This window comes from Taylorella asinigenitalis ATCC 700933, from assembly GCF_000687755.1.
GTDB classification, from domain to species: domain Bacteria; phylum Pseudomonadota; class Gammaproteobacteria; order Burkholderiales; family Burkholderiaceae_B; genus Taylorella; species Taylorella asinigenitalis.
This window is the reverse complement of record NZ_JHXN01000004.1, coordinates 1-57,671: the sequence shown is the minus strand read 5'-3', so window position 1 is coordinate 57,671 and position 57,671 is coordinate 1. Positions and strand designations below refer to the sequence as shown.

Annotated in this window: 49 protein-coding genes and 1 rRNA gene (1 of these 50 running past the window's edge); 33 read left to right on the top strand and 17 right to left on the bottom strand. The window is 38.9% G+C overall.

Annotated features, from left to right (window positions below; translation table 11 throughout):
• The 4 genes in view from T432_RS0103690 to T432_RS0103675 are tightly spaced (at most 45 nt apart) and all read left to right on the top strand, a layout consistent with a single transcriptional unit that may run on beyond the window.
• A protein-coding gene (locus tag T432_RS0103690; RefSeq protein ID WP_015551368.1) for a polysaccharide deacetylase family protein crosses the window boundary here: on the top strand, positions 1-808 show its 3' portion. It extends 74 nt beyond the left edge of the window; the window shows 808 of its 882 coding nt (coding positions 75-882); the start codon falls outside the window, past its left edge; the stop codon is at positions 806-808.
• Between the two features lie 45 nt (positions 809-853).
• On the top strand, positions 854-1,147 hold the full coding sequence (locus tag T432_RS0103685) for a hypothetical protein (protein ID WP_028884234.1): 294 nt from the start codon (positions 854-856) through the stop codon (positions 1,145-1,147).
• Positions 1,137-2,126, top strand: a complete 990-nt coding sequence (locus T432_RS0103680) for a CobW family GTP-binding protein (protein ID WP_028884233.1) — start codon at positions 1,137-1,139, stop codon at positions 2,124-2,126. The genes T432_RS0103685 and T432_RS0103680 overlap by 11 nt, the downstream gene beginning before the upstream one ends.
• Positions 2,123-2,437, top strand: a complete 315-nt coding sequence (locus T432_RS0103675) for an antibiotic biosynthesis monooxygenase family protein (protein ID WP_028884232.1) — start codon at positions 2,123-2,125, stop codon at positions 2,435-2,437. The genes T432_RS0103680 and T432_RS0103675 overlap by 4 nt, the downstream gene beginning before the upstream one ends.
• A gap of 135 nt (positions 2,438-2,572) precedes the next feature.
• Here the strand turns inward: T432_RS0103675 and T432_RS08480 are convergent, their stop codons facing one another.
• From T432_RS08480 to T432_RS0103660, 4 genes are all read right to left on the bottom strand, one after another.
• Positions 2,573-2,713, bottom strand: a complete 141-nt coding sequence (locus T432_RS08480; RefSeq protein ID WP_156026333.1) for a hypothetical protein — start codon at positions 2,711-2,713, stop codon at positions 2,573-2,575.
• Positions 2,714-2,751: 38 nt separating this feature from the next.
• Entirely contained in the window at positions 2,752-3,528 is a 777-nt protein-coding gene (locus T432_RS0103670; RefSeq protein WP_028884231.1) for a PDDEXK family nuclease, read from the bottom strand.
• Between the two features lie 219 nt (positions 3,529-3,747).
• Positions 3,748-4,218, bottom strand: coding sequence for a tetratricopeptide repeat protein (locus T432_RS0103665; protein WP_028884230.1), 471 nt, complete (start codon positions 4,216-4,218; stop codon positions 3,748-3,750).
• Positions 4,219-4,270: 52 nt separating this feature from the next.
• Positions 4,271-5,299: a tetratricopeptide repeat protein gene (locus T432_RS0103660; protein WP_028884229.1), complete on the bottom strand. Its 1,029-nt coding sequence runs from the start codon at positions 5,297-5,299 to the stop codon at positions 4,271-4,273.
• 682 nt (positions 5,300-5,981) lie between these two features.
• On the opposite strand from T432_RS0103660, the gene T432_RS0103655 reads away from it, so the two are divergent.
• From T432_RS0103655 to T432_RS0103630, 6 genes are all read left to right on the top strand, one after another.
• Positions 5,982-6,275, top strand: coding sequence for a nucleotide pyrophosphohydrolase (locus T432_RS0103655; RefSeq protein WP_028884228.1), 294 nt, complete (start codon positions 5,982-5,984; stop codon positions 6,273-6,275).
• A 143-nt stretch (positions 6,276-6,418) separates the two neighbouring features.
• Complete coding sequence (locus T432_RS0103650) at positions 6,419-8,227, top strand: DUF2075 domain-containing protein (protein WP_248646268.1); 1,809 nt, start codon at positions 6,419-6,421, stop codon at positions 8,225-8,227.
• Between the two features lie 146 nt (positions 8,228-8,373).
• Entirely contained in the window at positions 8,374-8,895 is a 522-nt protein-coding gene (locus T432_RS0103645) for a cysteine hydrolase family protein (RefSeq protein ID WP_028884226.1), read from the top strand.
• 57 nt (positions 8,896-8,952) lie between these two features.
• The gene (locus tag T432_RS0103640) at positions 8,953-10,263 is read left to right on the top strand and encodes an MFS transporter (RefSeq protein ID WP_028884225.1); all 1,311 of its coding nucleotides are present in this window, start codon (positions 8,953-8,955) and stop codon (positions 10,261-10,263) included.
• A 26-nt stretch (positions 10,264-10,289) separates the two neighbouring features.
• Positions 10,290-10,529: a M20/M25/M40 family metallo-hydrolase gene (locus T432_RS0103635; RefSeq protein ID WP_028884224.1), complete on the top strand. Its 240-nt coding sequence runs from the start codon at positions 10,290-10,292 to the stop codon at positions 10,527-10,529.
• A gap of 1 nt (position 10,530) precedes the next feature.
• Positions 10,531-11,343 carry a 2-keto-4-pentenoate hydratase gene (locus T432_RS0103630; protein WP_028884223.1) on the top strand — a complete coding sequence of 271 codons (813 nt, stop codon included), beginning with the start codon at positions 10,531-10,533 and terminating at the stop codon, positions 11,341-11,343.
• Positions 11,344-11,353: 10 nt separating this feature from the next.
• On the opposite strand, the gene T432_RS0103625 is transcribed toward T432_RS0103630, so the two are convergent.
• Both T432_RS0103625 and T432_RS07910 read right to left on the bottom strand, forming a co-directional pair.
• A complete protein-coding gene (locus T432_RS0103625) occupies positions 11,354-11,869 on the bottom strand; it encodes a hypothetical protein (protein ID WP_014111644.1) in 516 nt (171 codons plus the stop codon).
• A 2-nt stretch (positions 11,870-11,871) separates the two neighbouring features.
• Positions 11,872-12,102 (bottom strand): hypothetical protein, encoded by a 231-nt coding sequence (locus T432_RS07910; RefSeq protein WP_014111643.1) that lies wholly within the window; start codon positions 12,100-12,102, stop codon positions 11,872-11,874.
• Between the two features lie 156 nt (positions 12,103-12,258).
• Between T432_RS07910 and T432_RS0103615 the strand changes: the two genes are divergently transcribed.
• Positions 12,259-13,464 (top strand): sodium/glutamate symporter, encoded by a 1,206-nt coding sequence (locus T432_RS0103615; protein WP_028884222.1) that lies wholly within the window; start codon positions 12,259-12,261, stop codon positions 13,462-13,464.
• 82 nt (positions 13,465-13,546) lie between these two features.
• Here T432_RS0103615 and T432_RS0103610 read toward each other — a convergent pair whose 3' ends face one another.
• A complete protein-coding gene (locus T432_RS0103610; protein WP_028884221.1) occupies positions 13,547-15,823 on the bottom strand; it encodes an NADP-dependent malic enzyme in 2,277 nt (758 codons plus the stop codon).
• A gap of 174 nt (positions 15,824-15,997) precedes the next feature.
• Between T432_RS0103610 and T432_RS0103605 the strand changes: the two genes are divergently transcribed.
• From T432_RS0103605 to T432_RS0103575, 7 genes are all read left to right on the top strand, one after another.
• Positions 15,998-18,841: a 2-oxoglutarate dehydrogenase E1 component gene (locus tag T432_RS0103605; protein ID WP_028884220.1), complete on the top strand. Its 2,844-nt coding sequence runs from the start codon at positions 15,998-16,000 to the stop codon at positions 18,839-18,841.
• A gap of 26 nt (positions 18,842-18,867) precedes the next feature.
• Positions 18,868-20,115, top strand: coding sequence for a 2-oxoglutarate dehydrogenase complex dihydrolipoyllysine-residue succinyltransferase (gene odhB / locus T432_RS0103600; protein WP_028884219.1), 1,248 nt, complete (start codon positions 18,868-18,870; stop codon positions 20,113-20,115).
• Between the two features lie 18 nt (positions 20,116-20,133).
• On the top strand, positions 20,134-21,561 hold the full coding sequence (lpdA, locus tag T432_RS0103595) for a dihydrolipoyl dehydrogenase (RefSeq protein WP_028884218.1): 1,428 nt from the start codon (positions 20,134-20,136) through the stop codon (positions 21,559-21,561).
• Between the two features lie 47 nt (positions 21,562-21,608).
• On the top strand, positions 21,609-22,721 hold the full coding sequence (zapE, locus tag T432_RS0103590; RefSeq protein ID WP_028884217.1) for a cell division protein ZapE: 1,113 nt from the start codon (positions 21,609-21,611) through the stop codon (positions 22,719-22,721).
• A gap of 75 nt (positions 22,722-22,796) precedes the next feature.
• Positions 22,797-24,275 (top strand): ATP-binding protein, encoded by a 1,479-nt coding sequence (locus T432_RS0103585; RefSeq protein WP_028884216.1) that lies wholly within the window; start codon positions 22,797-22,799, stop codon positions 24,273-24,275.
• Between the two features lie 117 nt (positions 24,276-24,392).
• A complete protein-coding gene (locus T432_RS0103580; RefSeq protein ID WP_028884215.1) occupies positions 24,393-25,184 on the top strand; it encodes a MetQ/NlpA family ABC transporter substrate-binding protein in 792 nt (263 codons plus the stop codon).
• 83 nt (positions 25,185-25,267) lie between these two features.
• Positions 25,268-26,743: a hypothetical protein gene (locus T432_RS0103575; protein ID WP_028884214.1), complete on the top strand. Its 1,476-nt coding sequence runs from the start codon at positions 25,268-25,270 to the stop codon at positions 26,741-26,743.
• Here the strand turns inward: T432_RS0103575 and T432_RS0103570 are convergent.
• The 6 genes from T432_RS0103570 to T432_RS0103545 are packed head-to-tail and all read right to left on the bottom strand — an operon-like array spanning position 26,733 to position 32,510.
• A complete protein-coding gene (locus T432_RS0103570; protein WP_028884213.1) occupies positions 26,733-28,997 on the bottom strand; it encodes a RelA/SpoT family protein in 2,265 nt (754 codons plus the stop codon). The two genes, T432_RS0103575 and T432_RS0103570, sit on opposite strands and share 11 nt — an antisense overlap.
• A 15-nt stretch (positions 28,998-29,012) precedes the next feature.
• A complete protein-coding gene (gene rpoZ / locus T432_RS0103565; RefSeq protein WP_014111632.1) occupies positions 29,013-29,219 on the bottom strand; it encodes a DNA-directed RNA polymerase subunit omega in 207 nt (68 codons plus the stop codon).
• A 50-nt stretch (positions 29,220-29,269) separates the two neighbouring features.
• Positions 29,270-29,902: a guanylate kinase gene (gmk, locus tag T432_RS0103560; protein ID WP_028884212.1), complete on the bottom strand. Its 633-nt coding sequence runs from the start codon at positions 29,900-29,902 to the stop codon at positions 29,270-29,272.
• A gap of 8 nt (positions 29,903-29,910) precedes the next feature.
• Positions 29,911-31,551 (bottom strand): PhoH family protein, encoded by a 1,641-nt coding sequence (locus T432_RS0103555; RefSeq protein ID WP_028884211.1) that lies wholly within the window; start codon positions 31,549-31,551, stop codon positions 29,911-29,913.
• Between the two features lie 22 nt (positions 31,552-31,573).
• Positions 31,574-32,068: a peroxiredoxin gene (locus tag T432_RS0103550; RefSeq protein WP_028884210.1), complete on the bottom strand. Its 495-nt coding sequence runs from the start codon at positions 32,066-32,068 to the stop codon at positions 31,574-31,576.
• Between the two features lies 1 nt (position 32,069).
• Positions 32,070-32,510, bottom strand: coding sequence for an Mth938-like domain-containing protein (locus T432_RS0103545; RefSeq protein WP_028884209.1), 441 nt, complete (start codon positions 32,508-32,510; stop codon positions 32,070-32,072).
• Positions 32,511-32,624: 114 nt separating this feature from the next.
• On the opposite strand from T432_RS0103545, the gene T432_RS0103540 reads away from it, so the two are divergent.
• Positions 32,625-33,938 (top strand): homoserine dehydrogenase, encoded by a 1,314-nt coding sequence (locus tag T432_RS0103540; RefSeq protein ID WP_028884208.1) that lies wholly within the window; start codon positions 32,625-32,627, stop codon positions 33,936-33,938.
• 9 nt (positions 33,939-33,947) lie between these two features.
• A complete protein-coding gene (gene thrC, locus T432_RS0103535; protein ID WP_028884207.1) occupies positions 33,948-35,375 on the top strand; it encodes a threonine synthase in 1,428 nt (475 codons plus the stop codon).
• On the opposite strand, the gene T432_RS0103530 is transcribed toward thrC, so the two are convergent.
• A complete protein-coding gene (locus T432_RS0103530) occupies positions 35,364-36,230 on the bottom strand; it encodes a phytoene/squalene synthase family protein (RefSeq protein WP_028884206.1) in 867 nt (288 codons plus the stop codon). The two genes, thrC and T432_RS0103530, sit on opposite strands and share 12 nt — an antisense overlap.
• A 62-nt stretch (positions 36,231-36,292) precedes the next feature.
• Here T432_RS0103530 and alr point away from each other — a divergent pair, with 62 nt between their 5' ends.
• The 8 genes from alr (at position 36,293) to phoU (ending at position 44,374) form a co-directional block, all read left to right on the top strand.
• Positions 36,293-37,462, top strand: coding sequence for an alanine racemase (gene alr, locus T432_RS0103525; RefSeq protein ID WP_028884205.1), 1,170 nt, complete (start codon positions 36,293-36,295; stop codon positions 37,460-37,462).
• On the top strand, positions 37,449-38,816 hold the full coding sequence (gene radA / locus T432_RS0103520) for a DNA repair protein RadA (protein ID WP_028884204.1): 1,368 nt from the start codon (positions 37,449-37,451) through the stop codon (positions 38,814-38,816). Before alr ends, radA begins: the two co-directional genes overlap by 14 nt.
• Positions 38,817-38,996: 180 nt before the next feature.
• Positions 38,997-40,100 (top strand): polyamine ABC transporter substrate-binding protein, encoded by a 1,104-nt coding sequence (locus T432_RS0103515; protein ID WP_028884203.1) that lies wholly within the window; start codon positions 38,997-38,999, stop codon positions 40,098-40,100.
• Positions 40,101-40,123: 23 nt separating this feature from the next.
• The gene (locus T432_RS0103510; RefSeq protein WP_028884202.1) at positions 40,124-41,242 is read left to right on the top strand and encodes an ABC transporter ATP-binding protein; all 1,119 of its coding nucleotides are present in this window, start codon (positions 40,124-40,126) and stop codon (positions 41,240-41,242) included.
• The gene (locus T432_RS0103505) at positions 41,239-42,150 is read left to right on the top strand and encodes an ABC transporter permease subunit (protein WP_028884201.1); all 912 of its coding nucleotides are present in this window, start codon (positions 41,239-41,241) and stop codon (positions 42,148-42,150) included. The genes T432_RS0103510 and T432_RS0103505 overlap by 4 nt, the downstream gene beginning before the upstream one ends.
• Positions 42,150-42,956, top strand: coding sequence for an ABC transporter permease subunit (locus T432_RS0103500; RefSeq protein ID WP_015551819.1), 807 nt, complete (start codon positions 42,150-42,152; stop codon positions 42,954-42,956). Before T432_RS0103505 ends, T432_RS0103500 begins: the two co-directional genes overlap by 1 nt.
• Before the next feature lie 6 nt (positions 42,957-42,962).
• Positions 42,963-43,646 (top strand): ribose-5-phosphate isomerase RpiA, encoded by a 684-nt coding sequence (rpiA, locus tag T432_RS0103495; protein ID WP_028884200.1) that lies wholly within the window; start codon positions 42,963-42,965, stop codon positions 43,644-43,646.
• 14 nt (positions 43,647-43,660) lie between these two features.
• On the top strand, positions 43,661-44,374 hold the full coding sequence (gene phoU, locus T432_RS0103490) for a phosphate signaling complex protein PhoU (protein ID WP_028884199.1): 714 nt from the start codon (positions 43,661-43,663) through the stop codon (positions 44,372-44,374).
• A 77-nt stretch (positions 44,375-44,451) separates the two neighbouring features.
• On the opposite strand, the gene T432_RS0103485 is transcribed toward phoU, so the two are convergent.
• On the bottom strand, positions 44,452-44,724 hold the full coding sequence (locus T432_RS0103485) for an oxidative damage protection protein (protein WP_014111616.1): 273 nt from the start codon (positions 44,722-44,724) through the stop codon (positions 44,452-44,454).
• Positions 44,725-44,780: 56 nt separating this feature from the next.
• Here T432_RS0103485 and hrpA point away from each other — a divergent pair, with 56 nt between their 5' ends.
• Positions 44,781-48,626 carry an ATP-dependent RNA helicase HrpA gene (hrpA, locus tag T432_RS0103480; protein WP_028884198.1) on the top strand — a complete coding sequence of 1,282 codons (3,846 nt, stop codon included), beginning with the start codon at positions 44,781-44,783 and terminating at the stop codon, positions 48,624-48,626.
• Positions 48,627-48,628: 2 nt separating this feature from the next.
• A complete protein-coding gene (gene dnaE, locus T432_RS0103475) occupies positions 48,629-52,165 on the top strand; it encodes a DNA polymerase III subunit alpha (protein ID WP_028884197.1) in 3,537 nt (1,178 codons plus the stop codon).
• A gap of 17 nt (positions 52,166-52,182) precedes the next feature.
• Here the strand turns inward: dnaE and T432_RS0103470 are convergent, their stop codons facing one another.
• Positions 52,183-53,139 carry a glycosyltransferase family 9 protein gene (locus T432_RS0103470; RefSeq protein ID WP_028884196.1) on the bottom strand — a complete coding sequence of 319 codons (957 nt, stop codon included), beginning with the start codon at positions 53,137-53,139 and terminating at the stop codon, positions 52,183-52,185.
• Positions 53,140-53,193: 54 nt separating this feature from the next.
• Here T432_RS0103470 and msbA point away from each other — a divergent pair, with 54 nt between their 5' ends.
• Positions 53,194-54,981, top strand: coding sequence for a lipid A export permease/ATP-binding protein MsbA (msbA, locus tag T432_RS0103465; RefSeq protein ID WP_028884195.1), 1,788 nt, complete (start codon positions 53,194-53,196; stop codon positions 54,979-54,981).
• Here msbA and T432_RS0103460 read toward each other — a convergent pair.
• On the bottom strand, positions 54,968-56,431 hold the full coding sequence (locus tag T432_RS0103460) for an Rne/Rng family ribonuclease (RefSeq protein WP_028884194.1): 1,464 nt from the start codon (positions 56,429-56,431) through the stop codon (positions 54,968-54,970). The genes msbA and T432_RS0103460 overlap by 14 nt on opposite strands.
• A 56-nt stretch (positions 56,432-56,487) precedes the next feature.
• On the opposite strand from T432_RS0103460, the gene folE reads away from it, so the two are divergent.
• On the top strand, positions 56,488-57,168 hold the full coding sequence (gene folE, locus T432_RS0103455) for a GTP cyclohydrolase I (protein WP_014111610.1): 681 nt from the start codon (positions 56,488-56,490) through the stop codon (positions 57,166-57,168).
• A gap of 415 nt (positions 57,169-57,583) precedes the next feature.
• A 16S ribosomal RNA gene (locus T432_RS0103450) occupies positions 57,584-57,671 on the top strand; the annotation flags it as partial.

Below are 57,671 nucleotides of genomic sequence, written 5' to 3'. Positions count from 1 at the left end.
AGAGGACTCTCCTGATGATATCTCACGCGGTCTTTTTGCTGGTGAGGTTGGTTCATTAAGATTGCTTGACCTTTTCGCAAAACACGGTCTTACAACTACGTGGTTTATTCCAGGTCACTCTGTCGAGACTTTTCCTAATCAGATGGCTGAGGTTGTGAAAGCTGGGCATGAGGTTGGTATGCATGGATATAGTCATGAGAATCCTATTGCCATGACACGTGAGCAAGAGCAGGCAGTTTTAGATAAATGCTTTGATTTAATCAAAGAACTATCGGGTAAAGCACCTACTGGCTATGTCGCTCCATGGTGGGAGTTTAGTAATGTCACAAACGAGCTTTTACTTGAAAAAGGCATTAAATACGACCATAGTTTGATGCATAACGACTTTACTCCATACTATGTTCGCGTAGGGGATAAATGGACGAAAATCGACTATAGCCAAGATGCAGAATCATGGATGAAACCTCTAGTACGTGGCACTGAATCGGATTTAATTGAAATTCCTGCTAGCTGGTATCTTGATGATCTTCCACCTATGATGTTCATTAAAAAATCTCCAAATAGCCATGGTTTTGTAAATCCACGTGATATCGAGGACATGTGGCGTGACCAGTTCGACTGGGTATACGAGAATATGGATTATGCAGTATTTCCAATCACAATCCACCCAGACGTATCAGGTCGTCCACAAGTGCTTTTAATGTTAGATCGCCTTATCAAGCATATGAAATCACACGATGGCGTTAAGTTCGTTACGATGAATGAAATCGCAGACGATTTCGCTAAAAGATGTCCTCGTAAGAAATAATTAGACTCATGTGCGGGGATATTTATCCTCGCACAATCAAATTTTATGTGCGGACTTTGTGGCCTTATAGCTGAGATTACAGATTGGACAGACTCTTTGCCTAATGAGCTTCCACGTAGGCAGGAGAGGTACAAACGCATTGCCATCATAAATAAGATATTAAAACCATGCCATGTGCAAGTTTCAGATTCGCAGGGCGTAAATTATCTTGTAGAGAGCCTCACGGGCAAACGCGATATCGCAAATGGATTGCAGGAGCTGTGGGACAAGGTCGCATCCATAAACCCAAATTTTGATATTCTCGACGAGTCGTATCTTAGAAAACTCGATGCACACTAATTCTTCAGAACGAATACCGATTCATGTCATTACGGGCTTTCTGGGAAGCGGAAAGACGACATTTATTCGAAAAATTCTCGAGCACGATAAAAACAGCGAAACGCTTGTGTTGGTCAATGAGTTGGGCGAGATCGGGCTCGATAATTTGCTCGTCGAACAGGTATGCGATAACACTTATTTGCTAGCATCTGGCTGCGTGTGCTGTACAGTACTGACGGATGTAAAGGACACCTTGCTTAAGGTCTTGGCCGATAAAAAAGCGGGTAAGATTGCTCCTTTTAAAAATATCATTATCGAAACAACGGGTCTCGCAAACCCCGCATCAATGCTTAATACATTAAGTTTTGATACGCATCTTAAGAGTCGATTTGCAGTCCATGGTATGACATGTCTTATTGATGGCACTTTGGCAATGTCCCAGCATTCCATCCACCCTGAATGGCTTCCACAGGTCATTGCCAGCAATAAGTGGGTGTTGTCTAAGTGTGATTTGATTGGATCTGAAGAAGAATTGAATGTTAGAAATTTTGTTGAATTAGTTGGCTCGACAGGTGTATGGATAGAACCTGAGACACTTGTTGATACTTCAAATTTGTTTGCTCTTGAATATATGAGAACAGAGTTTCTTAATTTGCCCTTTAGCACTGAAGGATTTAAAACTCACAAGGATACACAAACGGGAGTGATTGTTTTTAATGACTACGTAGATTGGACTTTGTTTGGTTTGTGGCTCAATATTTTGTTAAAGCAATATGGTGAATCTATACTTAGAATTAAGGGTATGTTGTATCTAACAGGGCAGGAAAAACCTGTGTTTTTACATGGTGTTCAACATTGCCTCTATCCGCCTGAGCATTTAGAGCATCCTCTTTGGGATGACGGAAAATCAAGACTATTATTTATTTGCAGAGGAATTGAGATAGAGAAAATTAAAAAGTCTGCTCAAATATTTATGAATTTAATTAAGGAGAAATCATGAAATACATGACTATGAATCGTTTTAAAATCCATTCTAAATATGAAAATGAATATCCAGGAATTTGGGACGAATCTTATAAAAATATTGATTCGGTGCGAGGCTTGGTGGATTTTAAATTATTAAAATTAGATAAAGAATTGGACGGAGATATAGTGGTCTTCGCCTCGTGCAGTGTCTGGGAGAGTAAAGAGGCGTTTGAAGCTTGGAAGATTTCAGAGAATTATAAAGAGATGCATAAATCCATACCTTTAAATAAACATATGTATGCGGAACATCCTATTATGGAGGCATTTGAGGTTGTGTTGGGGTAGCAGGGGAGACTGAAGGGGCTCAGGCAAATTTTATTAGTGTAAAAATTCATCCTTGCATTTATTGCCGCACCCAAGTAAGCACGCAAAAAAAGCCCCTCAGGAACTCGTCTCTGAGGGGAAGGGTACAAATTTGATTTATAGGTAAATTCTGTATTTATTTGATCGTGTAAAGTTAATGTTTAAGGCCTTCGCATCCGCTTCATTCAACGCATCCGCTTCATTCAACGCATCCGCATCGCACCTATCACCCACACAAACCATCGCCGAAATCCGCAAAGTCCATCGCCTCTTTGCGAATCTCGTGTGGTAAATTCTTATGCTTTGTTAAAAGCCTTAAGAATAGAGTTCATTTTTTTAGAAGCTTCAGTCTCTTTTGGTTGTAAGTTGCTAGCAACTTTCTTAGGCTCTTTCACTTCAACATTTTCGCTTGAATTTGATTCTGCTTTCGTCGCATCTGATCTAGCACTCAAGCCGTTTTGAGTAGCGAATAAGGCACTACTTTGAGCGGCATCCACATCAGAAATATTCGGTTTTTGTGTAACGCTATAAGTCACAGCAAGTCCAGAAACCGCACCAGTTGCATTAACTGAAGGAGTAATTTTTACGCGAATATCAAAATAGTCTTGAATTTGACCTACAGGGAAAATAAAGAATTTTTGAGCTGATTCTGTATCAGAATTTTGAGTAGATACAACATAGCGAATGTTTTTGCGTGCCATCGCTTTTTTAAACCACTGAAATAATTGGAATTTATTGATGGCAATGCTCCCGCCTACATTCCCTGACGCTAAATTGCGAAATACTTCTGGTTTAGAAAGATAATTGATAAGACCCTCAAACCATTTTGCTTGAGCTGGCTCTAGCGATTTAGAAAGTTCAAAATTAGTGTTAGTTGAGTTAGGTACAAGTTCAAATTTATCCGATTGAGTATGCGGTAGTTTGCACTCTATATATGAACTTTTTCCGTTAACAAATTTGATATCGCTTACAGAAGAACATCCTCCGCCTAAAAGGTCAAAGAATTTGCCGTAAGTTTTGTTTAAATGCTCTGCACATTTACGTTTAAATTGAATGCTGTTTTCGATAGCCATAAATCCCTCCACAAGATAATACAAATTGTATTGTTATAACGTTACACTCTTATTAAAGATAATTTAATTATCTGTATATTCAGTATGTTACCTTTAATATAAATGCAAAATCATTGCCATAATGGCAGCTAACTACCGCTCAATTTCTTTTAACAAAAGAAAAGGCCATATACGTACTTCGTACATGGCCTTACATCAAATCTTAATTTAAATAATAAATTATTGAAGCTTATCTAACTTAACGCAACTTTCTTTATCTCCTAAATCGCAAGCTTTTTTATACCAAATTTTAGCGGTATCTACATCTTTCTTAACACCACGGCCATCTTCATAAAGAAGAGCGATATTGTACATAGCTGCAAGTTCGCCTTGATTTGCCGCTGCCTTATACCAAGTCATAGCAGCCGCATAGTCTTGCTTAGTTCCAGTCCCTGTGTCATATAGAAATCCTAAATTTGTTTGAGCGGATCTATCGCCTTGATGAGCAGCTTTTGTATACAATTCAAAAGCCTTTTCTGGATTTTTTTCTACTCCCTTACCGAACTCATATGCTTCGCCCAACTTAAATTGAGAGCGTGCATCCCCCTCAACTGCCTTCTGCTCTAATGTGGCAATGTCCACGTCTTCAGCCCAGCTTACATTTGATACAGCCAAAGCCATAGCTACACTAAATACTATCTTTTTAATCATCACTTTCTCTCCTGTTAGTGGATTCTTAATATTAAATCTTGAAAGTTACAATTTATGATGCTGTAGCTTTGTTTGCCTCTTTAGCTTTTTTCTCTTCTTCTGCTTTTTTCTTAGCCTCAGATTCCTTTTGAATCTTCTCCTTAACCCTATCTAGTCCTTTGCAAGCAGATTCAAATTTACTGTCACAAGCGAGTTGATACCAAGTAGTTGCGTTTTTGAAATTCTTAGTAGTGCCTTTACCATTCTCATATAAAGCACCTACATTATATTGAGCAATAGGGTCATTTTTCTGAGCTGCTTTTTTGTACCACTCCATGGCCTCATCATAGTCGTGATCAATTCCATCACCTTTCTCGTACAAATACCCTAAATTCCTCTGAGCCAGAACATGTCCAGCATTTGCAGCTTTCTCATACCATTCTTTGGCTTTTTTCGCATCCTTATCCGTACCTCGACCATACTGATAACATAAGCCTAAATTGAACATAGCGGAAACATTGCCAGCGGTAGCAGCGGTTTCAAATAAGTCGCGTGCTTTAGTGGCATTAGGCTCTACGCCCCAGCCTTTCTGATACATGTACCCCAAATTATAAATAGCCTCAGGAAAGCCTTTTGTAGAGGCCTTCTCAAAATTCTCGAAAGCCTTTTTATAATCCTTATCTACGCCTAGGCCCATCAAATACATATACCCCAAATTATTCAAAGCATGAACAAAACCCTGAGCGGCCGATTTCTCGTACCATTGCACGGATTGGGTATAATTTTTAGTCACACCTTCACCCTTAAAATACATATAACCCAGCTCAAACTGATAATGAGCATCTCCCTTATTCGCTCTCTCTTCAATTGTCCCTAGTGGCAATGCACTCGCTTTCTCTCCCCCTTGGCTTTCTGTCGAATTCTGATTTGTACTCGCATTCGTATTTGTATTTGCTGCAGGGGTGTTGCTTTGATTTGAAAAGCCGTTTTGTAGGCTACTTGCGTTGTTGTTTTGTGCTGAAGCTGGGTTGGACTGAGCCAAAGTAGGTAGGGCTACAAAAGCACAAGTAAGAGTGAATATAGAAGTAAGGAGAGGGTTCATAGTGAGCTCCAATTGCTTCGGGGGGCTGCGGTGTCCTACGGGACTGACAATGTCCCTTCGTCCACCTCCGCTACAGTACCAAGTGGTTACAGGGTATGTTTATTATACAGGAGAGGGAGATAGTTCAACTGGGGAGGTCAAGGGTGTGGAATTTTAAGGGGTGGGGTGAGTTCAGCGGTGTGGCGATTTGGTGATTTAAAGGGTGGGGGTGAGTTCATCAGGGGGGCTTCGGTGTACTTCGGGACTGACAATGTCCCTTCGTCCACCTCCGCTACAGTACCAAGTGGTTACGGTGTAGGGTTTTAATGGATATCGGTTAAAGTCCAACTGGGGAGGTCAAGGGTGTTGAATTTTAGGAGGTGGGGTGAGTTCTGCGAGGGTGGCGATTTGTTGATTTAAAGGGTGGGGGTAAGTTCATCAGGGGGCTTCGGTGTTCTTCGGGACTGACAATGTCCCTTCGTCCACCTCCGCTGGGGGCCTAGGAGTTAAGGTGTGTTTTTTGCCGGAAAGGGAGATAGTTCAACTGGGTCAGGGACATGAGATACTCACAATAATTTTCTCTGTATAAATGAGTGATAAAAATTTTGCAAAATAGTTCTGATCTAATAATTTAAATTTTTAAAAAATAAATTAGAATTTTACAAATAAAGAATAAGAATCTAAATTTTTCAGAGAGCTTAATATGGAAAATGTACTTAAAGCTATAGACAATTTCAATTCTAAAAGGGATTGGAAAAAATTTCATTCTCCTGAAAATCTTGCTAAATCAATATCTATCGAAGCCGCTGAGTTATTAGAGATCTTCCTATGGAATTCTAAAGTTATCGACGAAGAACATTTAAAAGAAGAACTAGCTGATGTTCTTATCTATTGTTTAGACATGGCATTAAGTTTAAATATTGATCCTGAAAAAATAATATTAGATAAATTAAACAAAAATTCAATCAAATATCCATTAGATGAGAGTCAACTATGATTGTTTATACAGCTGATAAGAATCAATTTCGTTATGATTTTTTAAATGGAAAGCTTATTTCAAGTATACAAAGTGCACTTAGGGCTAATAGGATAGGATACGGTTTATCTGAAATAAGTTCATGGCACTCTTCTTTAAGTTATATGGATAGAGTCATTGAAGATAAGGATATACCAGATAATGCTGGTGTGGCAATCGAGTACGTTATTCCTGGTAATTCAAAAAGGTTAGATTTTCTAATTTCTGGTTATGACCAAAATAATAAGTCTAACTTAGTAATTATTGAGCTAAAGCAGTGGGAAAAAGCAAAAGTAGATCCCTACAAAAAGGATGTAGTAACTACATACGTTGGTGGTGGAGAAAGACAAGTAGCTCATCCTTCCTATCAAGCATACAGTTATGGGAGATTGCTTTACGATTTTTGTGAAGTTGTTAGGTCCAAACCAGTAAATATAAAAACTTGTGCTTTTTTGCATAATTATCTGCTAGAAGAAAATGACCCCATTATTAATCCAGAATATTCTGATGTAATTAATTCATCACCTTTATACGGTTCTACAGATGCTACAAATCTCAGAAACTATATAAAAGATAGCATTAAAAAGGGGGATAATATACAAATAATTCATGATATTGATTCTGGAAAAATACGTCCATCAAAATCCTTGCAAGATTCTATTTCGAGTATGCTCGAAGGCAATGAAGAGTTTGTTCTAATTGATGAACAAAAAGTTGCTTTTGAAAGAGCATTAAACCTAGCTGAAAAATGTATTGAAGATGGTAGAAAAAGGACTTTAGTTGTTCAGGGAGGTCCAGGCACTGGGAAATCTGTAGTAGCTATCAGATTATTAGCAGAGTTCATTAATGAAGGGCTAAATACTAGATACATTACCAAGACTTCTGCTACTAGGTATGTGTACCAATCAATATTGATGGGTAATAAAAGAAATATTGGTGTAGGAAATTTATTCGTTTCTTCTGGTTCTTTTCATACTGTAGTTAAAGATTATTTAGATGTTGCAATCGTTGATGAATCGCATAGGTTGGTATTGAGGTCAGGAATATTTCAAAACTTGGGAGAGAACCAAGTTCAAGAAATTATTAGAGCTTCAAAATTTAGTGTGTTTTTTATAGACGAAAATCAAATTGTACATGCTAATGATGTTGGGACTATAAAAGAAATAGAAGCTTCATGTCGAAGAGAAAATTCAGAAATTTTTTATGATGAACTACCAACTCAATTTAGATGTAACGGCTCAGATGGCTATTTATCATGGCTGGATGACTTGTTGCAGATTAAGAAAACAGCTAATCCAATTTTTGAAGCGGATTATAACTATGATTTTGATGTGGTTGATAGTCCAAATGAATTGTTTAATTGGGTTAAACAAAAAAACGCCATAAGAAACCGTTCAAGGTTACTGGCTGGATATTGCTGGAATTGGAAATCAAAATCTGATCCTTCAGTTAGTGATATTGTTTTTGATGATTTCGCTATGCAGTGGAATTTTAATAATACTAATACATGGGCTATAGACCCTGAATCTATAGATCAAATTGGATGTATACATACTTCACAGGGTTTGGAATTTGATTATGTAGGTGTAATTATTGGAGATGATTTAAGATTCGAAAATAGTACTGTCATAACTGATTTTGAAAAGCGGGCTAATTCTGACCAATCTCTTCGAGGTTTAAAAACTAAAGCTCGGGAAGAAATCAATAAATCAACATTTGGTGAGGCTTCTAAAAAAATAGATTCAATTATTAGAAATACATATAGAACTCTTATGACTAGGGGTATGAAAGGCTGTAGGGTTTACTGTACAGATAAAAATCTTGCTAATTACTTTAAATTTAGGTTGGGTAGATATAAAGCTACAAGTCAAGATGTTTATGAAACACTTAAAGTGGCGGAAAATAAAGCGCCAAAATATATTATTGATGAGTAATCAACCCTCTTGGGGGCCTCTTAATCGCCCCCATCAATCATTCAAAGCGTCGTTCGATGATTTCGCTTTTGACGGGTTTGGTGTAGAGGCTCACTATTATTGCCACGTTTATAATTATGTCATAGGCGTTATAAAGGGGGGGTGCCATGAGAAAACTTTTAATCGTAGTCGATTTTCAAAAAGACTTTGTGGACGGTGCTCTAGGCTTTGAAGGAGCGGAAAATTTAGTCGGTATTATTGAGAGTAAAATTCTCGATTATGAAAAAAATGGCTACGATATTCTGTTTACTTTAGACACTCATGGCCCCAACTATTTACAAACAATGGAGGGCAAATATTTGCCCGTCCCTCACGTGATCAAAGGCACTGAAGGTCACGAAATTTTTAGCCGAATTCGGGAGTATTCTCATCGTCATCCTTGTATCGAGAAGGGTACTTTTGGTTCGGCTAAGCTTATGGATATTCTTCGTGAACGCGAATTTTATGATGAGATTGAGTTATGCGGACTAGTGAGTAATATCTGTGTGATATCAAATGCTGTTATCGCTAAGGCGGCTAGTCCTGAGAGTCGCATATTTGTAGATAGTCGAGCTACTGATTCTTACGATAAAGAGATGCAAAGTAAGTGCTTTGATGTTATGCGAAATTTACATATTGAAGTAATTTAATTTAAAGCGGAATAAGAAATTCTCTTTATGTATAATGCATGATTTTTAGGCCTTTGTATGCAGGCAGTAAAGATCTCTCAATTTTTAAATTCACATAAGCTATCAGCATTTCAAATACGAATTTTTCTTATCACATTTTTCATCGCCTTTTTTGATGGGTATGATACGGCCGCAATCGGGTACATTGCCCCAAGTCTGATAACTGAGTGGGGTATTGAAAAATCGGCTCTTGCTCCAGTATTAAGTGCAGCTTTATTCGGCTTAGCATTAGGTGCAGTTTCTTTTGGGCCGATAGCAGATAGGGTTGGTCGCAGATGGACTCTTATTGTTGCTGTGTTTTTATTTGCTGTGGGGGCAATTGTATCGGCATTTTCTACTTCTTTGTATGAGCTTGAAATTCTTCGATTTATCACAGGAATTGGCTTAGGTGCGGCTATGCCTAATGCAGTAACTTTGCTATCCGAATATTCTCCGCCACAACGCCGTGCCTTTATCGTAAACACTATGTTTTGTGGCTTTCCATTGGGTATTGCTTTAGGTGGTTTTATCGCATCATTGCTTATTCCATACTATGGCTGGCAATCTATATTGATTCTAGGCGGTGCAGTTCCTTTGATATTAGTGCTGCTTATGGTGTTTTTGCTTCCTGAGTCAGTAAACTTCTTGATTGTGAAAGGTGCTCCGAAATCACGTATTCATGGGATTCTTAAGAATATAGATAAAAATTTGAGTGAAGAATCGGAATATGTTGGAGAGGCGGGAGCATTGCCATCAAGCAAAGGACGAGGTGTTAAGGTCGTGTTATCCAAACACTATTTTCTAGGCTCTATTTTGCTATGGATAACATATTTTATGGGACTCGTTTTATTTTACGGGGTTATCAATTGGATGCCTACTTTATTCCGCGAAATCAATATGTCTCAAGGAACCGCATCCACAGTTACGGGATTATTCGCTGTCGGAGGGCTAGGAGCCATCGGAAGCGGGTGGTTAATGGATAGATATAATCAGCGAAAAATTCTCGCTTTAATGTGCTTTTTATCTTTTGTTGGAGTCGCATTAATTGGATATGTTGTGCATCAACCATTAGTGATACTTATCTCAGTGATATTGATTTCAGGCGTGATTATGAATACGGCACAGTCTTCATTGCCAGCTTTGGCAGCAGGATTTTTTCCTACAGAAGGCCGTACCACAGGCGTTTCATGGATGCTAGGTATTGGTAGATTTGGTGGCATTTTTGGGTCGTTTTTAGTCGCAGCTCTGGTCGCTAGGGGATTTAGTGTAGCCGAGATTTTCTATGTACTTTCCGTCCCAGCTTTGATTCAGGCGATTTGTTTATGGATTAAAAATCTGGTATATCGTTAGAGGGGAAGGAAGTCTCTGCTTTAGTAATGGAGGCGGCTGCGGGGGCATTGTTAGAGGAAAAAGTGCATAAAATGGACAACATGCCTACCCTAGGGGCAGAAGACTTTGCATTCTTTTTGCAGGCCGTGCCTGGGTGTTATTTTTTCGTTGGCAATGGTCTCGATTCCGAATATCTGCACAACGAAAAATACGACTTTCGTGACGAGAATATAGAAGTAGCGGCAAGTGTTTTTGTACAAGTGGCTAAGCATTATTGTGGGAGATAATATGAGCTTTAATGAGAAATTTTTTAAGTCATATTCAAGTAAATTATTTAATGCTAGATTTAGCCGTCAGCTGGTAGGATCTATAGAGAAGACATCTGGAATTGATTGGGATAACTTAGATATATTTGAAAGCGAGGACGCAGCCTACAAAATACAAGAGTATGTTACCGCTAGGAATCTTCAATATGGTCTCAAAATTGTTGGAAGAAAAATTGGCTTAACTTCAAAGGTGATTCAGAAAAAATTTAATTTCTCTTCTCCGATTTCAGGATTTATTTTTGACAATGATGTATTTGGAACCAATAATACATTTGACCTTAGGTATTGGGAAAATCCGCTTATTGAGGGTGAAATAGCGGTTGTCCTAAAGAGGGATTTGAATAAAGAGAGAATCACAATTGTAGATATTATCAATGCGATTGATTATGTTCTACCAGCTATAGAAATAGTCGATAGTCGCTACGAAGGCGGTGTTCAGGGTGTATACGATATCATCGCAGATAATTCTTCAAACGCTGGAGTAGTACTAGGTGCTAGGCCTGTTAGATTTTCTGATGCTGACCTGGAAAATTGCAAAATGAATATGATGTGTGATGGCGATATTGTTTCAAGTGGGTATGGTCGCGATTGTTTAAGACATCCTCTAAATGCTCTTATCTGGCTAGCAAATTTTATGGTCAGTCGTGAAAATCCGCTTCAATCAGGGGAATTCATAATTACTGGGGCATTAGGACCTGCGGTTAAGGTTGAAGCAGGTAAAAAATTTACAGTGAGTATAGATGGAATAGGGGGAGTTTCAGCAAATTTTGGGTGACGGGTGGTTTTTAATCTAGGGCTTTGCTTTGTAGAATTTTATACATGTCGTGAATAACCTCAATTCCATTAATACGGGATTTAAGAATAATTTTTTCACTTTTAGAAGATTTGGACTTTAGAAGATTTTCTAGTCTACTTTTGTGGCTGGCTATAGATTGCCTAGCTTCATCATATGGGAGTCCGTTTTTTCTATTTTTAGGTTTTTGATAAGCTTCATTTACAATTTTGTAATCGGATTTATTTTTTACACAATTTAAATTTTCATTAATTATTTTCAAATCAAATAATGCCTCCTTTAAGCTACTTTTCATGATTTTAGTGTTAGCATGTTTTTCAAAATCGTTTTTGATTATTTGATATTCATTATTTAGAATTAAACTAATGTCTTTTTCATCTATTGATAAATGCAAAACTTTATTTATAGAACCTCTAACTAAGTCTAAAATTAAAAAAGTTTCTGTGTTTTGCAGTAAGTCGATATATTGGCTTTCAATTAACACTAATGATTGAATACTGTCCTTCATCCTTAATACTTAAATCCCTGTTTATCAAAAAACTCTTCACCATATACATCTTTGATGTATTTAACATTTCCAGGTGTAAGTTTGACCTTTTTTAACCAACCCCAAAAACTTTCCTTATCATTAGCCTTGATAGCTTCATAAGCCTCGCATAAATAAAGGAATTCCATATTAGGTTTTGGATTAAGAATTTCATGTTTGCGTTCTGCTGATAGATAGCTTTTAGGTTCGTTCATTGTTTTCTCCCTTCATATGTAAAACATAACGCATTTTGATTTTAACTAAAAGAGGTGGGATAAATTTGTCCAGTTAATAATCTAGGGAAATCACGAACTTTTTTTATTAGTTTGCTCTGATATCATTCCTGTAATTTAATAAATAGAGCGAGCAAAATGAGTACATTAAACGTAGGAGTTTTCCAAACTTTAGCCCTAGCAGTAATCAGTATCTATCTTGGTGAGTATCTACTCAAAAAATTTCCAATTTTTAGAAAATACTGTATTCCAGCAGCAGTAGTTGGTGGCTCTCTTATAGCCATCATAACTACAATTCTACATAGTCTAGATTTAATTACGTTTAACTTTGACTATAAAGCGATGAACACATTTTTTTACAACGTATTTTTTGCGGCTATGGGTTTATCAGCTAGCTTAAATCTTTTAAAACGGGGTGGCAAACTTGTTTTAATTTTTTCAATATTAGCGGCTGTATTGGCAGTTCTTCAAAATGTCCTTGCACTATTTGTAGGTGATGCGATGGGTATGAATCCTCTAGTTGCTTTAATGGCAGGATCAACACCATTGACAGGTGGGCACGGTAATTCTGCGAGTTTCGGTCCTGTTGCTGAAAGCATGGGCGGAGTAGGGGCAGTAGAGGTTGCAGTCGCTGCAGCTACATTTGGCCTGGTTGCAGGTTGTATTATGGGTGGTCCTATCGGACGTCGTTTGATTGAGAAGCATGGTTTGAAAGCATCGGGTAGTGAGATTGTGACGCACACAGATGCTGTTCAAAATTTGGTTAGTCAAAAACGTGCACTTACAGCATTTTTTGCTCTATTAATTGCCTGCGGTATTGGTCAAACTTTGTTTTTTATATTTAAAGAACTAATGCCTGATGTAAATCTTCCAATTCACGTAATGAGTATGTTTGGTGGCATCATTGTTCGTTTTGTACTTGATGCAAGAAAGGGAGATCATCAAGCACTTTATGAAAGTATTGATATAGTTGGAGCTATTGCATTGTCGGTATTCGTTTCATTATCGATAATTACTATGAAACTTTGGCAATTAGCAGATCTAGCAATTCCTCTAATTACAATATTGGCTTTGCAATTAGTGCTTATTTATTTATTTGTAATGTTTATAACTTATCGTATGTGCGGAAAAAACTATGATAGTGCTGTAATTGCGGTAGGGCATTCAGGTTTTGGTTTAGGGGCAGTTCCAGTATCCATGGCCACTATGACATCTGTTTGCTCGAAATACGGAAACTCGAAAATCGCTTTTTTTATAGTGCCACTAATTGGCGGATTTATAAGTAATATCACAAACGCTATAGCGATAACATTCTTCCTAAATGTAGCTAAAGGCATGATGTAAAAGTGATATCAAAATAAGTTCCAAAATAAAAACCCAGTTCTTTCGTAGAGCTGGGTTTTTTATCACTTGTTATGCGTTAAATTTAACTAGCTTTCTGGGCATCAATTACTGCAAGAGCAGTTAAATTCACAATTCTGCGAGTGGTTGAGCTAGTAGTCATGATATGCACTGGCTTACGTGCACCTAAGAGAATAGGGCCCATCGTAATACCATTTCCACTAGTCATTTTTAAAAGATTATAAGAAATATTTCCCGCTTCTAAGTTAGGCATAATCAACAAATTCGCCGCCCCTGTCAATGTACTGTTCGGACATGCCTCTAAACGAATCCTCTGATTCAAAGCAGCATCAGCATGCATCTCGCCGTCAATTTCAAGGTCAGGATTTTTTGTGCGTACAATCTCCAAAGCCTCAGCCATTTTGCGAGCATTAGCATTTGTGCGGCTACCAAAGTTCGATGTAGCCAGTAGAGCCACCTTAGGCACAATACCGAAGCGTCGCATCTCCTCAGCCGCCATCAATGTAATCTCCGCAACTGTATCCGCATCAGGATCTACGTTCACCTGCGTATCCGCAAGGAATAGAGTTTCGTTAGGCATAATAATTACATTCATAGTCGCAAAATGCTTGCATCCATCACGCAATCCAATAATATCGCGAACATATGCAAGTTGATTATCCCAACGCGAAGAGATACCGCATATCATCGCATCCACAATCCCAAGATCAAGCAATAGCGTGCCAAGTAGCGTATTATGCTTGCGAACAATAGCCTTTGCGATTGCAGGGGTCACACCTTTGCGATTATTGAGTTTCAGATAGCGCTTCCACGCATCTTCATAATAGTCGTGGTCATCAGGATTAATGATAAAGAAATTTTGACCATCCTGAAGACGCAATCCATGTTTTTCGATTTGCTCTTGAATTTTATGCGGACGTCCCACAATATATGGGATGGCAATGCCCTCGTCCACAATCGTCTGAGCTGCTCTAATCACACGGTGATCCTCTCCATCAGCAAAAATCACTCTTTTCGGCTCATCTTTTGCAAGTTTAAATAGGGGTTGCATCAGATGACCAGAGCGATATACATGCTCGAGCAATTTATCGCGATACTCTTCCAAATCCTCAATTGGCTTGCGTGCAACTCCAGATTCCATCGCAGCCTTAGCCACAGCTGGAGCCACTTTTACGATTAGTCTCGGATCGAATGGCTTAGGAATAATATATTCAGGCCCAAAATTCAAATCTTGCCCCTCATATGCCGTCGCAACCTCATCGCTAAGCTCAGCCTGAGCAAGGTCCGCAATCGCATATACGCAAGCCTGCTTCATTTCTTCATTTATCGAAGTTGCCCCTACATCCAAAGCCCCACGGAAAATAAATGGGAAGCAAAGTACATTATTTACTTGATTAGGATAATCAGATCTCCCTGTGGCAATGATTACGTCAGGACGCGCTGCTTTAGCTTCTTCAGGCGTAATTTCAGGGTCAGGGTTTGCAAGTGCGAGAATTAAAGGGTTCTCAGCCATTGTTTTAACCATCTCAGGTTTTAATACACCTTTAGCAGAACATCCTAAAAATGCATCGGCCCCAACAATCACATCTGCCAATGTTCTTGCATCTGTTTTTTGTGCATAACGTGCTTTTGATGGATCCATTTTTTCGTCACGACCTTCGTAAATAACTCCTTTAGAGTCGCAAACGTATATGTTTGAACGATTTAACCCTAAATTAACCATTAAGTCTAGACAAGCAATAGCTGCAGCACCAGCCCCAGATACGACCATTTTGATTTGTGAAATGTCTTTATTTACTAGCTTAAGACCATTTATTAAAGCTGCGGATGAAATAATTGCTGTACCATGTTGATCATCATGAAATACAGGGATATTCATTCGTTCACGAAGTTTTTTCTCAATATAAAAACATTCAGGTGCTTTTATATCCTCAAGATTTACTCCGCCTAAAGTTGGTTCGAGTGCAGCAATAATATCCACTAATTTGTCTGGGTCATTTTCGGCAAGTTCAATATCGAAAACATCGATATTAGCGAACTTTTTGAATAGACAGCCTTTTCCTTCCATTACAGGTTTAGAAGCTAGTGGTCCAATATTACCTAAACCTAGAACAGCGGTACCGTTAGAGATTACTCCTACTAAATTTGCTCTTGAAGTATATTTAGCAGCGGCTGATTCGCCTTGTTCATAAATTTCCATACAAGCATGGGCAACGCCTGGAGAATATGCAAGCGATAAATCATCTTGATTAGCCATACTTTTAGTAGGAACAACGGAAATTTTTCCTGGAATTGGTAATTCGTGGTAGAGTAGTGCAGATTTTTTTGAGTCAATGGACATTAATAATTCCTGTGTAATTATTTAAATTGTTGCTTGTCTAAAATTTCATGTATTTTAATTCTAAAATTAGGATTTGTTACGTAATTAGTAATATGTGAGTAGTATACTAATCGCAACTTATTAGGGTTTTCCTTAGGTAACCCTATTTCTTTGTAACAACTTAGATGGTGTGATATGAAAACGATGGATGAAAAACGAGAAAACTCGTATTTATTCGGCGGTAATATGTCTTATGTTGAAGAGCAATATGAGCTATACCTCGAAGACCCTTCCTCTGTAGATGATAGTTGGAAGCAATATTTTGATAAATTATCTAAGGAGCCTGCAGTAGATGGTTCTACTAGCTCTAAAGACAAAAATCACACTGCTGTAATTGAAAATCTAGCAGAAAAAGCAAAACAAAACGCTCTTTACACACCAGCGGTAAGCGGCGGTGCTTCAAATTCTAAACAACATTTAGTAGAAAGATTAATTTCTGCTTATCGTCGTTTAGGTGCATTAGTAGCAAAAGTTGACCCACTAAAACTTCAAAAATACCCTGAAGTTCCTGAATTAGATCCAAAATATCACGGCTTAACTGAAGCGGATATGGATCAAGAATTCGTTACCGATGACACATTCTTCGGTAAAAAATCAATGAAACTTCGCGATTTGCTTAAATCTTTACAAGACACATACGCAAATACAGTTGGCGTAGAATACATGTACATTGCCAACCACGATGCGAAAAAATGGCTTCAAGAAAAGTTAGAGTCAGTTAAATCTAAACCTAGCTACTCAAAAGAGCAAAAACTAAATATTCTTCATCAATTAACTGAAGCTGAAGGGCTAGAAAAATATCTTCACACTAAATATGTTGGCCAAAAACGCTTCTCACTCGAAGGCGGGGAGAGCTTTGTAGTAAGTATGGATGCGGTTGTGCAGCATGCGGCAAGCAAAGGTGTGAAAGAGTTGGTAGTTGGTATGGCTCACCGTGGTCGCCTAAATATGCTTGTAAATATTATGGGTAAAGCTCCTTCAGTTTTATTTGATGAATTCGAAGGTAAATATGCTACTAACCTCAAAGCAGGTGACGTTAAATACCATAATGGCTTTACATCTACAATCGATACTGAACATGGACCTATGTTTATCGATTTGGCTTATAACCCATCGCACCTAGAGGTGGTAAATCCTGTTGTATCTGGAATTGCACATTCTCGTCAGTATCGTTACCAATCTAAAAAAGAAATTCTTCCAGTTTTAGTGCATGGTGATGCGGCTGTTATCGGTCAAGGTGTTGTGCAGGAAACATTAAACCTATCGCTCACTAAATTCTATGGATGCGGTGGTACTGTTCATATCGTAATTAATAACCAAATCGGCTTTACAACATCACTTCACGAAGAGTCACGTTCATCAGCATTTTGTACTGATATAGCGAAAATGGTTGATTGTCCTATATTCCACGTAAATGCAGATGATCCTGAAGGCGTTGCATTTGTTTCTGAACTTGCTGTTGAATATCGTGAAAAATTCGAAAACGATGTATTTATCGATATCGTTTGCTATCGTAAATTAGGTCACAACGAACAAGATACTCCAGCACTCACTCAACCTGAAATGTATCGTGCAGTTGCAAAACATCCTGGTTCTCGTAAAGTGTATGCAGATGCATTAGTTGCTGAAGGTACATTAGAGCAAAGTAAACCTGAAGAGATGGTCTCTTCTTACCGCACTCTTATGGACAAAGGTGTGGGTAATGAAAAAGTTAACGATTCACATGTTGTTGACCACGCTCCTAAATGGGATGAGTACAAAGGTAAACCTTATACCGATAAAGCTGATACTAAAGTTTCTCTTGAAGTTCTTAAAGATTTATCTAAAAAAATCACTACAGTTCCAGAAGGTTTTGTTCCACACAAAATCGTTGAGAAATTATTAGCTGATCGTGCGGCTATGGGTAAAGGTGAAATGAATCTTGACTGGGGTATGGGTGAGCACTTAGCTTATGCAACCTTAGTTAATGATGGATATCCAATCCGTTTAGCTGGTGAGGATGCAGGTCGTGGTACATTTACCCACAGACATGCAGTTTTACATGATCAAAATCCTGAAAAACCTGATTTCACTTATATTCCTCTAAATCATATTTCTGAAAAACAAGGTGAGTTTGTAGTACTTAACTCAGTCTTATCAGAAGAAGCAGCCCTTGGTTTTGAATATGGTTATGCAACTGCAGAACCTGAAGGTTTAACACTATGGGAAGGTCAATTCGGTGACTTTGTAAATGGTGCACAAGTTATGATTGACCAGTTTATTGCATCAGGTGAAGCTAAATGGGGAGTTCAGTGCGGCTTAGTTATGTTGCTTCCTCATGGTTATGAAGGTCAAGGGCCAGAACACTCTTCAGCTCGTATCGAACGCTTCTTACAATTATGTGCTGACGAAAATATGGAATGCATTCAACCTTCAAATGGTGGTCAAATGTTCCATGCATTACGTCGTCAAATGCTACGTAATATTCGTAAGCCTCTTATTATCTTTACTCCTAAATCATTGCTACGTAATAAAGATGCTTCATTCCCATTAACAGATTTGTCTGAAGGATCATTCAAAACTGTTATTGGTGAAGTGGATCCTGAGATCAAACCACAAAACGTTAAACGCGTTTTAGTGTGTACTGGTAAAGTTTATTATGACTTGGTAAATGGACGTAAAGAGTTCAATCGCAATGATGTTGCTATTCTACGTTTAGAGCAATTGTATCCATTCCCTAAAGATGCATTTGCAGCTGAGATGGATAAATATTCAAAAGCTCCTGAAGTAGTATGGGTTCAAGACGAACATCAAAACCAAGGTGCTTGGAATTACGTATTACATCACGTAATTGATAATATGACTGAAAATCAAACATTGTCATATGCAGGACGTGAGCCTTCATCATCTCCAGCAACTGGTTATGCAGGCGTTCATAAAGCTCAGCAAAAAGCCCTTGTAGAGCAAGCCTTTGCTGAAAAACTTGATACCGTATTTTAAGAATTTTAATTTTTAAGGAGTTTTTTATGTCAATTGTTAATGTAGTGGTACCACAGCTGTCTGAGTCAGTTTCAGAGGGTACTCTTATCGAATGGAAATATAAAGTAGGTGATCAAGTATCTGTAGATGATATTTTGGTTGAAATTGAAACAGATAAAGTTGTGCTTGAAGTACCTGCTCCATCAGCTGGTGTTATTACTGAGATTCTTGAGTCTGATGGTGCAACTGTTACACCAGACCAAGTTTTAGCGAAAATCGATACTGAAGCTAAAGCAGAAGCTAAGGCAGCTCCTAAAGAGGAAGCTCCAAAAGAAGCAGCCCCTAAAGAGCAAGGTAAAGAACCTGCTGCAGCAGCAAAATCTGATGATTCAGCAGCTCAAAAATCAGGTTCAAAAGGAGATATCGCTTCCCCTGCAGCTCGCAATATCCTAGCTGAAAAAGATATGAAAGCTTCTGATGTTGCAGGTTCAGGTCGCGATGGTCGAGTGACTAAATCTGATGCAATGGGTGCTTCTAAAGGTGCATCTAAATCCGAATCTAAATCATCTGCACCTATGTCTACTAATACGGAAGGTCGCATCGAAGAGCGCATTCCTATGACACGTTTGCGTGCACGTGTTGCTGAGCGCCTAATTCAATCTCAACAACAAAATGCAATTCTTACTACTTTTAATGAAGTAAATATGAAACCAGTTATGGACCTTCGTGCGAAGTATAAAGAAGCATTCGAAAAAGAGCACGGTATCAAGCTTGGCTTTATGTCTTTCTTTGTGAAAGCAGCTGTTCATGGCCTTAAAAAATATCCAATCCTTAACGCTTCTGTAGATGGCAATGATATCGTATACCACGGTTATTTTGATATCGGCGTTGCAGTATCTAGCCCTCGTGGTTTGGTAGTTCCTATTATCCGTAATGCCGATCAACTAAGCTTTGCTGATATTGAAAAAACTATCGCTGAATTTGGTCAAAAAGCAAAAGAAGGTAAGTTAGGTCTGGACGATTTAACAGGTGGTACATTCACTGTTTCAAACGGTGGCGTGTTCGGTTCAATGATGTCTACTCCAATCATTAACCCACCACAATCAGCAATTTTAGGTATTCACGCAACTCGCGAACGTGCTGTTGTAGAAAATGGTCAAGTAGTTGTACGTCCAGTTAATTACTTTGCTCTTTCTTATGACCACAGAATCATTGACGGTCGTGAAGCTGTTCTTGGCTTATTTGCTATGAAAGAGGCTTTAGAAGACCCTCAACGTTTATTGTTGAACCTATAATTTTCGGTGGTCAACTAAATGGAAAATAAATTTGACATATTAGTAATTGGTGCGGGTCCTGGCGGCTATATAGCCGCTATTCGTGCCGCTCAATTAGGTAAAAAAGTTGCATGCGTTGATATGTGGACTGACGACGCAGGGAAACCTAAACCAGGTGGCACTTGCACAAATGTAGGTTGTATTCCTTCTAAAGCATTACTTCAATCTTCAGAGCATTTTGAACAGGCTAACCATCATTTTGCAGAACATGGAATTTCCGTGTCTGACGTTAAGATGGACGTTACTAAAATGATTTCTCGTAAAGAGACTGTAGTTAAACAAAATAACGAAGGGATTCTTTTCCTATTTAAGAAAAATAAAGTTTCTTTCTTTTCAGGAAAAGCTTCATTTGCTGAAAAATCTGATGCAGGATTTAAGGTAAAAGTAGAAGGTAAAGATGCAGCGGAGATTACAGCTGAAATCGTAATTGTTGCGACTGGGTCGGATCCGAGACCATTGCCAAACTTGCCTTTTGACGAGAAATCTATATTATCAAACACAGGTGCACTTGATATTCCTGAAGTTCCTAAAAAACTTGGAATTATCGGTGCAGGTGTTATAGGTCTTGAGTTAGGCAGTGTTTGGCGTCGTTTAGGGGCGGACGTTACTATCCTAGAAGCGGCACCTGCTTTCTTGACTGCTGCAGATGAAGCTATTGCAAAAGAAGCGAAAAAAGCTTTCGATAAGCAAGGTCTAAAAATTGAAGTTGGCGTGAAGATTACTGAAGCTAAAAATGATGGTAAATCAGTTAAGATTGCCTACGACACTGCAGGCGGCGAAAAGCAAGAGCTTACTGTAGATAAACTTATCGTTTCAATTGGACGCATTCCGTTTACTAGTGGATTGAATCTTGAAGCTGTTGGCGTCAAGTTAGATGATCGCGGTTTTATTGAAGTAGACGAAAACTGCAAAACTTCAGTGCAAAATATTTGGGCTATCGGTGATGTGGTTCGCGGTCCTATGCTTGCTCATAAAGCTGAGGAAGAGGGGGTTGCGGTAGCTGAACGTATTGCTGGCATGCATGCTCATGTTGATTTCGGAACAATACCTTCTGTTATCTATACGAGCCCTGAAATCGCTTGGGTTGGTAAAACTGAAAAACAACTTAAGGATGAGGGTCGTAAGGTAAAATCTGGTCAATTCCCATTTATGGCTAATGGTCGTGCACGTGCAATGGGTGATATCACTGGTTTTGCAAAAATTATCGCCGATGCTGAAACTGATGAAGTTTTAGGTGGTCATATAATTGGCCCTATGGCTTCCGAATTAATTTCTGAACTTGTGACTATTATGGAATTCAAAGGTGCTGCGGAAGATATCGCACGTATCTGCCATGCACATCCTACATTGTCAGAAGCTATTAAGGAAGCGGCTTTAGCTGTAGATAAGCGTACTCTAAATCTTTAATTTAAATCTCCATGATTTTGGGCGGGCTTATGTCCGCCCGTTTTTATATGAACGTAAAAGAACATTATTTAAAATCACTAGCACAAAAAGGATACGAAGCAGACGCTTCTCAAAAGCAGGCAGTTGAGAGATTGCAGACTTTATCTAATGAACTTTCTAATTACACATTAAATTCCAAAGAATCCAAAGGTTTTTTATCAGGACTTTTTGGAGGATCTAAGACAGAAGTAGTTGCTCCTAGCGGCGTTTATATGTGGGGCGGTGTTGGTCGCGGTAAAAGCTTTGTTATGGATTCATTTTACGCATCAGTTGCATATGAGAAGAAAACACGAATTCATTTTCACGAATTTATGAGAAGTATTCATAACCGACTTCGTGAAATTAGCCAACAGAGCGACCCACTCGATATCATTGCCACACAAATTTCAGAAAAATATTCGTTAATATGCTTTGACGAATTTCATATCTCGGACATTGCGGATGCCATGATTTTGTATCGACTTTTAAGCAAATTTTTCGAGAAAGGCGTTGTTTTTGTTATGACCTCAAACTATGCACCTGATACTTTATATCCTGATGGATTGCATAGAGACAGACTATTGCCAGCCATAGATTTAATAAAGAAAAAGATGGATGTGATAAATGTCGATGTTGGGGTTGATTATAGAATGCGAGAGTTGGAGCAATTAAAGACTTACTACACACCAATTGATGCACATACGGAAGGGGAATTAAGGCACTGTTTTGAGACTGTATGTAACGGGCTCATAAGTGGCGATTCAATAGAAATTGAAAATCGCGAATTAGATGTTGTGGCTCGATCAGATGATACTCTTTGGGTTACTTTTTCTGAGATGTGCATAAAGCCACGCTCTCAAATAGATTATCTTGAAATAGCAAATAAATTTAAAAATATTATTCTTTCGGATATTCCTAAAATGTCTCCACAAGATGCATCAGCAGCACGTAGATTTACGTGGCTTATTGATGTGCTTTATGACCATAAGGTAAAGCTTATTATTTCTGCTGAAGTTCCAGCCGAGGTGCTTTTTACTGAGGGTGTATTTGCTCAAGAATTTACTCGTACCGTATCACGTATGATTGAGATGCGCTCACTTGAATATAAAAACGAAAAAGCTAGAAAATCAGTGACGGTTTAAGTAGGATAAATTTGTCCACCCCCATTTAAAGAGAAAATTTTATTTGCCATACTAATAAAAAAATGGGGTTTATGTATGGCAATAACTATTTCTAAATCGTGTGGTGTAGCTGGTCTTGAGGCACCAGAAGTAAATATTGAAGTTCATGTAAGTCGAGGGCTTCCGACCTTTAAAATTGTAGGTATTCAAGAGGTTCAGGGGCGGGAAAGCCGAGAACGAGTACGCTCCGCATTAATTAATCAAGGATACAAATTTCCGCCTAACCGTTACACGATAAATTTGAGTACGCAATCGCAAAATAAACTTATCGGTAGTTATGAATTAGGCATGGCTATTGGAGTTTTATTATCTACTGCACAAATAAATATTCATCCGAGGCTATCACTTGAAAATCTGTATTTTGCTGCAGATTTATCTTTGTCTGGTGATTTAGTGCCTAACGAATATACGGAGATAATCGCATTAAACTTATCACGCATGCATTCCGAAGCAACACTTATTGTGCCTTCATCTGAATCATGGATTGCTGATTTTTTACCTCACTTAAAAATAATATTTTTTGAGAACCTAAAACAAGTTTGTGAGTATCTAGGGTCAGGGCAAATTGAAATTGCTAAAAAAACTAAGTGCCCATATCCAAAAATAAATAATAGTTCACTGTGTCTCTCAGAAATTGAAGGGTTGAATGAGGCTTGTCTTGCATTGGAGGTGGCTGCATCGGGCGGACATAGTATGGTTATTGGTGGTTCTTCTGGATCTGGTAAAACTATGCTTTGTAGGAGAGCTGCGGGGATATTGCCACCTTTAGATAGGGAGCAGCAACTTGAGATCTACTCTATATATAAGCTTGCACAGATAGAACCGCCAACAGAAATTCCATTCCGTATGCCTTTGCATTCTGCGAGCATTGGTGTTTTGAACGGAAGTAGTCAGCAAAATAATGTGGGAGAATTTGCACTAGCTAATCATGGAGTGGTGTTTTATGACGATTTGCAGGAAATTCCACAGGAAATGGTGGATGCAGTAAGGTTGACATTGTCACAGGGCTTTATAAGAAATTTTAAACCAAGGCAAAAGCTTCAATATCCTGCAAGATTCTTATTCTTAGCGGCTTATCAGCCATGTGAGTGCGGGAAGTTATATGAAAATAAATGTAGATGCACCAAGACCACGCTTATGAAGTACGAAAGGAAATATTCGGCTCTATTTAAAGATGTATTTGATATTCATATAAAGATAACTAAGGGATTAGAAGAGAAAAGTAGTCCTAATGTTGCATCTGATATTGTTAGAGACAGAGTTAATAAAGCCAGAGAAATTCAAATAAAGCGACAAGGGCGGTTAAATGCAATTCTTACAGAAAAAGAACTCGTAGAATTTGCACCATTAAATTCTGAATGCTCAACATTAATTTCAAAGTTTAGGTCTAGTAGAAATATCTCTCAAAAATCTTTAATTCGCATTCAAAGACTTGCCCGAACAGTGGCTGATATAAATGCTCGCAAAGAAATAACACTAACGGATTTAAGTAAAGCCATATATCTTCACGGGTGAATATTACTTTACGTTATATGAAAATAAATATTTTGTATTGTTTCAGTATATGCAAATCTAAAGTGCTCTGATACTATTATCTACAACAAACAATTAAAAAATTAAAAGGGAGTTTGTATGAATAAATTTATTAAAACCACTGCGTTTGCTCTTATAGCATCTTTATCAAGTATTGCATCAGCTGAAAATTTTAAGCTTTCAGTTGCCGCAACTCCTGTGCCTGCGGCCGAAGTTTTGGAATTTATGAAACCAGCTTTAGCTAAAAAAGGTGTAGACCTTACTGTTCATGTGTTTACTGATTATATTCAACCTAATCAGCAAGTAGCGGACGGAGACATAAATATGAATTGTTTTCAACATGTACCGCATCTTGATTCTTTTAATAAACGTAAAAATACAAACCTTGTTCCTGTAGGTGGCATGTATCTTCCTCCTATGGCTGCTTATTCTAAAAAAATTAAAAATCTTTCTGAATTAAAAGATGGTGCACGTGTATCAATTCCAAACGATACAACTAACAGTACTCGTGCTCTTTTAATTCTTCAGCAAGCTGGTTTAATTAAACTTAAAGATCCGAAAAACTTATTTTCCACTGCAAAAGATATTGCTGAGAATCCTAAGAAACTAAGATTTATTGAATTAGAAGCGGCTGGAGTGCCACGATCATTGCCAGATGTGGATATTGCAGTGATAAACACAAATTATGCACTTGAAGTAGGTTTAAATCCACAAAAGGATTCAATAATTTTGGAAGACTCAAATTCTCCATACGCAAATGTATGTGCTGCACCTGCAGAATTCAAAGATAACGAAGCTCTTAAGATTCTAATGGCTGAGTGGGGGAGTGAAGAAACCAAGAAATTTATCTTAGATAAATATAAAGGGACTGTGATACCACGCAAAGACTGAGATAACTCCTAATGTAACCCCTTTGTAATATTAATTTTTCACTTAGATTGTAAAATTGAAAGATTGTTTATAAGGGGGATTACATGCGTTTAGGGCTCTTAGCTTCCACGAATTCATTCAAAACAGTGACTTGGTCGCCAGAAGATAATGCTACAAGTGGGGCGAATTATTTAGAAGTACCGAGAGAGTTCCTGACAGCATTGCCACCTGCAGATTCACCAGAATCAAACGAAACTCCAATCATATGTCTCACAAGAGAAAAATACAAGTCAGCAAGTGACACCAAATCCAGATATTCCGTTAGTCTAGCTATTTATTATGTAACTCGCCAAAAAGATAGCAATAAAAGCGGTATGTATTATGGAGCGTTTTGGGAGGGATTGGAAGAGAAATTTTTTACCCAAAGGCGTCTACCCATAGTAATTGAATCTCTAAAAGAGATGGCTGCTCGTATACGTTCTGAGTATATTGATGGAACCACCAATTTCTTTTCGGAAAAGCCGTTTTATAAAAAAGTGCCTCATGAGATAGGTAGTGAGCTTAAAAATATCGATCCTAAATTTTTGCATGCGATTAAATTCACTGAGTGTATCTCACCTAAGGATATCGATAGAACCTGTGTAATTTGCTGTTCTAAGCAATCGCTTATCCCTGAAGCTATAGAATCTGTTATTGATTACAAAATGCTTGCTCTTTATAAAAGAGTATATTTTGTTATTGCTCAAATTTTTAATAGATTTAAGAGAATTCAAACTTCACTTGAGAGTAAGAATTTTGAAGCTACAACCGCTACAAATCTGACTCTTTTAGATTTTGAAGACTTAAAGATGGTTAAAAATATATATATTGATAGCTTGGGGTCTGTAGAAGATGTCTACAACATGTTCTCCAAACGTCTTCGCCAAAAAGATGAAGCTTATCAGTTGCTTAAAAATAACCAAAGTCTTGAGATTAAAAATTTATCCTCTGGTTATGACACAAAAATACGATCTCTTGAAACCTCTCTTGATGAGGCTTTGCAAGCATCGAAATCAACTATAGCTCCTCAAGATTCAACTACAGGGGCAGCACCTGAAATGTCTGCTGATTTCGAAGCAGTTTTAAATCAAATGCCACAGTCTTCAGAACAAAATGCAATTCCTCAAATTATAGAGGCACCCACACCCACACCCGCACACGCACCCGCAGCCACTGCACACGCAAGCACTGCACCTGTACCCGCAGCCGCCCCTGCTTCCTCAAATCACCCCCTTGATGAGTATCTTTTGAAAGAATATGGAGTTCGCCCCGAAGATACACCAGAATTGTTTGAACAAAAATTTAATGATTACTCGAATAGATTAGTATCTAATAAGGATGCAGTTATTGATCAACTAAATGGTCAAATATCTGAGCTGTCCACAAAATTGGCTGATAGAGAGTCGCGACTTCTTGCTCTTGAACATACCCAAGAACCGCAAAAAATGGTGCGTTCAGAAAGAAGAGGGTTTAGTGTAACCACTTTTCTTTTAATGCTTATGGTAGTCGCACTTGTAGCTTATATATTGATTAATCGATAGTTTTAGAAAGATTAGGTCTCACCACGGACATAACCTCAGGTATTCGTCTTATATCCGAGATAATATTTCGCAGTTGAGCAAGATTTTCAAGCTGAAGAGTTATATTTATGCTTGCTGAATCGCTGTCTTCATCTATCATAGAGAGATTTGAGATATTTGAATCGTGTTTAGATGCTTCAAGTGCAATCGCCCCTAAAACACCTTTTCCATTCATCGCAGAAATTTGAATGCGAGATTTAAAGCTTGCTTCAGATTTTGTATCCCATGCGACATTTACAAATTTGTTTTGTTCTAGTGCTTTTTTAGTGTCTACAGATGTGCAATGTTTGTGATGCACAATAAGACCAGAGCCAGGGTGAAGAACGCCTACAATCGGGTCTCCGTGAAGAGGAGTACAACATTTTGCATATTGAATGGCCTGTCCCTCATTTCCCTTAATAATAAGATCTGTACGTCTAGCAGATTCAGTAGAATCGTAATCATTTACGCTTGTATGAATAATAGGATTATCGACCATAAATCTTCTTGCAACTACTGATGCAATGCGATTTCCGATACCGATATCCATAAGAATTTCTTCTATAGATGATGCACCTGATTCTTGTAGGATCTTCTGCCACTTGGTATCAGTTGGATTTGGCAATGTTAACTTCAACTCATCCAATGCCTGTAGCAAAAGTTTTCGTCCAAGTACCGTAGATTCCTTACTTCGCGTATTTTTAAGGAAATATCTAATAGCTGCACGTGCTCGGCCAGTTTTTGCATAATTTAGCCACCCAACATTAGGCTCTGTCGCAGGATTAGAAATAATATCAACTGTGTCACCGCTTGCAAGTACATGATTAATTGGAACATGTTCTCCATTTACTGTGGCACTTACCGCATGAAGCCCTATATCTGTATGAATAGCAAATGCAAAATCAAGTGCTGTAGCCTTGCTTGGTAGTGAAATAATCTTACCCTTAGGTGTAAGTGCGTATACCGAGTCTGGGAAAAGATCAATCTTAATATCGTCTATAAATTCTTCAGAATTTTTATTTATAGACTGTATCTCAACAAGGGACTGAAGCCAATTATGCGACTGATCATCTACATTAACGACACCAAGTTCTTGGTCGCGATTAAGCCAATGAGCGATAATCCCGTATTCGTTATAGGCTTTCATGGATTCTGTATAAATTGCAACGTCGATATGAGTGCCCACAGGTCCAACCATAATCGTATGTAATGCTCTATACCCATTTACTTTTGGGATGGCAATGTAATCCTCAAATGTCCCTGGTACGGGTCTATAAATTTGATGTAACGCACCTAACACAACATATGCATCTTGAAGTTTTGGGACGGTGATATCAATAAATTTCGTATCGTTTAAATTCGAAAAACTTTTGTTTTGAGATTTCATCATTTCGTGCACTTTATATGTGCTAAATGATGTCCATCCAAATTTCGCATCAGCTGGTATAGCTTTAACGATATTATTATGAATTGTCTTTTCGATTTTGCGATTTGATTTGCGTTCAGTCTCAATTGAGTTCTTAAGCACTTTATATCGCTTCGGATAGTTAATGCTAAAGGCTAAATCCTCAAACTCTGCTACAAGTTTCGTAAAACCCAATCGGTTGGCAATGGCTGCGTAAATCTCAAGCGTCTCTTTTGCGATGCGTCTTGCCTTTGATGGTTCAAGGCCGCTTAAAGTTCGCATATTATGAAGCCTATCGGCAAGCTTTATAAGAATGACACGCACATCTTTTGTGGTCGCTAAAAGCATCTTTCTAAAACTTTCGGCTTGTTGCTCAGCTTTGCTTGCAAATTGAATGCGCTCAAGTTTTGTGAGTCCATCTACTAGATCAGCCACAGTAGGATTTATTTCTGTGGCAATGCTCTCTTTCGATACTTGCTGGTCTTCTATCACATCGTGAAGTAGAGAAGCCATAATCGCATCGCAATCGAGCTTCCAGTCTGCACATATGATTGCCGCTTCCACGGGATGCGTAATATATGGCTCCCCACTTGAACGCATCTGACCATAATGAGCATTATCCGCAAAAGAATAAGCCACCTTCACCATATGTAATTCTGGTGCTGAAAGATATTTGAGTTTGCTTATAAGCGGTGCTAGGTATTTGGGGTGAGGCGAAGCCTTTATATCTGGCAATGCCCTTGTTTCTACGTTATGAGATTCAGTACCCCTTTTTTTTGAGGGAAAGGGGTTTAGATTTGAGAAAAGGGAGGATAGATTACTAAACCTCATATAGTCGTTGAAATGCTATAAGGGGATTTTTTTAAGCATCTCGATGCCAGTTTTACCCTCAGCGATTTCGCGTAAGGCTAAAACTGTAGGTTTATCATTTTGAATATCAACCCTAGGAGTATGACCAGTGGCGATTTCTCTAGCTCTGTATGTTGCGGCAAGAGTTAAATCAAAACGATTTGGAATATATTTTAAGCAATCATCAACGGTAATACGTGCCATATGTAAACCTATGTAAACCTATATTTTTATATATTTTATGGAGACTTAAACTACTTAGGCAGATAGGAAATTCCTAAATCAGCAAACAAGGCTTGATGTTTATTTGCTTGACTTGCATACTTAAGTTTAGCTGCTTTAACTAAGGTATTTAGCTGATCTAAGGCAGTCTCAAAAGAATCGTTTATTATAACATAGGAGTACTCGTCAGCATGCCCAATTTCACTGCTAACGGTAAGCATTCTTTTGCGAATTACCTCTGGAGAATCAAGCCCTCTTTTAAGAAGGCGTTTTTCTAATTCATCAATGGAAGGAGGAAGAATAAATATATCAATAATTCCGGGAAATTTTTTTCTTATTTGACGTGCTCCTTGGTAGTCAATCTCAAGCAAAACGTCCTGTCCTGTTGAGATTACTGATTCCACCTGGGATTTAGCTGTACCGTAAAAGTTTCCGTACACTTCGGCCCACTCTAGCATATTGCCTTGCTCACGCCAATCACTGAACTGCTCTTTGCTTATGAAAAAATATTCTCGTCCATCGACTTCACCTTCACGAGGAGTGCGAGTGGTATATGAGATTGAGAGATTTATAAAAGGGTTTCTCTCGATTAGTGCTTTTACAAGACTTGATTTACCAGCTCCAGTTGGAGCCGAAATTAAAAAAACATTTCCTGGAAATTCCATAATTATTTTTATAAAGCGTCACTTGCATAATCTGATAGTCTAGAGCGTTCACCTTTTTGAAGGGTAATATGACCAGAATGTGCCCATCCCTTAAATCTATCAACAACATAAGTTAGCCCCGAACTACCTTCAGTTAAGTAAGGAGTATCGATTTGGGCAATATTACCCAAACAAACAATTTTCGTACCAGGACCAGCACGAGTAACTAAAGTTTTCATTTGTTTTGGAGTAAGGTTTTGTGCCTCATCGATAATGATAAATTTATTTAAAAAGGTGCGACCGCGCATAAAGTTTAGAGATTTTATCTTAATATGAGATTGAATAATCTCTTTACTTAGACTGCGCTCCCATTGGGCACCACTATCTTGTCGAGCTTTAGTATTTAAAAATTCAAGATTATCTTCTAAAGCACCCATCCAAGGTTGCATTTTTTCTTCTTCCGTACCAGGTAAGAAACCAATATCTTCTCCCACTGGCACAGTTACACGAGTCATAATAATTTCTGTATATCTTTTAGTCTCAAGCACCTGAGTTAGCCCAGAGGCCAACGCCAGCAATGTTTTACCCGTACCAGCTTGACCAAGTAACGATACAAAATCAATCTCAGGATTCATAAGTAAGTTAAGTGCAAAGTTTTGTTCGCGATTTCTAGCAGTCACACCCCATACATTATTTTTAGGATGCGTGTAATCACGGATAGTGGCTAATACTGCGTATTTTCCAGACACTTCTTTTACTTGAGCATATAGTGGACTGTCGCCTTCAAGATATACGAATTCATTAACTAAAAACTCATTTACAAGTGGACCACGGATTTTATAGAAAGTCGTACCCGCCTGAGTCCAAGATTCCATATCCTTTGAGTGTCTGTCCCAAAAGTTTTCTGGTAATTGAATGTTTCCATCGTAAATTAAATCGGAGTCTTCAACCGCATGGTCGTTTAAATAATCCTCTGCAGCAAGACCTAGAGCTCTAGCTTTTAAGCGCATATTGATATCTTTAGATACCAAAACAACTTCTCTTTCGGGATACTGAGTAACTAGAGATTGAACGACACTTAAAATTTTGTTGTCGGCTTTAAGAGATGGCAATTGAACATTTAATTCTGCATTCATCTCTTTTGTTTGAAAATAAAGAATGCCAGTTGCATCTTTATTTCCTAGACTATTAAGAGGCATACCTTGGAGAAGATCAGGCGACTCAGCACATAACTCATCCAATGTACGGCTTACTTGACGGGCATGACGTGCCACTTCAGTAAGACCTTTCTTATTGTGGTCAAGTTCCTCCAAAGTCATCATTGGAAGAAATATATCGTGCTCTTCAAACCTAAATAAACATGTTGGGTCATGAAGCAAGACATTCGTATCGAGAACGAATAATTTGCTAGAACCAGTGTTTTTGCTATTTTTAGAAGAGGCAACAGATTTTTTAGTGCTAGGCTTTTTAGGACTTTTAGTTTTAGTTTCCACTGTTTTTTCTAATGACACATCTTCAATCTCAACCTGTTTCGGAAGAGCTTCCTCTTTCAATGTCCCCGACCTAATGCCTGCATCTTGAGATTGAATTTTCTTAGGGGCTCTCGGTTTAGGTGCAGAGTCCATATCAAGTATATTGGCACGTTTTGTGGGTAGTTTAGGAAGAGGCATAAAGGCTCCGATTAGGGTTACATTAATTTTGAGATTCAATAAAACTTAAGACTTCTTCGACGTGTTCAGGCACCTTAACGCCACGCCACTCTTTAATGAGTTTGCCGTTTTCGTCGAAAATAAAAGTCGATCTTTCGATGCCGTGAACTTGTTTTCCATACATCATTTTTTGTTTCATAACACCAAACATATTGCAGATTTCTTCTTCTGGGTCAGCAATAAGTGGGAAATTTAATTCCTGTTTGTCTATAAATTTTTTATGAGAATTAATACTATCTCTGGAAATGCCCACGACCACAGCCTCCTGAGATTCAAACCTATCAAGTGCATCTCTAAAGTTTTGAGATTCAGTTGTACATCCAGGAGTGTTATCGCGAGGATAAAAATATAAAACTATAGTGCTTCCCTTGTAATCTGAAGGAAATTTGATTGTTTCTTCTACAAATTCATCATTTACTTTACGAACTATATTGGCTTTAAATGTTGGACATTTTTTATTAAGTTGTACTTCGGACATTTCATACTCCTTTTTCTAATATTAAACCTAAAGCAACTTTACGGCCCTCGGCCATAAGAACGTTATAGGTTCTAGCGGCTGCATCAGTGCTCATAAACTCAATACCAATACCAGCCCTAGTTAAAGGAGCAACTAAAGATGGATTTGGTAAATGTTGAGCCTTACCGGTTCCTATGATTATAAGTTCTGGGGGATTTGAATAATTGCTTGGCTTGTCGCTTAAAAAATCAATAGCAGAATTTTGAGACTTCTGAAGCATACCTACGAGTTCAATTTGGGCTAAATCTATATCCTTATAGGTGGCAATGTCCCAGCTTTTCACCGAACTCTCAGGCGTAAAGTAAATGGAATGAAAATATCTCTCTTTATTTATCTCGATGTATTCTTCATCGTAGGCTGTAACTGTGTTATGGGTAGAGGTATTTTGTAGATGTAACTTCACATTTACTCCGCAAACTTTGTTTATCATAAGACGAATATATTACAAGTTAATGATTAAAAAAAAGTAAAATTGTGAACACAAAAAATAATATATTTCAGATTTTACAGGTTAGAAATGAGTCATTTACAAGCTATAAGAGTAGGATTGCTTGGTTTTGGTGTGGTTGGTAGCGGCACATGGAATGTTCTGAGGAGAAATTCCAATGAGATTGCTAGAAGGGCCGGTAGACGGATAGAAATCGTGCGCATTGCCACCCGTACTATATCAAAAGCAACTAATGTAGTGGGTGACTCAGTTCCAGTTACATCTGATTTGGTGGAAGTTGTTCGTGATCCATCTATTGATATCGTAGTAGAGCTGATTGGCGGCACTAATCTAGCAAAGGATATCGTAATTGAGGCTTTAAAAAACGGCAAACATGTAGTGACGGCCAATAAAGCACTGCTTGCTCATCACGGAAATGAAATTTTCAAAATTGCTAGCGAAAATAAGGTTATGGTCGCATTTGAAGCGGCCGTGGCAGGCGGAATTCCGATTATTAAATCGGTACGCGAAGGTTTGACCGCAAATAGGATTCAAAGCGTGGCTGGCATTATCAACGGCACCAGTAATTTTATTCTCTCCGAGATGCGAGAAAAGGGTCTTGCATTCGAGGAGGTTTTAAAAGAGGCTCAAAGGCTAGGTTATGCAGAAGCTGACCCGACCTTTGATATTGAAGGGGTGGATGTGGCACATAAGCTTTCGATATTAGCTTCCATCGCATTTGGTGTGCCTATACAATTTGACCGCGTGTTCTCAGAGGGCATAACTAAAATTGAACAAGAGGATGTCGTTCAAGCGGAGAGATTAGGATATAGATTGAAATTACTGGGCATTGCCACCAGAAGGGAAAATGGTATAGAGCTTCGTGTGCATCCTACTCTAATACCAAACTCTAAAATGCTCGCAAATGTAAATGGTGCGATGAATGCCGTTATGGTCAGAGGTGATGCAGTGGGCGAGACGCTGTTTTATGGGCCTGGAGCGGGTTCTGAGCCTACGGCCTCTGCAGTTGTTGCGGATATTGTGGATGTGACTCGCTTACATACGGCCGATCCTGAGCATCGTGTGCCGCATCTTGCATTTCAGCCTGATGCTCTTGAGGATTTTAAGATCTTACCGATTGAGGAAGCTCAAACTGGATATTACTTGCGTATGACCGTGAAAGATCAAAAGGGTGTATTGGCTGATGTTTCTAGAATTTTTGCGGACCATGGAATTTCCATTAATTCGATGATTCAGGATAATAAGGGAAATAATTTAGCTAGCCTCGTATTTTTGATTCACCAAACTATTGAGGCTTCGATGCAAAGAGCCATACAGCAAATCGAGGCATTAGATTCGGTTCAAAATGCTGTTAAATTGATTCGCTTAGAAACACTGGAATAGGAAGACATTATGAAGTATATATCTACTCGAGGTGGTGCACAGCCAGCAGAATTTTGCGATATTTTGATAGAGGGGCTAGCTTCTGATGGTGGGCTTTATGTGCCTGAGAGTATTCCAAAAATAGATATAGCTACTTTAAATAGTTGGGTGGGATTATCGTATCCTGAGCTGGCTATGGAAATATTGCCACTTTATATAACGGATATTCCAAAAGAGGATTTATCCAAAATAGTAAATAACACTTACAATAAAAGTGTTTTTAATAGTGCAGATATCGTTCCACTTAAAAAATTCACCTATAAAGGAAAAGAGAATTTTTATCTTTTAGGCTTATCGGAAGGGCCTACCATTGCGTTTAAAGATTTACCAATGCAATTATTAGGGAATCTTTTTGAATATGTTCTTACTAAACGAAATACTCACGTCAATATTTTAGGCTCGACATCTGGAGACACTGGCTCTGCGGCTGAATATGCATTTAAAGGAAAAAAAGGCGTTCAAGTATTTATGCTATCTCCATATGGTCGCATGAGTGAATTTCAGAAATCTCAGATGTATACACTTGAGGATCCGAATATTAATAACCTATCTGTAAAAGGTGTTTTTGATGAATGCCAGGATATCGTAAAAACCATTAATGGTGATTTAGACTTTAAGAAAAAACACCATATCGCAGCAGTGAATTCAATTAATTTTGCCCGTATTGCAGCTCAGATTGTGTATTATTTCTGGGCTTGGTGTGCGAGTGCACCTAGAGATGGTGAAAAAACCAACTACCAAATTGATATAACTGTCCCAACAGGAAATTTCGGAAATATTCTTGCAGCACAAATCGCTAAGATGATGGGACTACCTCTAAGAAACCTAATCGTAGCTACTAACGAGAATAATGTTCTTGAGGATTTCTTTAAATCAGGTGTTTACAAGCCTCGCAGCCCAGAGCAGACATATTCGACTTCAAGTCCATCCATGGACATATCAAAAGCGTCTAATTTCGAGCGCTTTGTTTATTTTTTGCTCGATTGCAATCCGGAAAAATTAAATGAGTATTGGGCAAAACTTAGTTCTGATGGTAGTTTCGATTTATCCGAATATAAGGATGAGATCGCTTTGAGATATGCGTTTAAAGCAGGTATGAGTTCACATCAGGATCGCATTGCCACAATTAAGGGATTTTACGAGCAAACAGCTTATACGCTTGACCCACACACAGCAGATGGCGTTAAAGTGGCTTCTGAATTTATGGACACGGATACGCCTATGTTTGTTGCTGAAACTGCATTGGCTGCTAAATTTGGACCGACCATAGCGGAGGCTTTAGGTAAGCCTGCAGCGATTCCTGAGCGATTTGCTGACCTGCTCGATAAAAAGCGTCATGATATTGTGATGGATAATTCTGTCGATGCTGTGAAGGAGTATATCGCTTCACATGCGTAGCCATGTTTTGCTTGAAATCATAAGCATTTGAAGAGCAGAGAGGGCGATTTCATTTTTGAATGGATCGCCTTTTTTTATTTTCTTAAGCTTTGCACGCCCCATATGCCCTAAAGCTGTCATGCTCTTTATTTGGGTGGCAATGCTCCCGTCCATCTCCTTTAGCAATTCATTAGCTTCATTTAATTTTTTAGTTGCATCTTTTATGAGTTTTTCTTTAAGTGTGCCCTGCGTTGCTTCTTGTGTGGATTTTAGGAAATGATTTGCTGTCACTCCATGTTCACGTAGATAGTCCATGGGTACATATATGCGACCTTGTGATGCATCCAATCCCATTGAGGCTAGGGTATCGATATATTGTTTAGCTTCTCCTAATTTTTGTGCATACTTTATTGTGTTTGGTGTCGTAGGACCTAGCACTTGCGAGATTAGGCAAAACATAGAGCCGTTTTGCAATGTGAAGAATCGATTAAGGCTTTGAAAATCTAAATATCGATGATGTGTTAGGTCCATCTCTACGGACTCAATAATATTTAGGAAAAACTGTGGCTTTAAATCATATCTTCTTATGAGCGGCAATAGTGCTTGACTTAGGGGGTGATTATGATATTTATCTTCAGATGCATATAGTCTCCCTATTGCATCTTTCCACCAGGACAATTTCAGCCTAGCAACATTGCTTTCTGTTTGTGTGTAGAGTATGTTTTTAATATCGTTAAATACGGCGTAGATAGTTCGGATAGCATTCTTCTTTTCTTCTTCTACGTAAAGAAAAGCAAAGTGTTCCTCACTTGGATATTTGTACGTCTTCTCGTTTATTACTTGTTCTTGCGGGGTTAGACTAGGGTTTTCAGCCATTTTTAGCGATTTTCGTAGATATATAATTATTCGATTTAGAAATAATATTAAAGGATTAAATCTTGTCACGTCCAATTAAAGCCATTTTACACACTAATAATATGGCTCATAATTTACAAATCATTACTTCAAGTGTAAAAGCTCATCCTGAAAATCAAAATAAGACTATTAATCGTTTAGCTGTTATTAAGGCTAATGCTTATGGGCATGGATTGGCCGCCGCCATGGAAGGATTTAAGGATGCGGATGGTTTTGGAATGATCGATCTTGAGGATGCGGCAGTTCTTAGAAAAAATGGTGTGACCCAAGATATCCTTTTGCTTGAAGGATTTTTTCATAAATCAGATATCGAGACTATGTTGAATTTAAGTGTTTCAACTGCCATTCATAGTCCCTATCAAATAAATTTTTTAAAGGAAGAGTTGCCTAGATTAATTTCCCGCGGTTTTAAACCTGTGAATCTTTTTATTAAATTTAATACGGGCATGAATCGATTAGGTTTTAAACCTTCTGAGGCTCAAAAGGTTTATGAGCAGCTTGCTGAATTTAAATCGACTGGGCTTATAAAATCTATTGGTTCAATGATGCATTTCGCCAATGCGGATACAGATAATCGTGATGCCGAAGTGTTTCGAATCGAAGAGGAGTTCGTTAAAAATTGTATGAATTTAGGGGGGCATGAGGTTCCAGTAAGTTTATGCAATTCTGCTGCCTGTGTTAGATATCCTAGATTCGCAGGCATTGCCACAGAAAACTGGATTCGTCCTGGGTCAGTTTTGTATGGAAGTCAATATTTTCCAAATTTAAACGAGCAAAATGTGGTCCATAATTTCAAACCAGCCATGTCTTTAGTTGCTGAAATTATCGCTATACAAAATTTAAAAGCAGGGGATTCTGTGGGGTATGGTTCTAAATTTACAGCCACAAAAGACTGTCGTATTGCGGTTGTTGCATGTGGCTATGCAGATGGGTATCCAAGAAGTGCCACTAATGAGACTGAAGTTGGAGTGCTTGGAAAGCGTGCTAAATTAGCTGGAAGAGTTTCAATGGATATGATTGCTATCGATATTTCGCATATTCCTGAGGCAAATATCGGTACTCCTGTGGTATTGTGGGGTGAGGGAGGTCCAAATATCGATGAGGCAGCTCAGATGTGTGGAAGAATAAGCTATGAGCTTATATGTGGAATTACTCCGCGGGTTCCGAAGGTTCTAGATAATGGCCAAAGCTAAGACGCAGTACGTTTGCCAGGAATGTGGTGGAACTAGTATCAGATGGCAGGGGCAGTGTCCGCATTGCCAAACTTGGAATTCTATGGTTGAGTTTAAAGAAACTCCTGTTACAAGTTCATCAAACAGATTTACGCATTTAGCTGCTCAGGGCACAGGCTCAATTATCCAAAATCTATCTGAAGTTGCAACTTCGGAAATAACTAGATTTAGCACAGGAATTTCAGAATTTGATCGCGTTCTTGGAGGTGGATTAGTCCCTGGGGGTGTTGTGCTTTTAGGCGGTGACCCTGGAATTGGTAAATCCACTTTACTTATTCAAGCAATTGCAAATCTATCTTCAAATCAAAATGTTTTATATGTAAGCGGTGAGGAGTCTGCTGAACAGGTTGCTATGCGTGCTCATAGGCTCGAATTACCAACAGAAAGAATTTCTCTTTTGCCTGAAATTCAATTAGAAAAAATTCTCTCATCAATTAATTCTTTTAAACCTTCGGTACTTGTTATTGATTCGATACAAACTATTTTTTCAGCTGAATTAAATTCGGCTCCAGGTTCTGTTTCACAGGTTCGTGAGTGTGCAGCTCAACTTACAAGAGTAGCCAAACAGGCTGGTATTGCGATGGTTTTAATTGGTCATGTAACTAAGGATGGTACTCTTGCGGGACCACGAGTGCTTGAGCATATAGTCGATTGCGTTTTGTATTTTGAAGGTGAGTCGGATTCAACGCATAGATTAATTCGTGCATTTAAAAACCGCTTTGGTGCAGTAAATGAGCTTGGTGTTTTCGCAATGACGGACAGAGGGCTCAGAGGCATTGCCAACCCATCGGCTATTTTTTTATCTCAACATTCATTTGATGTTACGGGCTCATGTGTAATGGTTACGCAGGAAGGCACACGTCCTTTACTCGTTGAGATTCAATCTCTAGTAAATAATGCACATATTCCAAATCCTAGAAGATTGACCATAGGCTTAGATAGCAATCGCATTGCCATGTTATTAGCGATTTTGTCACGTCATGCGAATATCCCAACATATGACCAAGATGTCTTTGTAAATGTTGTGGGTGGGGTTCGTATCAAGGAGACGGCTTCGGACCTTGCTGTTGTGCTAGCAATCATATCGTCGATGCGAAACAAGCCATTGCCAGTGGGGCTAGTGGCTTTTGGAGAAGTAGGTCTAGGTGGAGAAATTCGCCCTTCTCCAAGGGGCCAGGAGCGACTTAGGGAAGCGGCCAAACTAGGGTTTAAGATGGCCCTTGTTCCTAAGCATAATGAACCTAAAAAAGAAATTAAGGGTATCAAAGTGTATCCAATGTCACGCCTATCAGAAGTTTTAGAATTTATTCGTTAGGCAAAATTTCTACCCCCCAATCCTCTCAAGATTATGTAGGCATGCATATTAGAAAGGGATTCGCATTTGTGGTAAAAAAGTCTAAAAAGGGCAATTAATTGTAAAAAAGGGTAATGAATTTATCTAATTGCCTTATTATTATGATTCTTTTAACAATCACTATTTTGGAGGGGTCACCCAATGAAAAAGAATTTCCTTGGCAAAATAGCGGTAACAGCGGCACTAGTTGTGGGTGCACTTGCACCAGTCGCTGCGCAAAATAAAGTCGTAAACGTATATAACTGGGCTGAGTATTTAGCAGACGATACTCTACCAGGTTTTGAGCGAACAACAGGTATTAAAGTTAGATATGATACCTTCGATACAAACGATATTGTTCAAGCTAAGCTTTTAGCAGGCAATTCAGGATACGACGTTGTTACTCCTTCAACTCACTATGCCGCTCGTTATATTGAGGGCAAGTTTTTACAACCTTTAGATAAATCTAAAATTCCTAATTTCAAACATTTAGATCCTGAAATTATGGCTGTTGTGGCACAGGTTGACCCAGGTAATAATTATTTGATTCCATGGGGATTTGGTACAAATGGTCTTGGTTATAACATTAATAAAGTTAAAGCTATTTTTGGAGATGATGTTGATTTTGCTAACTGGGATATGTTGTTTAAACCTGAAAATGCAGCGAAACTTAAAGAGTGCGGTATTTCACTTCTAGATGAGCCTGCACAGGTATTGCCAGCAGTACTTCACTATATCGGAAAAGATCCTAACTCAAGTAACGAGAAAGATATTCGTGAAGCATTCGAAGTACTGAAAAAAATCCGTCCATATATTCGTCAATTTAGTTCATCTGGATTTATCAATGAGCTAGCTGCGGGTGATTTATGCATGGTTTATGGATTTAACGGTGATGTAATGATTGCTGCGGATCGTGCAAAAGAGGCGAAAAAATCTTTCGAAGTAAATTACTTTATACCTAAAGGCGGTGCACCTGTTTGGTTTGACACTATGGCTATTCCTGCAGATGCGAAAAACGTAGATGAAGCTCATGCTTTTATCAACTATATCGAAACTCCTGAAGTGCACGCAGCGATTACTAATAAGATGTTCTATCCGAACGCTAATGCAACTGCAAGACAATTCATCAAGAAAGAAATTGCAGAAAACAAACAACTTTATCCTGACGAAGAAGTTAACAAAACTTTATTCGTAATCAAACCACAACCGCTTAAGATTTTGCGTCTTGAGACTAGATTGTGGGCTGATCTTAAAGCTGGTAAATAAGCGTTTAGATAGAGGAATATCATATGGAAGAGGGGCGTGTTGTACCCGTTGATCAGGATGAGTTTGTAAAACTCGTTGATGTAGTAAAAATTTTCGGTGAGACAGTTGCGGTTAATTCAGTTAATCTTTCTATAAAGCGTCATGAGATATTTGCACTTCTCGGAAGTTCGGGAAGCGGTAAATCAACGATTCTTAGGATGCTTGCTGGATTTGAGCAGCCTACTTCTGGTCAAATTTATGTTGATGGTGTGGATATATCGAATGTTCCACCTTACAAACGTCCCGTTAATATGATGTTCCAATCATATGCATTATTTCCACATATGACGGTTGAGCAAAATGTTGCCTTTGGTCTTAAGCAAGAAGGTATCGCAAAAAGCGAAATTCATGATAGAGTTTTTGAGGTTCTTGATTTAGTTCAAATGGCTAGTTTTGCTCGCCGCAAACCTGCTCAATTATCTGGCGGTCAGCAACAGCGCGTAGCTTTAGCTAGAAGTCTTGTTAAAAGGCCAAAATTGCTCCTTCTTGATGAGCCTATGTCGGCCCTAGATAAGAAAATCCGTGAAAAAACGCAAATCGAATTAGTTAAAATTCTTGAGGAAGTGGGTGTGACTTGTATTATGGTTACACATGATCAAGAGGAAGCTATGACTATGGCTCATAGAATTGCAGTTATGACTGACGGCGATATCGTGCAGTCAGGAACTCCTCATGATGTTTATACTTTCCCGAACTCACAGTTTGTTGCAGGCTTTATCGGTTCAACAAATATATTTACTGGAACCATTGTTGTAGATGAACCAGACCACGTAGTTATCGAATCTGAGGATTTGATGAAACCTATGTATGTAAGCCATGGTATTTCTGAGCCACTTGGTATGGAAGTTTATGTTTCTGTGCGTCCAGAAAATATTCGCATTTTGGTCGATCATCCCGAAGATGAAGTTAATGTCGGTCACGGCATAGTAAATCACGTTGCGTGGATGGGGTCATATATGCGATACCAAATACGACTTGATACAGGAAAAATCATTGACGTTAATATGTCTAATTCACGTATTGGTACTGAGGAGCCTCCTGGCATAGACGATGAAGTGTATGTTACATGGGGACCTGATAGTGGTACGGTATTGCCATCATGAAAAAGAAAAATAAACTTTCTTTGAACAAACCTAAAAAGGACTATATCGCAATAATTCCTCCTTTTGCTTGGTTGGTTTTATTCTTACTGGTGCCTTTTTTTATAGTTCTAAAAATCTCATTTTCAGAGTCACTATTTGGTCAGCCTCCGTATTCACCTTTGATTCAATTTCAAGATTGGATTTTGAATTTAACTCTTCATTTTGAGAGCTACGTAACTATCTTTACAGACAGTCTATTTATTAGAGCTTATTTGAGTTCATTAAAGATGGCTGCAATCACCACGATTCTTTGTGTGTTGATTGGATATCCAATGGCTTATTACATTGCTCGCTCTAAGGAGAGTGTAAGAAATATACTAATGTTGCTAGTGATTTTGCCGTTTTGGACATCATTGCTTCTTCGTGTATATGCATGGATTGGTATTTTGCGAAATGAAGGTTTGTTAAATAATTTCTTGCTTTGGTTAGGTATTATAGATAGTCCTCTTGAAATTTATCGTACTGATATTGCGGTGTATATCGGGCTTGTTTATACGTATCTGCCATTCTTTATATTGCCACTTTATACCAATCTACTAAAGCTTGATCAAACGCTCTTAGATGCGGCTTACGACCTTGGGGCTAAGCCATTTAGTGCATTTCTTAACGTGACATTGCCACTATCTATGCCAGGTGTTATCTCTGGGGCTATGCTTGTGTTTATCCCAACTGTAGGTGAATATGTAATTCCTGAGCTTTTAGGGGGTACTGACACATATATGATTGGTCGTGTGATGTGGGATCAGTATTTTACTGATGCAAACTGGCCAGCTGCTGCCGCTGTGGCTATAGTGATGATTTTGATTCTATTAATTCCGCTAGTAATTTACCAAATGAACCAGACAAAACTATTTAAGGAGAATAATTAATGTTTCCTTATAGATTATTTAAATGGCTGGCTTTGGGTGTTGGGTTTGCTTTTTTATATATTCCAATCATAAGCTTAATTGCATATTCATTTAATGATTCTGCATTGACATCTTCATGGGTTGGATTTTCCTTACGTTGGTATAAAGATTTATTTCAAGATGAAGCACTACTGAGAGCAGCTTGGCTTTCTATAAAAATTGCAGTTTTATCAGCAACTATGGCTACGTTAATTGGGACATGGGCTGGATATGTTTTGGTGCGAAAAGGGCCATTTAAGGGATTTGCCTTATTTATCGGTATGTTAAACCTACCACTTGTTATTCCAGATGTGATTTTGGGTATTTCAGTACTACTAATGGTTATTGAATTACGAACTATAACTGGATTTCCCGAGGCAAATGGGGTTTTTACGATTTGGCTTGGACACGTGACTTTATGTATTGCATATGTGGCTGTAGTTGTATCTACTCGTGTTAGAGAATTGGATACTTCTATTGAATATGCGGCACTAGATTTGGGTGCTACACCACTTAAAGTATTCTTCTCCATTACTCTTCCGATGATTGCACCAGCTGTTGTGTCTGCTTGGCTTTTGGCTTTCACATTATCTCTTGATGATGTGGTTATTGCTTCATTTTTAAATGGACCTGGATATACAACTTTACCAATTGAAATTTTCTCTAGAGTAAGGCTTGGTGTGAAACCAGAGGTTAATGCTTTGGCTACGATATTAGTTGTTGGAATAGGTGCTCTAGTTATAATTGCAAATAGAATTCAAGTTAAAAAATCTCGGATTACGGAGTAGTTTGTAATGTCCAAGACTCAAGACGAACTTAAACGTGAAGTTGCAGCTGCAGCTGTAGATCATGTTCTTAAGATGGTCAGCCCTCAAGATACTGTTGGTGTAGGTACAGGTTCCACCGCAAATTTGTTTATAGAGCTTTTAGCACCTCATAAAGATAAGTTTCGCGATACGGTTGCTAGCTCTGTAAGAAGCGAAGAATTACTGAAGAAATTCGGTATTCCTGTAGTCGACTTAAATATGCGTGAAACAATTAAGGTGTATGTTGATGGGGCTGATGAAATTAATCCCAACCTTCATCTAATAAAAGGCGGAGGTGGTGCTTTGTTGCGTGAAAAAATTGTAGCATCGGCATCAGAGTATTTCATTTGCATTGCTGATGAGTCTAAACTAGTAGATAAATTGGGTGCTTTTAAGCTTCCAATTGAAGTAATTCCGATGGCTATAGCTGTGGTTTCACGTAAACTAGCAAGCCTAGGAGGTGAAGCTCATTTGCGTGAAGGTTTTATAACTGATAATGGGAATCTTATCCTTGATGTATCAGGATTTTCAGTCTCTGATGCAAGAGAGCTTGAGACCACCATTAATCAGATTCCCGGGGTAGTCTGTTGCGGTTTCTTTGCACTAAGACCACCAGAATTGGCACTTGTTTCTAGTCAAAAAGGTGTCCAAACTTTAAAACTTAATAAGTGACTTAGGAGTTAAAAATGACTGAGCATACTCTCAAAAAATTTGACCAAGATATCGAATCAATTCGTTCTGGAATTATTCGTATGGGCGGGATTGTTGAATCAATGGTTAAGGATGCATTAGTTGCTATTGATTCAGGTGACGGCGAAACTATTGAGCGTGTTTTGCAATCAGAAAAAGAAGTAAATTCACTTGAAAAACAACTCGATAAACAAATCGCAGAAAGCATTGCCATCCATCAACCCACAGCAATTGACCTTCGCTTTATGGTTTCAAATCTTAAAATGATTACTGATTTGGAACGTGCAGGAGACGAAAGTGAAAAAATCGTTAAGATAGCACGTAAATTGCATGAATCAGGTGTACGTTATGAACCTCTAGTTGATATGCGTCATATGGGTATCTTAGTTCTTCAAATGATAGATAACGTATTTGAAGCTTATTCACGTCGTGATGTAGTTAAGGCGGCAGAGGTTGTACGTTCAGACAAAATGGTGGACAAAGAGTGGAAAAATATGCTTCGCACTCTAAGTAGTTTTCTTATTGAGGATCCACGTCGTACAACTGAATTCATCGATCATATTTTCATAGCTCGTTCAATTGAGCGTATTGGCGATCATATGAAAAATATAGCTGAGAGAATTATCTACTTAGTTCATGGCGAAGATGTACGTCACGAAGGCGTTAAATATGCTGAGCAAATAGCTAAGGGTGATTCCGAGGAAGAGTAATTGTTTAAGTATTTGCTCTTGCATATAGGGCTCATAATTCTAATAGCAATTGTGAGCCTCTTTTATATTTATCCACTTTAAATTCTAGGTGCGACATAACCTTGTGCTTCTATGTCCGCATCTTCAAATAAATAACTCTCCATTTGAGCTTGCAAGTATTTACGAGCACGTGCATCTGCAAGATTCAGTCTGTTTTCGTTAACTAATCGTGTTTGAACATCCATCCAAGATTTCCATGCATCCTGAGAAATTTCTTTATAAATTCTTTTTCCGAGTTCGCCTGGGTATGGTGGATAATCTAAACCAGGTAGTTCCTGTTTCAATTTCACGCAATAAACGGTTCTGCTCATACTGAAACCTCTATAATCTTTTATTAAAACAAACATTTTAATTCATATAATTTTTAATGCTTAATTCCCCTCAAGATATTGTGCTTAATGGGATTAAATTTAATTCCTCTCTTCCTGTAAATCAGAAGCTAAAAGAACTCTCTGAATTAATCAAAAAACATCAGGTCGTAATCGTAAGTGGTGAGACTGGGTCAGGTAAAACTACGCAGCTTCCTAAATTGTGTTTGGCAATGGGACGTGGTACCAAAGGCATAATCGGCCACACTCAACCTAGAAGAATAGCGGCCATTTCAGTCGCCAAAAGAATATCCGAGGAACTTGCACCTTCGCGGATTAATGATGTGGCTTATCAGGTTCGCTTTCAGGATAAAAGTTCCGCTGATACCAAAGTCAAGTTGATGACCGATGGTATTTTGCTTGCTGAAACGCAATCGGATAGGCTTCTTAAAAAATACGACACAATAATCATTGATGAGGCTCATGAGAGAAGTTTAAATATCGATTTTTTGCTTGGCTTACTAAAGTCAATACTTCCTAAACGTCCTAATCTTAAGGTCATAATTACATCCGCTACTATTGATGCTGCTAAATTTTCTGAGCATTTTAAATCTTCCTCTGGAGTTCCTGCCCCTGTAATTGAAGTGTCTGGAAGGCTCTATCCAGTTGAAATTCGCTATAGACCACTTGAGTCTGAGAGACCACTTGAAGATGGCAATGATCCCGCAAACGACAAGGATAAGGAGCCTCTAGAGGATGGCATAGTTCGTGCAGTTGATGAATGCACAAGAGAAGGGGGCGGAGACATTCTCGTCTTTCTTCCAGGCGAGAGAGAAATTCGGGAAGCTTCGGATGCATTGTTTGATGCGGTGAATAGAAGACAGATTGAGAGATTAGAGGTTTTGCCACTTTTTTCTAGGTTATCGCAAAATGATCAGGAGCGAATTTTTAAACCAACTACATCAGCCAGACGAGTAATATTGGCCACTAATGTGGCTGAGACATCCATTACAGTTCCAGGCATACGGTTTGTAGTCGACTCTGGTCTTGCACGTGTGAAGCGATATTCTTGGCGAAACAAAGTCGAACAACTGCATATAGAGAAAATATCTCGTGCTTCGGCTAACCAAAGGGCGGGCCGTTGCGGTCGTGTAGCCTCAGGGGTGTGTATACGACTTTATGATGAAGAAGATTTCTTACGTCGTCCTGAATTTACTGACCCTGAAATATTAAGATCATCTCTTGCATCTGTTATCTTGCAGATGAAATCCTTGCGTATAGGGGATGTAGCTGCGTTTCCTTTCCTTGAGAGTCCGACAAGTCGTGCCATCGCCGATGGATATCAGATCTTACATGAGTTAGGTGCAATTTCTGGTCAGCAGAATGAAAAAACATATCTCACGCACGTTGGTATGTCTCTTGCACAATTGCCATTAGACCCGAAAATTGCTCGCATAATATTAGCTGGTCGGCAAAACAATTGCTTAAAAGAAATATTGATTATTGCATCTGCTTTGAGTGTGGCCGATCCCCGCGAGAGACCTTACGATCAGAAAAATAAAAGTGATCAATTGCATGCGAAATTTAAGGACGAGAAATCTGAATTTATGTCTTTCCTTAAATTGTGGCAATGGTACTGGGACCTTCACGCAAACAAAATCTCCAATCGTAAATTTAACGACGAACTTAAGAAAAATATGGTTTCACCTCTTCGCATGCGTGAGTGGATAGATATCCATAATCAACTTCTTACTATAGTTAAAGAGCGAAAATGGACGGTGCTCGAATCTGAGGCGACTTATGAGCAAATTCATAAATCCTTACTTACGGGATTGTTAGGAAACATAGGTACAAAAAGCGAGACAGACCCAAATTTTTATCAAGGAACGAGAAACGTAAAATTCCTAATCCATCCATTGTCAGGTATGCAGAAAAAAGCAGGTCGATGGGTGATGGCGGCAGAACTTGTAGAGACAAGCAAAATTTATGCGAGAGTGGTGGCACAAATTGATCCTCGATGGGTCGAGGGCATTGCCACGCATATATTGCAAAAAAACTGGAGCGATCCGAGATGGGATTTTAAGCGAGGGCAGGTCGTTGCAAATGAGCGTGCAACGCTATATGGGCTACAAATCTATCAGGGGCGTAAGGTGCATTACGGACGCATCAATCCTGAGCATGCACGTGAGATATTTATTCGCGAGGCTTTAGTCCCTGGTGATATGCAAGCACGTATTCCGTTTGTGGAGCATAATTTAAATCTTATTAAAGAGATTGAGCATATGGAGCATAAGTCGCGCAGAAAGGATATTCTTGTGGACGATGCTTTGATATATGAGTTTTATGCAAGCAAAATTCCTCAGGATATTAGCCAAACTGCAAGTCTTGAGGCGTGGCATAAAAAGCTTAATGAGGCTGAGAGAAAAAGTCTATTTCTTATTAAAGAAGACTTGATGCAACATAGTGCTGAGGGGGTTTCCACAGAATATTTCCCTAAAAAACTTATGTATTCAGGTGTCGAGCTTTCTGCCAGGTATCATTTTGAACCTGGATCTCCAAAAGATGGGGTGACGGTCACGGTGCCAGATTATGCACTAAGTCAAATTAATCAGGAAACTACGCAATGGCTTGTACCAGGCATGTTGAAGGAGAAGGTGCAGTTATTAGCGAAGACATTGCCACAGAAAATAAGGCGTCATCTTGTGCCGATTCCAGAGTATGCGAGGGAATTTTATCTTGCTCACGAAGCACAGTTAAAGGAGCCTAAAAAGGATTTGATCGACGCAATTATCGATCATGCATGGCAGAGCAGAAAGGTTCGCATTGCTCGCGAGGATTTTAAGACAGAGAATCTTCCAGCTCATATGCATATGATATTTAAGGTTGTCGATACTTATGGACGTATGCTTTCGGCAGGACGCAATCTAGCTCAACTTAAGGCTGAACATGCGGATCAATCGTTGCATAGCTTTCAAAAACTGGCTCAGAAAAATCTGTCGCAAACGAATATAAATACGGATTCACAAATTGTTGACTGGAGCTTTGGAGTTTTGCCTGAAATTATGGAGATCCGCAAAAATAGGGAGTCTTTGGTGGGTTATCCAGCTTTAGTTGATGAGGGGACGCATTGTTCTATTGACGTTTATGATACCCCTGAGATGGCAATGCAAGTGCATTTCAAGGGTGTGCTTAGACTTTTTTATATAGGATTAAATGAGCAGATTAAGTATTGGAAAAAGAATATACCGAATATTGATAGACTAGGTCTTATGTTTATGAATCTTGGTACTCAAGCGGAATTGATAGATCAAATTATTGAAGCGGCTTTAAGACAGAGTGCTATGGCGGAGGCATTGCCACAAGATAAGGAGCAATTTGAGGCACGCAAAATTCAAGCGAAAGAAAAGCTTGGTCTTATTATTAACGAAATTTCTATTTTGCTAGAGCAGATTTTAGATCTTTACAAGCAGCTAGAAAAAAAGATGCAAGGGCTTAAAGTCTTTTTCGCAAAAGGGGCGAAAAATTCTGATGCGAAGCAAATCGAGGAAGCTTATATAGACATAAAACAAAACTTGGAATTTTTAGTGTCCAATGATTTTTTAATGCGACACCCTTTTAAAGCTCTTCAGCAGATTCCACGATATTTGAAATCAGCGATAGCTAGAACTGATAAGCTTCTTCGTGATATTAATCGGGATTCTAAAAACTTAAATGAAATAAGAAATTTTCAGAATAAAATTAATAAAAAGCTATCCGAGCTTAGGGGCCAACCTGACCCGAAATTAAATGATTTTATTTGGATGTTGCAGGAATTACGTGTGGCTTTATTTTCGCAAGAACTCAAAACGCCATATCCTGTGTCAGCTAAAAGACTGGAGAAAGCTTGGACACAAATTAATAATTAAAGATGAATACACCTGACCCTTCAAAATTTGTACACCTTAGATGTCACACAGAATTTTCCGTATTTGACGGCACAATTAGAATCAATGACTTATTAGAAAAAGTGGCTTCATTGGGACAAGCAGCCATAGCCATATCGGACTTAGCAAACCTATTTGGGTTTGTAAAATTTTATAAGGGTGCACGCAAAAAGGGAATTAAGCCGATAGTTGCATGTGATTTTATGCTTGATACTGCGACGGGGGCAGGAGAGGCACATAGACTTGTGATCATTGCCACTAATAACAAGGGATATTTAAGGCTATGTGAGATTATCTCTAAGGTGTGGATAGAAAATGATGGGCAAGACATTGCTAGGCTAAAAAAAGAATGGCTTTCTGATACTGAAGGGTTAATTGCATTGTCTGGTGCTGTAGATGGGGATATAGGGCAGGCATTGCTAAATAAACCTGAGACGGCGCCTAAGCTTTTGGAAGATTGGGTGGCACGTTTTCCTGATGGCTTTTATTTAGAAATTCAACGTGAATTCCCTGAAGCCTCGGGGCGGCTATCATCAAGAGGTGCAATCAAAGAAAAATATACGGAGCTGGCCGTGCAGCTGGCCGCAAAACATGGTGTTCCTGTGGTTGCTACGCACCCGATTCAATTTTTGGAGGCTGAGGATTTTGATGATCATGATGTACGCGTGTGCATTGCCAGAGGGGAGATTTTAAATGACCCGAAAAGGCCGCATCGCTTTACGCCTCAACAGTATTTTTACACTTCTCAACAGATGTGTGAATTGTTTGCGGATGTGCCTTCTGCAATTCACAATACTATTGAAATTGCAAAGCGATGTAATGTGACTTTACAGCTTGGTAAGCCTCAGCTTCCAATTTTTCCAACGCCACCTGAAGTCACGGTTAAGGAGCATTTTGTACTCTTAGCTCAAGAAGGGCTTGCAAAGAGGCTTCAGTTTCTATATCCAGATGAAAATGATCGACGCGAAAAAGCACCTATTTATCAAGAGCGTCTTTCAAAAGAAATAGATGTGATTATTTCTATGGGCTTTGAGGGATATTTTCTTATTGTTCAAGATTTTATTAACTGGGGTAAAAATAATGGAGTACCCGTTGGGCCTGGAAGGGGCTCTGGTGCTGGCTCATTGGTTGCATATTCGCTTGGAATTACGGGACTTGACCCCTTGCAATACGATTTACTATTCGAGCGGTTTTTAAATCCTGAAAGGGTGTCCATGCCCGATTTTGATGTTGACTTCTGTCAGGACAATCGCGAAAAAGTCATTGACTACGTTAAAGAGAAATATGGTCTTGATGCCGTAAGTCAAATCGTCACTTTTGGTACATTAGGAGCTAAAGCCGTTGTACGCGATGTGGGTCGTGTTTTACAAGTGCCATATGCGGTTTGCGATCAGCTCTCAAAATCAATTCCACATGTGCCAGCCGACCCATACACATTACAAAGAGCTCTTGATGAGATTCCTGAAATTCAGAATATGTATAACGATTCTGAAAAAACGGGAAGCGATATCAAAATGATTATCGACCACTCATTGAAAATAGAGGGATTGACGCGTAATACAGGGACCCATGCTGGAGGCGTGCTCATTGCCCCCAGTAAATTGACGGATTTTACGCCACTTTACAAATTACCTGGCAGCTCATCGGCCGTTTCTCAATACGATAAGGGCGATATTGAAGATGTTGGTTTAGTTAAGTTTGACTTTCTTGGGCTGCGAAATCTGACGATTTTAGATTGGGCTGTGCGATATGTTAAGGAGTATAACGAGGCACAGAAAGATTTTGATATTGAGCGACTGCCGCTTGATGATAAAGCGACTTATAAACTTCTCTCCGATGGAAATACAACCGCCGTCTTCCAGCTTGAGTCGGATGGCATGAAAAATTTGCTTATGAAGCTTAAGCCGAGCACATTTGAGGATATAGTTGCGGTTCTTGCTTTGTTTAGGCCAGGGCCTCTTGACTCTGGTATGGTCGATGATTTCGTTGACCGCAAGCATGGAAGGGCCACAGTTGATTATTTCCATAAGGATCTTGAGTCTGTTCTTAAACCAACTTATGGAGTAATTGTCTATCAAGAACAGGTGATGCTGATTTCACAAATAATTGGTGGATATTCTCTTGGAGGTGCGGATATTTTGCGTCGTGCCATGGGTAAGAAAAAGCATGATGAGATGGCTCGACAAAGAGAGATTTTCGTAAACGGTGCATTAGAGCGTGGTTACAAAGCTGAGCTTGCAACAAGGCTATTTGATTTAATGGAGATGTTTGCTAGTTACGGTTTTAATAAATCGCACTCGGTAGCATATGCCTTAATTGCTTATCAGACGGCATGGCTTAAAACTTATCATCCTGCTGAATTTATGGCAGCAACCATGACCTCGGATATGAACGATACCGATAAGGTAGAGATATTCTGGGAGGATTGTTTATTAAATGGCCTAAAACTTTTAGCACCTAATATCAATACATCAAACTATAGATTTGAGCCAGTGCGAGATGAAGAGTCGGCGAAAGGATTGCCACCAAAAACAATTGGATATGGGTTAGGTGCGATTAAGGGGGTCGGTCAAAATGTTGTAGAAGAAATTGTAAGAGCTCGTGAAGAGGGTGGGGCCTTTAAAGATTTCGCAGATTTAATACGTCGCGTAGATAGAAATATTGTCTCAAGACGGGCTATAGAGGCTCTTATCAAGGCAGGGGCAATGGATGTTCTACATACTAATCGTGCTTTGCTCATAGCTATGATTGATGATTGTTTTCAAGCAGCAAATCAGGAAGAGGAAAACAAAAATCAAGGAGATTTATTTGGAGACAGTGATGATGCGGCCATTGAAGTTCCTGAACCAAAGGGCATTAAAGAATGGACACTAGCAGAAGTGCTAGAAGCGGAGAAAGAATCCATAGGCTTTTACTTTAGTAGTGATTTATTTGGTATCTGGAAGTCAGAGGTTAGAAAATTTATCAAAACCCCTATTAAGAATTTAGAAAACACCCAAGGTCAAGTAACTATTGCAGGAGTGCTTACCGATATTAGATCTACGATTAGTAAAAAATCAGATAGGGGAGATAATCGTCTGTTTTTCCTAACGATTGATGATGGATCTGGAAGCATAGAGATTTTGTGCCCACCTCATATCTATGAAAATTTCAAATCGCGAATCAAAAAGGATTCCCTTCTGGTCATTCAGGCAAATGCAAAATTTAATTCTTTTGTAAATCGTATGAGATATACGGCAGAAGCCATATTTGATTATCAAACTGCACGCGAAAATTGGGCTCGACAAATAGAGATAGAAGTGAAAAACGGTTTTGCTTTTGATGAATTTAAAAAAATATTGGCTCCGTTTAGAGGAGCCCCTGAAAATAATCTACCCGGGGTAAGTGTTCATGTGATCTATACACAGGATAACGAGTATTCATGTGCCTTTAAGTTGGGTTCAGATTGGAATGTGCGTCTTGATGAAAAGCTAATTGAAAAAATGGATTACGCAAAACTCAAACACAGAGTTGTTTATTAATTTTGATGAGGGCGGGATTATTGCCACTTATCAACGGCAGAAAGCACATCTTCTAAAGACGGCCATGCCCCCAAGGAACCCAATTTAGGAGCATTTGCGCTACGAGGCCCTCCAACAGCAGGGTCGGTCACTCCAAAAAGTGCGATTTGATTGCGTGCACCCAAACTAGCAAGATGCGATGCTCCAGAGTCGTTTGCTATTACGCCATCCACAATCGATGTGAGAGCTACATATTCTGATAGCGAGAGTGGGTCTAGGATTTCTGCAGTGGGGGCCTTAGATTCGGCTTCATTTTTTTCGGAAATCGGAGGACACATCACGACTCTAAATCCACGATTCTGCAATGCTTTTGTGAGAGCGTCGTAGTGCGGCCAAACTTTAGATGCACCATCGATTTTTCCGACAGCGGTCGGGGCGATAAGAATGGTTTTTTGAGACGATTGTTGTGAGCCCAAAACTTTAAGAGCACGTGAGAGTGAATCAGCTGGAATTGTGTATTGAAGCTGGTTTGGCGGCGTTTCTGACTCTATTGAAAATCCCCATTTTTTTAGAGTTTCAAGAGTGAGGAAATACCATTTTTCTACAAAATGAACATGGCTTGGGTTAGGGTGAAATTTCCATTTCAATAGAAGGCCGCGTGCATCACCTGTGTAGCCCGCACTCTTAATCCCTGCAAGCGTAAATGCCAATGCACTGCTTATCGATCGTGGATAGATTAGGCCGTAGACTACTTTATGCTTAAACTGTTTTTTATGTTCGTGTATTTTTTTGGATTCGACCTGCCATTTACCATCGTATTCGATAAAATCTGCAAGTGCATATCCCTTAAGAAGGTCTCGTGCCCACGGTCTTGCACATACGACTATTTCGCAGCCAGTCTTTAATACAAGATCAAGAGCAGGCAGACACATACAAACATCGCCTACCCAATTCGGTAGACGTACATAAATCACTTCAGGTGGCAATGCCTTCATATTTCCACAGCTAAGAATATAATAAGGTGATATTTTATATTTGCGAGAAGGCTCTTGGCATTTTTTAAGAATAAAAACGATATAAAAGATGGATCCCAAGCCGTGGATAGAACTCTATGGGTGCGACTTTATAAAAGAGTCGGGCGTTATTGGGGTTATTGGATATCGGGGCTTATTCTGATGCTTATTGGCTCAGTCACTCAGCCAGTTATGGCATATCTTATGAAGCCGCTTTTAGATGAGGGGTTCTTGGGTCATGAAGATGATTACATAATCCTGATTCCTGTTGCTGTTGTAATTCTTATGCTAATCCGCGGTGTAGCTAATTTTGGTGGTGGTTACCTTATGGCTTATGTCGCAAATAAAGTATTGTTTACTTTGCGTAAGGATATGTTTGCAAGCTTGGTTTTGTTGCCTGATACAGAATTTAATAAAGGCGACTCGGGCCGTCTTTTAAATCGATTTACGGTCGATGCCACGCAGGTGACGCAAAATGCTACGGAAGTCATTACAACAGTCGTAAAAGAGATTTCGGTTATTTTTGGGATCTTGTTTTTGCTTTTGTTTTTATCGTGGCAGTTGACGCTTATTATTATCGTGGTGTTTCCTCCTTCGATTTTGGTTGGTCGTTTTTTCGCCCGCCGACTTCGCAAAATTAATCGACAAAATATCGATGTAAATGCCGTGCTTACGCAAATCATACGCGAAGGAATTGATGGCTCGCGAATAATAAAGCTTTTTAATGGAGTGCGCTCGGAGAATGAGCGATTTGATCGTGTTAATTCAAGCCTAAGACATCAGGCTATGAAAATTGCTACCGCCGAGGTGGCAATGTCTCCGTTAACTCAATGGATTTTATCGATATCGGTAGCCTTTGTTATTGCTCTTGCATTAAATCAGAGCAAAGACGGCAGCCTGACTGTAGGCACATTCATTGCCTACATAACGGCACTAGCTCAGGTTTTTGATCCTATAAAAAGACTTACTCATATCACAGCAAAAGCTCAACGCATGATGATGGCTACTGAGAGCGTATTTAAGCTTATAGATTCGCCAAAAGAAGTCTCGCGGGGTTCTCGTGAGCTTAAGTTCGGGCCTAATTCAGAAATTGAATTTCGCAATGTTTGTTTTAGGTTTCCAGACACGCAATCGAATGCACTCGATGGTTTAAGCTTTAAAGTGAAAGCAGGGCAGACGGTGGCATTTGTAGGGCGTTCTGGGGCGGGTAAAACTACTCTTATGAATTTAATTCCACGTTTTATTGAACCTACATCGGGTGCGGTTCTTATAGATGGGGTTGAACTGCAAGATTACGATTTAGTTAGCCTGCGTAATCAGATGGCCCTTGTTGGTCAGAATGTGTTTTTGTTTGATGGAACATTGGCAGAGAATATTGCCTACGGAAGTAATTCAGAGGCTAGCACGGATGAAATCGAAAAAGTTGTGATGGCAGCTAATTTGGATAGATTTGTGAAAAGCTTGCCTGAGGGCTTACAGACTATGGTAGGAGAGAATGGTGCATGGATATCAGGGGGCCAACGCCAGCGCATTGCCATCGCAAGAGCATTACTTAAAAATGTGCCACTGCTTCTACTTGATGAAGCGACCTCCGCACTAGATAATGAATCTGAAAAACTTGTTCAAGAATCGCTTGATTCGCTTATGCAGGGCCGCACAACATTTGTTATCGCACATCGATTATCTACAATTAAAAATGCGGATGTAATCTATGTTTTGGATAATGGGCGTGTTATAGAATCTGGAACGCATGAAGAATTAATGCAAAGCGGCGGTATGTACTCGAATCTTGCATCGCACGCAAAACTCACTAGCAAAGAATAATATCGTAATCCTCTTGATTGTATAAATCATCGACCTCAAGAGAAATCGGCTTGCCGATGGCATCGCTTAAGGCTGTGAAATAATGCGATTCTTCATCTAAGAATAGGTCCAAAACCGATGGAGATAGAATAAGACGAAATTCCTTTGGATCAAAAAGCTTAGCTTCTCTTTGAATCTCTCGCATAATTTGGTAGACAATAGTTTTTGCGGTCTTAACAGAGCCACGACCTTCGCATGTAGGGCAAGGTTCCATAAGCATGGACGAGAGTGAGCTGTGAGCACGCTTACGCGTCATCTCAACTAAGCCGAAACTAGAAAAATCATTAACCGTAGTACGCACACGATCGCGTGCCAACGCATTTTTTAAAGAGCAAAGCACTTGCTCTTTATGTGATTCGTCCGACATATCGATAAAGTCTATTATGATAATGCCACCAATGTTTCTCAAGCGCAGCTGTCTTGCAATCTCAAGAGACGCTTCTAGATTGGTTTTTAAGATAGTGTCGTTGAAATTTCGTGACCCTAGGAAACTGCCAGTATTCACATCTATTGATGTAAGTGCTTCGGTAGAGTCAAATATCAAATATCCGCCAGAGGGAAGTTCGACTCTTTGAGATAGGGCTATTTCGATATCTTCCTCAATGCTATTTAAATCGAATATTGGGCGGCTTGCAGTATAGGGACTTAATTTGTTTGTAACGGCTGGTGTATATAGAGAGCACCATTCTACAAGCTCATTGAATTGAGTCTTTGAATCTATCTCTATGCTTTCAGTATCATCGTTCGCAAAATCTCTCATTACGCGGTGCTTAAGGCTTAACTCTTCATACACAAGCTTTGGGGCTTTAGCGTTTTTCGCTTGATTTTGTATAGCTTCCCATTGCAGATGCAAATAATACATGTCTCGCTTGAGATCCGCTTCAGTACACGTTTCAGCAAATGTTCGAATTATGTACCCGCCCTTATCTTCATTCGGTCGCAAATTTTGTACCCATTCTTTTAGTCGCTCACGTTCAGACTCTTCTTCAATTCGCTGCGATATGCCAATATGCTCGTTATAAGGCATATACACCATAATACGTCCCGCAATATTAATCTGATTACTTAGCCTTGCACCCTTGTCTTTGATTGGGTCCTTTATGACTTGGACTAATAGAGTTTGCCCTTCGAAAAATAGCTTTTCTATCTTTGGCAATGCCTCCGAGTTCTGCCGCGCAATCCTAGTCTCCTGCAAATCTCCCACATGCATAAAGGCGTTTCTGTCTAAGCCAATATTAACGAATGCACTCTGAAGGTTCGGGAGAATACGAGTGATTTTGCCTACGTAAACATTGCCAACTACTCCTTTCTGACTGTCACGCTCTATATGCAATTCTTGAAGCACACCTTGATCCACAATGGCAACGCGAGTCTCAAAGTCACTAGTATTTATAAAAATCTGCTCACTCATTCCAGAAAAAATATTCATATCGTACAATTATTCAATTATACGCATAAGGGCATGCAATGAGCCAAAACACAAAATACATATCAGATGTTATACGCGAGCGAATTCAAACGGCGGGCAAGCGTTTTCATGCTAACGATAATATTTCTGAATTTATAAACGAGGACGAAATAGCTCAATTACAAGACGAAGTAGAGTCGAAATTCAAAGCAGTACTTGAGAGCCTTGTTATAGATACTGAATCTGACCATAATACTAACGAGACAGCAAAACGCGTCGCAAAAATGTATGTGCGTGAGATATTTGCAGGTCGCTATGAGCCAATGCCAGCTGTGACAGAGTTTCCTAATATCGAAAGTGTAAATGAGCTAATTGTGGTTGGCCCTATCACTATAAGGAGTGCGTGCTCACACCATTTTTGCCCAATCATGGGACAATGTTGGATTGGAGTTATGCCGCATAAAGATTCAAATTTGATTGGGCTATCGAAATATGCACGAATAGCTCATTGGGTAATGCATAGACCGCAAATACAAGAAGAAGCTATCATGCAATTAGCGGCAATTCTAGAGCAGAAATTAAATCCGAAGGGGATTGCGGTGATTATGAAGGCTGATCACTATTGCATGAAATGGCGTGGGGTTAAGGATTCAGATAGCAAGATGACCAATAGCGTGATGCGTGGTTGTTTTTTGACTAATTCTGATTTGCGAAAAGAATTTTTATCCTTAATAGCCTAAAACAATTTCGTATAAAAAAAGCTACAAAAATGGGCTTTATTTAGGGGCAAAAATCTGGCTTTTAATTTCTTATTGACAAGGTAGTAAAATTTTTGCAATAATAGCAATCTTTCAGTTTTACAGAGAGAGATATTTATTTATCTTTAATTCTGTAAGTGAAAAAAATGTTCTTTAAAAATTAATACAGCCGATAAGTGTGGGTACTTGATTTTGTTAAATGTTAGGTTTTAATACATCAAGTCTTACGCTTATAAATGTGAAGAGAAAAAGAGAGTAGATAAGAGCAAGAGAGATTTTTGCTTATGACCAATAATAAAAAGAGAGTGGTTTATAGGTGAAGTCTTAATTGAGAAGTTAATTCTTTTTTTTGAAGTTTTAAGCAATAAAAGTAAGCGATATAAATATAGCAGGAATTGAACTGAAGAGTTTGATCCTGGCTCAGATTGAACGCTAGCGGAATGCCTTACACATGCAAGTCGAACGGCAGCATAGGGAAGCTTGCT

What these genes read in the sequence shown, in the direction of transcription:
- T432_RS0103650 (WP_248646268.1), top strand. Translation starts at nt 6,419, where the DNA reads ATGGATAGAGTCATTGAAGATAAGGATATACCAGATAATGCTGGTGTG.
- T432_RS0103540 (WP_028884208.1), top strand. Translation starts at nt 32,625, where the DNA reads ATGAGTCATTTACAAGCTATAAGAGTAGGATTGCTTGGTTTTGGTGTG.
- T432_RS0103635 (WP_028884224.1), top strand. Translation starts at nt 10,290, where the DNA reads ATGGAGGCGGCTGCGGGGGCATTGTTAGAGGAAAAAGTGCATAAAATG.
- thrC (WP_028884207.1), top strand. Translation starts at nt 33,948, where the DNA reads ATGAAGTATATATCTACTCGAGGTGGTGCACAGCCAGCAGAATTTTGC.
- phoU (WP_028884199.1), top strand. Translation starts at nt 43,661, where the DNA reads ATGACTGAGCATACTCTCAAAAAATTTGACCAAGATATCGAATCAATT.
- T432_RS0103675 (WP_028884232.1), top strand. Translation starts at nt 2,123, where the DNA reads ATGAAATACATGACTATGAATCGTTTTAAAATCCATTCTAAATATGAA.
- T432_RS0103575 (WP_028884214.1), top strand. Translation starts at nt 25,268, where the DNA reads ATGCGTTTAGGGCTCTTAGCTTCCACGAATTCATTCAAAACAGTGACT.
- T432_RS0103580 (WP_028884215.1), top strand. Translation starts at nt 24,393, where the DNA reads ATGAATAAATTTATTAAAACCACTGCGTTTGCTCTTATAGCATCTTTA.
- T432_RS0103640 (WP_028884225.1), top strand. Translation starts at nt 8,953, where the DNA reads ATGCAGGCAGTAAAGATCTCTCAATTTTTAAATTCACATAAGCTATCA.
- T432_RS0103510 (WP_028884202.1), top strand. Translation starts at nt 40,124, where the DNA reads ATGGAAGAGGGGCGTGTTGTACCCGTTGATCAGGATGAGTTTGTAAAA.
- hrpA (WP_028884198.1), top strand. Translation starts at nt 44,781, where the DNA reads ATGCTTAATTCCCCTCAAGATATTGTGCTTAATGGGATTAAATTTAAT.
- T432_RS0103505 (WP_028884201.1), top strand. Translation starts at nt 41,239, where the DNA reads ATGAAAAAGAAAAATAAACTTTCTTTGAACAAACCTAAAAAGGACTAT.
- T432_RS0103680 (WP_028884233.1), top strand. Translation starts at nt 1,137, where the DNA reads ATGCACACTAATTCTTCAGAACGAATACCGATTCATGTCATTACGGGC.
- radA (WP_028884204.1), top strand. Translation starts at nt 37,449, where the DNA reads ATGGCCAAAGCTAAGACGCAGTACGTTTGCCAGGAATGTGGTGGAACT.
- T432_RS0103530 (WP_028884206.1), bottom strand. Translation starts at nt 36,230, where the DNA reads ATGGCTGAAAACCCTAGTCTAACCCCGCAAGAACAAGTAATAAACGAG.
- T432_RS0103460 (WP_028884194.1), bottom strand. Translation starts at nt 56,431, where the DNA reads ATGAGTGAGCAGATTTTTATAAATACTAGTGACTTTGAGACTCGCGTT.
- gmk (WP_028884212.1), bottom strand. Translation starts at nt 29,902, where the DNA reads ATGGAATTTCCAGGAAATGTTTTTTTAATTTCGGCTCCAACTGGAGCT.
- T432_RS0103555 (WP_028884211.1), bottom strand. Translation starts at nt 31,551, where the DNA reads ATGCCTCTTCCTAAACTACCCACAAAACGTGCCAATATACTTGATATG.
- T432_RS0103615 (WP_028884222.1), top strand. Translation starts at nt 12,259, where the DNA reads ATGAGTACATTAAACGTAGGAGTTTTCCAAACTTTAGCCCTAGCAGTA.
- T432_RS0103500 (WP_015551819.1), top strand. Translation starts at nt 42,150, where the DNA reads ATGTTTCCTTATAGATTATTTAAATGGCTGGCTTTGGGTGTTGGGTTT.
- T432_RS0103485 (WP_014111616.1), bottom strand. Translation starts at nt 44,724, where the DNA reads ATGAGCAGAACCGTTTATTGCGTGAAATTGAAACAGGAACTACCTGGT.
- T432_RS0103625 (WP_014111644.1), bottom strand. Translation starts at nt 11,869, where the DNA reads ATGAAGGACAGTATTCAATCATTAGTGTTAATTGAAAGCCAATATATC.
- T432_RS0103655 (WP_028884228.1), top strand. Translation starts at nt 5,982, where the DNA reads ATGGAAAATGTACTTAAAGCTATAGACAATTTCAATTCTAAAAGGGAT.
- T432_RS0103610 (WP_028884221.1), bottom strand. Translation starts at nt 15,823, where the DNA reads ATGTCCATTGACTCAAAAAAATCTGCACTACTCTACCACGAATTACCA.
- T432_RS0103685 (WP_028884234.1), top strand. Translation starts at nt 854, where the DNA reads ATGTGCGGACTTTGTGGCCTTATAGCTGAGATTACAGATTGGACAGAC.
- T432_RS0103660 (WP_028884229.1), bottom strand. Translation starts at nt 5,299, where the DNA reads ATGAACCCTCTCCTTACTTCTATATTCACTCTTACTTGTGCTTTTGTA.
- rpoZ (WP_014111632.1), bottom strand. Translation starts at nt 29,219, where the DNA reads ATGGCACGTATTACCGTTGATGATTGCTTAAAATATATTCCAAATCGT.
- T432_RS0103470 (WP_028884196.1), bottom strand. Translation starts at nt 53,139, where the DNA reads ATGAAGGCATTGCCACCTGAAGTGATTTATGTACGTCTACCGAATTGG.
- folE (WP_014111610.1), top strand. Translation starts at nt 56,488, where the DNA reads ATGAGCCAAAACACAAAATACATATCAGATGTTATACGCGAGCGAATT.
- T432_RS0103585 (WP_028884216.1), top strand. Translation starts at nt 22,797, where the DNA reads ATGGCAATAACTATTTCTAAATCGTGTGGTGTAGCTGGTCTTGAGGCA.
- lpdA (WP_028884218.1), top strand. Translation starts at nt 20,134, where the DNA reads ATGGAAAATAAATTTGACATATTAGTAATTGGTGCGGGTCCTGGCGGC.
- T432_RS0103515 (WP_028884203.1), top strand. Translation starts at nt 38,997, where the DNA reads ATGAAAAAGAATTTCCTTGGCAAAATAGCGGTAACAGCGGCACTAGTT.
- T432_RS0103645 (WP_028884226.1), top strand. Translation starts at nt 8,374, where the DNA reads ATGAGAAAACTTTTAATCGTAGTCGATTTTCAAAAAGACTTTGTGGAC.
- T432_RS0103550 (WP_028884210.1), bottom strand. Translation starts at nt 32,068, where the DNA reads ATGTCCGAAGTACAACTTAATAAAAAATGTCCAACATTTAAAGCCAAT.
- T432_RS0103665 (WP_028884230.1), bottom strand. Translation starts at nt 4,218, where the DNA reads ATGATTAAAAAGATAGTATTTAGTGTAGCTATGGCTTTGGCTGTATCA.
- dnaE (WP_028884197.1), top strand. Translation starts at nt 48,629, where the DNA reads ATGAATACACCTGACCCTTCAAAATTTGTACACCTTAGATGTCACACA.
- T432_RS0103670 (WP_028884231.1), bottom strand. Translation starts at nt 3,528, where the DNA reads ATGGCTATCGAAAACAGCATTCAATTTAAACGTAAATGTGCAGAGCAT.
- T432_RS0103630 (WP_028884223.1), top strand. Translation starts at nt 10,531, where the DNA reads ATGAGCTTTAATGAGAAATTTTTTAAGTCATATTCAAGTAAATTATTT.
- T432_RS0103570 (WP_028884213.1), bottom strand. Translation starts at nt 28,997, where the DNA reads ATGAGGTTTAGTAATCTATCCTCCCTTTTCTCAAATCTAAACCCCTTT.
- T432_RS0103605 (WP_028884220.1), top strand. Translation starts at nt 15,998, where the DNA reads ATGAAAACGATGGATGAAAAACGAGAAAACTCGTATTTATTCGGCGGT.
- odhB (WP_028884219.1), top strand. Translation starts at nt 18,868, where the DNA reads ATGTCAATTGTTAATGTAGTGGTACCACAGCTGTCTGAGTCAGTTTCA.
- rpiA (WP_028884200.1), top strand. Translation starts at nt 42,963, where the DNA reads ATGTCCAAGACTCAAGACGAACTTAAACGTGAAGTTGCAGCTGCAGCT.
- T432_RS07910 (WP_014111643.1), bottom strand. Translation starts at nt 12,102, where the DNA reads ATGAACGAACCTAAAAGCTATCTATCAGCAGAACGCAAACATGAAATT.
- zapE (WP_028884217.1), top strand. Translation starts at nt 21,609, where the DNA reads ATGAACGTAAAAGAACATTATTTAAAATCACTAGCACAAAAAGGATAC.